The sequence below is a fragment of the Blautia sp. AF14-40 genome (assembly GCF_003479665.1).
Classification (GTDB): domain Bacteria; phylum Bacillota; class Clostridia; order Lachnospirales; family Lachnospiraceae; genus Fusicatenibacter; species Fusicatenibacter saccharivorans.
Genome location: NZ_QUHK01000003.1, coordinates 1 through 57,671 on the forward strand (window position 1 = coordinate 1; position 57,671 = coordinate 57,671).

General features: G+C 45.9%; 48 protein-coding genes, 1 tRNA gene and 1 pseudogene (1 of these 50 running past the window's edge). 9 read left to right on the forward strand and 41 right to left on the reverse strand.

The features are described 5' to 3' along the window. Nucleotides 1-117 precede the first annotated feature (117 nt). The 5 genes from DWW13_RS03125 to DWW13_RS03140 form a co-directional block, all read right to left on the reverse strand. Nucleotides 118-327 (reverse strand): hypothetical protein, encoded by a 210-nt coding sequence (locus tag DWW13_RS03125; protein ID WP_118719186.1) that lies wholly within the window; start codon nucleotides 325-327, stop codon nucleotides 118-120. After that, entirely contained in the window at nucleotides 276-503 is a 228-nt protein-coding gene (locus DWW13_RS20115; protein WP_199674833.1) for a beta-galactosidase trimerization domain-containing protein, read from the reverse strand. The genes DWW13_RS03125 and DWW13_RS20115 overlap by 52 nt, the downstream gene beginning before the upstream one ends. A 10-nt stretch (nucleotides 504-513) precedes the next feature. Beyond that, complete coding sequence (locus DWW13_RS19715; protein ID WP_279221232.1) at nucleotides 514-645, reverse strand: hypothetical protein; 132 nt, start codon at nucleotides 643-645, stop codon at nucleotides 514-516. Nucleotides 646-832: 187 nt separating this feature from the next. Continuing rightward, complete coding sequence (locus DWW13_RS03135) at nucleotides 833-1,756, reverse strand: SufB/SufD family protein (RefSeq protein WP_055219683.1); 924 nt, start codon at nucleotides 1,754-1,756, stop codon at nucleotides 833-835. Then, a complete protein-coding gene (locus DWW13_RS03140) occupies nucleotides 1,756-2,487 on the reverse strand; it encodes an ABC transporter ATP-binding protein (protein ID WP_055227049.1) in 732 nt (243 codons plus the stop codon). The genes DWW13_RS03135 and DWW13_RS03140 overlap by 1 nt, the downstream gene beginning before the upstream one ends. 229 nt (nucleotides 2,488-2,716) lie before the next feature. Between DWW13_RS03140 and DWW13_RS03145 the strand changes: the two genes are divergently transcribed. Next, a complete protein-coding gene (locus DWW13_RS03145) occupies nucleotides 2,717-3,373 on the forward strand; it encodes an SDR family NAD(P)-dependent oxidoreductase (RefSeq protein ID WP_118719190.1) in 657 nt (218 codons plus the stop codon). Between the two features lie 105 nt (nucleotides 3,374-3,478). Here the strand turns inward: DWW13_RS03145 and DWW13_RS03150 are convergent, their stop codons facing one another. Continuing rightward, nucleotides 3,479-4,285 (reverse strand): class I SAM-dependent methyltransferase, encoded by an 807-nt coding sequence (locus DWW13_RS03150; RefSeq protein ID WP_118719192.1) that lies wholly within the window; start codon nucleotides 4,283-4,285, stop codon nucleotides 3,479-3,481. A 47-nt stretch (nucleotides 4,286-4,332) separates the two neighbouring features. Beyond that, nucleotides 4,333-4,977, reverse strand: coding sequence for an L-2-amino-thiazoline-4-carboxylic acid hydrolase (locus DWW13_RS03155; RefSeq protein ID WP_118719194.1), 645 nt, complete (start codon nucleotides 4,975-4,977; stop codon nucleotides 4,333-4,335). An 819-nt stretch (nucleotides 4,978-5,796) separates the two neighbouring features. Between DWW13_RS03155 and DWW13_RS03160 the strand changes: the two are divergent. Continuing rightward, a pseudogene (locus DWW13_RS03160) lies at nucleotides 5,797-6,270 on the forward strand (AEC family transporter); the annotation flags it as partial. Nucleotides 6,271-6,349: 79 nt separating this feature from the next. On the opposite strand, the gene DWW13_RS03165 reads toward DWW13_RS03160, so the two are convergent. The 18 genes from DWW13_RS03165 to DWW13_RS03260 all read right to left on the reverse strand — a co-directional run bounded on the left by DWW13_RS03165 (nucleotide 6,350) and on the right by DWW13_RS03260 (nucleotide 29,247). Beyond that, a complete protein-coding gene (locus tag DWW13_RS03165; protein WP_118719198.1) occupies nucleotides 6,350-8,032 on the reverse strand; it encodes an AAA family ATPase in 1,683 nt (560 codons plus the stop codon). Nucleotides 8,033-8,242: 210 nt separating this feature from the next. After that, nucleotides 8,243-9,064 (reverse strand): rhamnulose-1-phosphate aldolase, encoded by an 822-nt coding sequence (gene rhaD / locus DWW13_RS03170; RefSeq protein ID WP_117760516.1) that lies wholly within the window; start codon nucleotides 9,062-9,064, stop codon nucleotides 8,243-8,245. Nucleotides 9,065-9,110: 46 nt separating this feature from the next. Continuing rightward, nucleotides 9,111-10,532: an arabinose isomerase gene (locus DWW13_RS03175; RefSeq protein ID WP_118719200.1), complete on the reverse strand. Its 1,422-nt coding sequence runs from the start codon at nucleotides 10,530-10,532 to the stop codon at nucleotides 9,111-9,113. A gap of 34 nt (nucleotides 10,533-10,566) precedes the next feature. Further along, nucleotides 10,567-11,967: a rhamnulokinase gene (gene rhaB / locus DWW13_RS03180; RefSeq protein WP_118719202.1), complete on the reverse strand. Its 1,401-nt coding sequence runs from the start codon at nucleotides 11,965-11,967 to the stop codon at nucleotides 10,567-10,569. Nucleotides 11,968-12,223: 256 nt separating this feature from the next. Further along, nucleotides 12,224-13,078: a YitT family protein gene (locus DWW13_RS03185; protein WP_022461234.1), complete on the reverse strand. Its 855-nt coding sequence runs from the start codon at nucleotides 13,076-13,078 to the stop codon at nucleotides 12,224-12,226. Between the two features lie 568 nt (nucleotides 13,079-13,646). Beyond that, the gene (locus DWW13_RS03195; protein WP_118719204.1) at nucleotides 13,647-15,011 is read right to left on the reverse strand and encodes an MFS transporter; all 1,365 of its coding nucleotides are present in this window, start codon (nucleotides 15,009-15,011) and stop codon (nucleotides 13,647-13,649) included. A gap of 18 nt (nucleotides 15,012-15,029) precedes the next feature. Next, nucleotides 15,030-15,422 carry a VOC family protein gene (locus tag DWW13_RS03200; protein ID WP_118719206.1) on the reverse strand — a complete coding sequence of 131 codons (393 nt, stop codon included), beginning with the start codon at nucleotides 15,420-15,422 and terminating at the stop codon, nucleotides 15,030-15,032. A 9-nt stretch (nucleotides 15,423-15,431) separates the two neighbouring features. Further along, nucleotides 15,432-16,460 carry a zinc-dependent alcohol dehydrogenase gene (locus DWW13_RS03205; RefSeq protein WP_055219656.1) on the reverse strand — a complete coding sequence of 343 codons (1,029 nt, stop codon included), beginning with the start codon at nucleotides 16,458-16,460 and terminating at the stop codon, nucleotides 15,432-15,434. Nucleotides 16,461-16,821: 361 nt separating this feature from the next. Continuing rightward, nucleotides 16,822-18,021: an ROK family transcriptional regulator gene (locus DWW13_RS03210; protein ID WP_330411355.1), complete on the reverse strand. Its 1,200-nt coding sequence runs from the start codon at nucleotides 18,019-18,021 to the stop codon at nucleotides 16,822-16,824. A 51-nt stretch (nucleotides 18,022-18,072) separates the two neighbouring features. Next, the gene (locus DWW13_RS03215) at nucleotides 18,073-18,144 is read right to left on the reverse strand and encodes a hypothetical protein (RefSeq protein ID WP_416388181.1); all 72 of its coding nucleotides are present in this window, start codon (nucleotides 18,142-18,144) and stop codon (nucleotides 18,073-18,075) included. A 176-nt stretch (nucleotides 18,145-18,320) separates the two neighbouring features. Further along, complete coding sequence (locus tag DWW13_RS03220; protein WP_117801920.1) at nucleotides 18,321-19,358, reverse strand: helix-turn-helix domain-containing protein; 1,038 nt, start codon at nucleotides 19,356-19,358, stop codon at nucleotides 18,321-18,323. A gap of 408 nt (nucleotides 19,359-19,766) precedes the next feature. Further along, nucleotides 19,767-22,211, reverse strand: coding sequence for an ABC transporter permease (locus DWW13_RS03225; RefSeq protein WP_118719210.1), 2,445 nt, complete (start codon nucleotides 22,209-22,211; stop codon nucleotides 19,767-19,769). Then, nucleotides 22,208-22,882: an ABC transporter ATP-binding protein gene (locus tag DWW13_RS03230; protein ID WP_118667051.1), complete on the reverse strand. Its 675-nt coding sequence runs from the start codon at nucleotides 22,880-22,882 to the stop codon at nucleotides 22,208-22,210. Before DWW13_RS03230 ends, DWW13_RS03225 begins: the two co-directional genes overlap by 4 nt. Before the next feature lie 177 nt (nucleotides 22,883-23,059). Then, entirely contained in the window at nucleotides 23,060-24,325 is a 1,266-nt protein-coding gene (locus DWW13_RS03235) for a sensor histidine kinase (RefSeq protein ID WP_118719212.1), read from the reverse strand. Further along, a complete protein-coding gene (locus DWW13_RS03240; RefSeq protein WP_008120506.1) occupies nucleotides 24,301-24,990 on the reverse strand; it encodes a response regulator transcription factor in 690 nt (229 codons plus the stop codon). Before DWW13_RS03240 ends, DWW13_RS03235 begins: the two co-directional genes overlap by 25 nt. 235 nt (nucleotides 24,991-25,225) lie before the next feature. Beyond that, a complete protein-coding gene (rlmD, locus tag DWW13_RS03250; RefSeq protein ID WP_118719214.1) occupies nucleotides 25,226-26,635 on the reverse strand; it encodes a 23S rRNA (uracil(1939)-C(5))-methyltransferase RlmD in 1,410 nt (469 codons plus the stop codon). Beyond that, entirely contained in the window at nucleotides 26,632-27,582 is a 951-nt protein-coding gene (locus DWW13_RS03255) for a 3'-5' exoribonuclease YhaM family protein (RefSeq protein ID WP_118600857.1), read from the reverse strand. Before DWW13_RS03255 ends, rlmD begins: the two co-directional genes overlap by 4 nt. Nucleotides 27,583-27,792: 210 nt before the next feature. Continuing rightward, on the reverse strand, nucleotides 27,793-29,247 hold the full coding sequence (locus DWW13_RS03260; RefSeq protein WP_118719216.1) for a S1C family serine protease: 1,455 nt from the start codon (nucleotides 29,245-29,247) through the stop codon (nucleotides 27,793-27,795). 501 nt (nucleotides 29,248-29,748) lie between these two features. On the opposite strand from DWW13_RS03260, the gene DWW13_RS03265 reads away from it, so the two are divergent. The 4 genes from DWW13_RS03265 to DWW13_RS03280 all read left to right on the forward strand — a co-directional run bounded on the left by DWW13_RS03265 (nucleotide 29,749) and on the right by DWW13_RS03280 (nucleotide 34,876). Beyond that, a complete protein-coding gene (locus tag DWW13_RS03265; RefSeq protein WP_055220632.1) occupies nucleotides 29,749-32,124 on the forward strand; it encodes an endonuclease MutS2 in 2,376 nt (791 codons plus the stop codon). 74 nt (nucleotides 32,125-32,198) lie between these two features. Then, entirely contained in the window at nucleotides 32,199-32,903 is a 705-nt protein-coding gene (locus tag DWW13_RS03270; RefSeq protein WP_022461607.1) for a response regulator transcription factor, read from the forward strand. Continuing rightward, nucleotides 32,903-34,321 (forward strand): sensor histidine kinase, encoded by a 1,419-nt coding sequence (locus DWW13_RS03275; protein WP_022461606.1) that lies wholly within the window; start codon nucleotides 32,903-32,905, stop codon nucleotides 34,319-34,321. Before DWW13_RS03270 ends, DWW13_RS03275 begins: the two co-directional genes overlap by 1 nt. Nucleotides 34,322-34,384: 63 nt before the next feature. Continuing rightward, nucleotides 34,385-34,876, forward strand: a complete 492-nt coding sequence (locus DWW13_RS03280; protein WP_022461605.1) for a CinA family protein — start codon at nucleotides 34,385-34,387, stop codon at nucleotides 34,874-34,876. 42 nt (nucleotides 34,877-34,918) lie between these two features. Here DWW13_RS03280 and trmL read toward each other — a convergent pair whose 3' ends face one another. The 6 genes from trmL to DWW13_RS03305 form a co-directional block, all read right to left on the reverse strand. Further along, complete coding sequence (gene trmL, locus DWW13_RS03285; RefSeq protein WP_118719218.1) at nucleotides 34,919-35,419, reverse strand: tRNA (uridine(34)/cytosine(34)/5-carboxymethylaminomethyluridine(34)-2'-O)-methyltransferase TrmL; 501 nt, start codon at nucleotides 35,417-35,419, stop codon at nucleotides 34,919-34,921. Nucleotides 35,420-35,451: 32 nt separating this feature from the next. After that, nucleotides 35,452-36,432, reverse strand: coding sequence for an AIR synthase-related protein (locus tag DWW13_RS03290; protein ID WP_118666573.1), 981 nt, complete (start codon nucleotides 36,430-36,432; stop codon nucleotides 35,452-35,454). Nucleotides 36,433-36,567: 135 nt separating this feature from the next. Then, nucleotides 36,568-38,121 carry a VanW family protein gene (locus tag DWW13_RS03295; RefSeq protein WP_118719220.1) on the reverse strand — a complete coding sequence of 518 codons (1,554 nt, stop codon included), beginning with the start codon at nucleotides 38,119-38,121 and terminating at the stop codon, nucleotides 36,568-36,570. Between the two features lie 55 nt (nucleotides 38,122-38,176). Then, entirely contained in the window at nucleotides 38,177-38,335 is a 159-nt protein-coding gene (locus DWW13_RS18775; protein ID WP_022462412.1) for a hypothetical protein, read from the reverse strand. Between the two features lie 24 nt (nucleotides 38,336-38,359). Next, on the reverse strand, nucleotides 38,360-39,097 hold the full coding sequence (locus tag DWW13_RS03300) for a 3'-5' exonuclease (RefSeq protein ID WP_055220616.1): 738 nt from the start codon (nucleotides 39,095-39,097) through the stop codon (nucleotides 38,360-38,362). Nucleotides 39,098-39,138: 41 nt separating this feature from the next. Then, entirely contained in the window at nucleotides 39,139-40,890 is a 1,752-nt protein-coding gene (locus DWW13_RS03305; protein ID WP_118719222.1) for a B12-binding domain-containing radical SAM protein, read from the reverse strand. 180 nt (nucleotides 40,891-41,070) lie between these two features. On the opposite strand from DWW13_RS03305, the gene DWW13_RS03310 reads away from it, so the two are divergent. Continuing rightward, nucleotides 41,071-41,143 (forward strand) — tRNA-Phe (locus tag DWW13_RS03310). 169 nt (nucleotides 41,144-41,312) lie between these two features. Here DWW13_RS03310 and DWW13_RS03315 read toward each other — a convergent pair. Both DWW13_RS03315 and DWW13_RS03320 read right to left on the reverse strand, forming a co-directional pair. Further along, nucleotides 41,313-41,933 (reverse strand): sugar O-acetyltransferase, encoded by a 621-nt coding sequence (locus tag DWW13_RS03315; RefSeq protein ID WP_022462409.1) that lies wholly within the window; start codon nucleotides 41,931-41,933, stop codon nucleotides 41,313-41,315. Further along, a complete protein-coding gene (locus DWW13_RS03320) occupies nucleotides 41,930-42,277 on the reverse strand; it encodes an MATE family efflux transporter (RefSeq protein WP_118719224.1) in 348 nt (115 codons plus the stop codon). The genes DWW13_RS03315 and DWW13_RS03320 overlap by 4 nt, the downstream gene beginning before the upstream one ends. 130 nt (nucleotides 42,278-42,407) lie before the next feature. On the opposite strand from DWW13_RS03320, the gene DWW13_RS03325 reads away from it, so the two are divergent. Both DWW13_RS03325 and DWW13_RS03330 read left to right on the forward strand, forming a co-directional pair. Next, the gene (locus DWW13_RS03325) at nucleotides 42,408-43,316 is read left to right on the forward strand and encodes an AraC family transcriptional regulator (RefSeq protein ID WP_118719226.1); all 909 of its coding nucleotides are present in this window, start codon (nucleotides 42,408-42,410) and stop codon (nucleotides 43,314-43,316) included. Nucleotides 43,317-43,467: 151 nt separating this feature from the next. Then, the gene (locus DWW13_RS03330) at nucleotides 43,468-45,420 is read left to right on the forward strand and encodes a glycoside hydrolase family 31 protein (protein ID WP_118719228.1); all 1,953 of its coding nucleotides are present in this window, start codon (nucleotides 43,468-43,470) and stop codon (nucleotides 45,418-45,420) included. A gap of 143 nt (nucleotides 45,421-45,563) precedes the next feature. Here the strand turns inward: DWW13_RS03330 and DWW13_RS03335 are convergent, their stop codons facing one another. The 8 genes from DWW13_RS03335 to DWW13_RS03370 form a co-directional block, all read right to left on the reverse strand. Continuing rightward, a complete protein-coding gene (locus tag DWW13_RS03335; protein ID WP_118719230.1) occupies nucleotides 45,564-47,315 on the reverse strand; it encodes a sensor histidine kinase in 1,752 nt (583 codons plus the stop codon). Between the two features lie 237 nt (nucleotides 47,316-47,552). Next, complete coding sequence (locus tag DWW13_RS03340; RefSeq protein WP_118719232.1) at nucleotides 47,553-49,598, reverse strand: glycoside hydrolase family 31 protein; 2,046 nt, start codon at nucleotides 49,596-49,598, stop codon at nucleotides 47,553-47,555. 127 nt (nucleotides 49,599-49,725) lie between these two features. Then, nucleotides 49,726-51,396, reverse strand: a complete 1,671-nt coding sequence (locus DWW13_RS03345) for an extracellular solute-binding protein (protein WP_158579738.1) — start codon at nucleotides 51,394-51,396, stop codon at nucleotides 49,726-49,728. A gap of 56 nt (nucleotides 51,397-51,452) precedes the next feature. Beyond that, nucleotides 51,453-52,364, reverse strand: coding sequence for a carbohydrate ABC transporter permease (locus DWW13_RS03350; RefSeq protein ID WP_117804701.1), 912 nt, complete (start codon nucleotides 52,362-52,364; stop codon nucleotides 51,453-51,455). Between the two features lie 38 nt (nucleotides 52,365-52,402). Further along, a complete protein-coding gene (locus DWW13_RS03355; RefSeq protein ID WP_226906294.1) occupies nucleotides 52,403-53,344 on the reverse strand; it encodes an ABC transporter permease in 942 nt (313 codons plus the stop codon). A 198-nt stretch (nucleotides 53,345-53,542) separates the two neighbouring features. Next, nucleotides 53,543-55,102 carry a response regulator transcription factor gene (locus DWW13_RS03360; RefSeq protein ID WP_117813791.1) on the reverse strand — a complete coding sequence of 520 codons (1,560 nt, stop codon included), beginning with the start codon at nucleotides 55,100-55,102 and terminating at the stop codon, nucleotides 53,543-53,545. A 95-nt stretch (nucleotides 55,103-55,197) separates the two neighbouring features. After that, nucleotides 55,198-56,610 (reverse strand): amidophosphoribosyltransferase, encoded by a 1,413-nt coding sequence (locus tag DWW13_RS03365; protein WP_117813789.1) that lies wholly within the window; start codon nucleotides 56,608-56,610, stop codon nucleotides 55,198-55,200. 207 nt (nucleotides 56,611-56,817) lie between these two features. After that, a protein-coding gene (locus DWW13_RS03370) for a LysR family transcriptional regulator (RefSeq protein ID WP_117813786.1) crosses the window boundary here: on the reverse strand, nucleotides 56,818-57,671 show its 3' portion. It continues 22 nt past the right edge of the window; the window shows 854 of its 876 coding nt (coding positions 23-876); the start codon falls outside the window, past its right edge; it ends in the stop codon at nucleotides 56,818-56,820.

Below are 57,671 nucleotides of genomic sequence, written 5' to 3' on the forward strand. Positions count from 1 at the left end.
TTTTATTATTTCACTTGTCTACCTAGAAGGGAGCATATCAGGAAATAGACCGCCCCGTATGTAAAATGATCGGATAACTGAATTTTGTCTTTTTTCTGATTCATTTCTGCTCTCTCTTTAAAGTTTTTCCGTCTCCTCGCGCAGCGCTGCCGTCAGCTTTCTTGTCATCTCAAGATAGCTGTTCAGCTCTTCTGCCGAGAGTTTTCCATATGCACGGATCTCCGCCCCGCGCAGCCGGTCCGTCGTATTTTTCTCCAGTTCCCGTCCGGCATCCGTCAGCAGAATCCTCTTTTTGTTCCGCGTTCCCGGGATGAGCTCGAGCTCCACAAGGCCTTTCTGTGCCAGTCCCGCATCACCTGCTCCATCAGAAGCTTCGTGATCTTCTCTTCCAGACCGCAGCCCACGTAATACAAAGTTCCCCTGCCGGTCTGTTTTCTCGTCACGGCTGCGAATTCCAGATAGAACGCATCCGCGTAATGGAACAGCACTTCCGCATCCTGCACCTGAATGATATCACGGAAGAAACTCTGTATGTCTTACCAGTCTCTGATCGTCAATGCCGAACGCATAGCTGTTGGATCTGGTCTGCAGCAGGAAAATATTTTCGGAATGATTGATCACAATACCCATTTTCGCTTTCCCCATTTCTCTATCTTGTATCTTTCCTTTTTTCAACAGTACAAATTTATCATATGTTAAAAGTCAAAATATTTTACTTTTTATTTTAGTAAAATTTACTATCTGCTTTTTGTGAAAAATGCACAAAAAGAGGCATCTCCATCTATGCAGACTGGAAATGCCTCTTTTTTGTTCTCTTGTTTCCTTTTTTTCTTCAGCTCAGGAAGTTTTCAATAATGACGTTTTCCGCCTCCGCTTCCGTCATGCCGAGCGTTCTGAGTTTCAACAGCTGCTCGTCATTGATCCGTCCGATCGCCGCCTCGTGGATGATTGCCGCATCCACATGCTTTGCCTGGATCTCCGGAATAGATCCGACCTGGGCGTGATCCATGATGATAGAATCGCACTGGATATGGGCGTGGCATTTGTTTTTGCCGACTGCCTTCGGATGGAAGACCTGGGAGGAATTGCCCTTTCCGACAGAACGTGAAATAATCTGTGCGGAAGAACCGCTTCCGTTCATACATACTTCAATATCCGACTCTGCCTTCTGGTCACCGTCTGTCATCAGACGTTCGAGCACGAACAGTTTGGAGTTTGCATCCATCACAACATTCGTCGTACGAATTGTTGAGTCAACGCCCTTAATCTGTACGGTATCCAGCGTAAAAACGGAATTTTCTCCGATTTCAATATTTGTCACCGGGTTCAGAATCCGCTGTCCCGTTCCGTTTCCCTCTCCGTAATGCTTTTCCTCGTAGCGCACGTTGGCATTTTTTCCTACATGGAACGTATGGATACCGTCGTGCCGGCTGTCGTTGCAGCCGCCGTTGTGAATGCCGCAGCCCGCTACAATCGTAACATCGGCGCCGTCCGCAACGTAGAAATCATTGTAAACAAGATCCGTCATACCGGAAACGCTGACGACAACCGGGATAAATACTTTTTCGCCTTTTGTCTCGCCATCGATCAAAATATCAATGCCCGGCTTATCCTCTTTTTTGCGGATTTTGATATGTTCACTGTCACCGTGGCAGAGCGGAATGCCGTTCTGGCGGAGATTGTATGCCCCTTTCTGCTCAAATCCCTCGCTGATCTGATTTAATACGCCCTGGGTTGTCTCATCTACCTGTACCATCAGCATGTGCCTCCTTCCTGGCCGCACATCCGGCCTGTTTTCTGCTGGAACAGGGTCGGCAGTACGTCTTCCTTTGTACCGTATTCTTTCACCTGGCCGTCCTCGATCACCATGATCTTGTCTGCCATCTGGATAATGCGTTCCTGATGAGAAATGAGGATCAGACATTCTTTCTTCTCTTTGTGGATTTCTTCAAACCGTTTGATCAGCATGGAAAAGCTCCACAGGTCAATGCCGGCCTCCGGCTCATCGAAAATGCTGACCTTATGCGGTTTTGCAAGAACCGTTGCGATCTCCAGACGCTTCATCTCTCCTCCCGAGAGCGTACCGTCCATCTGGCGGTTCAGGTAATCGGCAGAGCAGAGTCCGACAGCGGAGAGGAGTTTACAGCTCTCGGCTTCCGTCAGTTCTTTTCCGGCTGCCAGCGACAGCATTTTTTTCACCGTCATTCCTTTAAAACGCGGCGGCTGCTGGAATGCATAGCCGATGCCGGCGTTTGCACGGTGATCAATATCATAACCGGTAATATTTTCCTCATCCAGGAAGATTTCTCCGCCATTGGCGTCCTCAATTCCTGCAAGCACTTTGGCCAGCGTTGATTTTCCGCCGCCGTTCGGTCCGGTAATCACCAGCATTTCCCCGTCCTTTACCTCAAAACTGATGTGGTTGACGAGGCAGCGTTTTCTTCCCTCTTCGTTTACTTCAAAGGTAAGATTGTCTACTTTCAGCATATTTGCACCTCTTTTGTTTTCACTCTTTGCAGGGATAATCCCCCTTTCAAAAACTCTACTCCTTCTCCTAAAATCTGTCAATTATTTGTTGCAGTTTGGGAGACTCTTTTGTTTTATACAGTGATTTTTCCCGTAACATTTTCTTTTCCTGCATTCTTTTTCGTTTCTTCTGGATCGCATGCTGTGTTTGCGGTATAATGAGGGTAATATTTCATCGGGAGGTTATCGTATGCGTGTACTTATTACAGGAACCAGCTCCGGAATCGGAAAGGCGATTGCGGAGAAATTTTTAAAAGAAGGCTTTGACGTTACCGGATTTGACCGGAAGGAGGCTTCGATCAGCCAGGATTCGTATACTCATTTCTGCCTTGATATCCGCGACAGGGAACAGTATCCGGCGCTTGCGCCTTTCGATATTGTCATCAACAACGCCGGTGTGCAGAACGAGAATGATATTGATATCAATTTAAAGGGAACCATCGCAATCACAGAGGCGTATGGCATTCATGACAACATCCGCGCCGTCCTTATGATCGGCTCGGCCAGCGGCCATACCGGAGCTGAATTTCCGGAATACACCGCAAGCAAGGGCGGCGTTCTCGCCTACACAAAAAATGTGGCACTCCGCATTGCACCGTATGGTGGAACGTGCAACAGCCTTGATTTCGGCGGCGTACTGACCGAGTTGAATCTGCCTGTCACAGAAGACCAAAAGCTCTGGGATCAGATCATGGAGCTGACGCCGCTGAAACGGTGGATGACCGTCGAGGAAGCAGCGGACTGGGCGTATTTTATGACCGTGACGAACCGTTTCTGCACGGGGCAGAATATTCTGATTGACGGCCTTGAAGCGGGAAACGCACACTTTGTGTGGCCGGATGAATGATTTGTTAATTTCCTGCACAAACAAAAAACAGGTTCCCTGCACGGAAGCTTTTTGAGCTTTTCCGCTGCCGGGCGGCCTGTTTCTTTTTATTTTTTTCGTTTTTTCTTACGCTTTCTCAAACACCAGAATTTTCTCTGCGAATTTGTGGACGATCGGCATCCACATCACCGGCTTGTAGATGGGATTCAATGTTTCCATACCGCGGGCGATGTTGTCGTCTTTTACTTTTCGGAAACCGGCGGCAATGTTGCCCAGGTCTGCAAAGCTGTTCGCACCCCAGGTAAATGTCGCGCCTGTCGCCTGGATGGATTTTTCGATGTTTTCTTTCTTTACAAAGTACGGGCACAGCGTTTCCATGCAGACGTAGGCATTGTCGAAGTGATCGCGGATGATGGCGAGCATCGTTCTGACCTCATCCGCTTTCATGTACATGGTCAGACCTTCGATGATGAAAAGTATTTTGCCCCGCACTTTTACCTGATCGGCCCATGCCGGATCGAGCACGGAACACGCAATCGTGGAAACGCGGCCGGATTCCTGATAGATCGAATCGCGTACCTCAATCGTCTCCGGCAGATCGAGATTATACCAGGTGATTTTTCCATTATCCATGCGGTAAAACCGTGTGTCCAGACCACAGGCGATGTTGACGACGGTACAATCCGGGTTCTTTCGGATAAAGTCGCTGACCAGCTCATCAAACACAACACTCCGCGCTACGATTCCGCCGCTCATTGCTGTGTCCTTTTTCGCATTGCTGAAATCATAGTCGATGCGGTCAATCAGCTCTTCTGCTTTGGTGTCGCGGAACTTGTTTTTCGGATTTCTGCTGTGCATGGCACGGGCGTAGAAGCACTGCAGCATCGTCTCGGCAGTTCCGTTCAGTTTTGGTTTTATTTTTTCATTGCTCATTCTGGGTGATCTCCCTTCCATTTCACCGGTTCCGGTCCGGTCTTGTTTTATTTCGGATTTTCCACCTTGTCTCCCACAAACCAGTAATCACAGACCTCACCGCCGCCTGCCAGCGTATGGTCACGATGGAGCTTTGCATGCATCAGGGCTGCTGTCTTGTAATCAATGTCGCACATAATCGGCAGCACTTCCAGATAGCCCTCTTTTCGGGCGAAGGTGTTCAGGGGACATTGGGTGAAGTGGTAATAAAAACCGTCCTGATGCTTCGTCTCATCAAAATGAAAATCCCACGAATACGCCTTATACTGCGGATGTGCTTCCAGCCAGGCGGCATCCTTATGCATCATCTCCGCAATCCGCGCCATGCCGCTCTTCTTATTCGCATTAATCATCAGGCCCATGGCTTTCAGAAACGGGAAGGACATCATCTCCTCTGAGATTGTACGCAGTTCATCCACAGAAATCTGTCTGTCCGACGCATCCCAGAGCGCAAGAAAAATGAGGCCTTCATAGAGATTCGACGCCATCGGGTTGTCCTTTCCGATATCATCGGCGCGGCGAAGCATGTCGCGGTAGATCTGGTTGGTCTTGCGGAGAAGCTCTGCGGTCTCCTCTTTTCCGTAGCGTTTTAGCAGACTTTTCTTTATTAAAGGAGTCAGCATATTCCAGTATTTACTGGTGTATTCCATCATAGGCAGGTACCTCCATCTTACTTTTATTAGGATTCACTAACTTGTAGGTGTAAAATTGCCGCCTACAATGTTGAAAAATAGGCGGAATTTTACTTTTCATTATGAGGTTATTATATCACACTTTTTATTACTTTGTTTTAAAATCGCAAAAATTTCTTGACTATAATTCAGCCTTCCTTTATTATAGAAATTAAGAAATGGGTTTTTTGTCGTGTACAGCCTTAGGGCTCAATCGGGTTGCTCGTTTCTTTTTTTATTTTCGTAAGTTTTCTTTTCCATACAAATGAATTTTGATTTTAAGCAAAAACGCCTGCATTGATTAGAGTATACCAATCAAAACACTCATTCCAAAGGAAACGTGCGGAGCAAATCCATCCATTTATTTTTTTATTACATGTAATCGATTTTTCAAATATACGCACATAAGAAATGACCATCCTGCTCTCTGGTAAGCATGGATGGCCACTTCTTATAGCTATTTAATATTTTCGCCAGATCGGGTGATTGCGCTCACCTTCCGGCTGTCTTGTTGAGTATATTATATTGCAATCGTGTAATTTTGTCAAATCAAAAATAGCGCCCCTGCTCTGGTAAAGTTAAGCGCTATTTTTAGTTAGAAGCTTTATCCGGCGGTCAGGTGTACACTGACCAACGGCTCTCTTGTCGAATATATTATATGACAGCATTTTCTTTTGGTCAACAGCCATTTTTCTTATATTTTCACCATTATTTCGACCCAAATCTCTCAAAAAGAAATTGAAATCCCCTCTCCTCCACCTTATAATATTTTCTATAAGACACACATATGGGGAGATTTTTATGACGATCAGTATTCTTCTTGCGCAGCAGATCGCGCAGCTTTTTCTTATGATTTTTATGGGCTTTTTAATCGTAAAAGCCGGACTTTTAAAGGATGAGGACAGCAAAGTTCTGTCGAAAATTGTGCTGTACCTGATCATTCCCTGCGTGATTCTGAATGCGTTTCAGGTCGATTACACGCCGGAAACGGTGCGGGGGCTGCTGGTTGCGTTTGCGGCTTCGCTTCTGATGCAGGTTGTGCTTCTTTTTGCGGTTTCAGCTCTTGGACGGGTGTTTCATTTGGATGCGGTTGAGATAACTTCTGTTTACTACTCCAATTCCGGCAATCTGATTGTGCCGCTTGTGACGGCTGTTTTAGGAGCGGAATGGGTGCTTTACAGCTGTATTTATACGAGCGTACAGCTTGTCTTTTTCTGGACGCACTGCAAAAAGGTGATCAGCCGTGAGGCTTCCTATGACTGGAAGAAGATTGTTCAAATGGTAATCTAATCACAATTAACAGAAAAACGCTGTCCCGCTTCCCCTTCCAGAGAAGCATTGACAGCGTTTTCTATTACCCAATTAGTACCTTTTTCCCTTCAAACGCAAATCCATAATGCCGGATTCTTTCTTTTGGGATTCCCCGTTCTTTCAGTTCCGCGTCGTATTTCTTTATTTCAATCTGCGCCAGTGCTTTTTGTACCGTTTCCTGCAGCGTTTTTTCTTCCGTTTCTTTTACTTTAAATTCCAGAATCATAGCATCTCGATCCAAATTTCTGGGAATTAGAATCACATCGTATCTTCCATACCCACTTTCCCGATTGGAACGCACCTCATAAAGATCTCGCACTTCCACCAGCAGCCCAAGTACAAATCCATGATAAAACCGCTCTGGCTGGCTCCGCTCGGACGCATGTTTTCCAGCATCAAAATTACTGAATGTAGCAAGTGCAATATCATTCATATAGAAGTTCATCGCTTTTACATCCCCATTCAGCAATGCTTTGATAAATTCATTATAATTGGCAGATGCCGCTGCAAACCAGCTTTTGAACATATTCGAAAACATGCTCACAGTCTCCAGATTTGTGATGGAAAGAGAATACCACGGCTCCAGCGTCAGTCCTCTGTATTCAATCTCCTCCACTTTCAGATAACCGCTTGCCACCAACAGACTCCATACCGCACTTTCATCCTGTTCTAATTGTCCAAATATAATCTGCTCATCAAAATTAACTACAATTTGTTGTCTGTTGATCAGTTTTTCCAGTTCTTCCTTCATATTTACCGATGCCGACTGCAGGAGTTTGCTGATCAATCCATTGGAACTTGTAGCTGCCCAGTAGGGCCGCAGTTTTTTCTCTTTCAGATAATTTGTAATAGACCACGGATTGTAAATATCACGATGCGTGCCAAAGCAAAATCCGTCATACCATTGCTTTACCAGATCTTTCTTTTCCGGCATTCCAAATTGATCTAATGATTGAAATACCTCTTCTTCTGTAAAACCAAAACAGTCTGCATAGGCATCCGATGTTGTTGTAATAACTGTCAGATTATTGAGGTCCGAAAAAACAGATTCTTTGGAAATACGGGTAATTCCAGTCATCACAGCGCGTTCCAGATATGGATTTGTTTTGAATGTCGCATTGAAAAGGCTTCTCATAAATCCGGCAAATTCATCCCAGTATCCATGAATATAGGCTTCCTGCATGGGCGTGTCATATTCATCCAGAAAGATCAAAACTTTTTTTCCATATAAAAGATTCAAATAACTGGAAAGATTTTTTAATGCATCCTGTGCTGTCACATCACTCATTTTTTCTGTAATTTCCAGCATCTGCTGTTTCTCATTTTGCGTAAAGCATTCTTCCTGCTCCAAATACCGATGTTGGCGATAAGCATCTACAATAATATTTTTTATCTTCTGCACTGCATCCTGATAGTTATTCTGTTTTACGTCCGCAAAGCTCAGAAAAATCACCGGATAAGTTCCCTGCAGTCTGCGGTATTTTTCCTGTTTCCAGATGGAAAGCCCTTCAAAGATGGTACCTTTTTCTGCATACTGTCTGGAAAAGAAACAATTCAGCATGCTCATATTCAATGTTTTGCCAAATCTTCTCGGACGTGTGATCAGCGTAATGTCATCTCCACTTTCCCACCATTGTCTGATAAAATCGGTTTTATCAACATAAAAATAATGATTTTCTCGAAGGGAAGCAAAATCCTGCTTTCCTATACTAATCGCTGAAGTCATATTTCATCTTTCCTTTCTGAGCGCAGACACATCAGCATTTTCTGTCTGATAATGAAATGTTCCACTGTTTTCTAATCGACAATCTCATCTTATAGTTTATCAAATTCCGAAAGAAATTAATAGACTTTTTCTTCTGCACAGCAAAAAAATGGCCGTCCCATTCCTCAGTGCAAGGATCAGACGGCCATTTTTCACTATCAGTTTCCAGTTTTATTTCTCATACAAAAACTCTTCCGGAAGTGTTACGCCGAAGTCTTTTGCCAGATGGCGGAATTCATCCGGTGTGATCGTCTGGCGTTTCGTTGGCTGCATAGAAAGTGTTTTTACCAGGATTTCTGCAGATTTTTCTGCGGTATGCATCAGACCGAAGGTCAGGTCAAAATCAAAGCCGGCGGCGAACATGCCGTGGTGTGCCCAGATAGCAAGATCATATTTCTTCATCAGCTCGCTCGTGGCAACGGCGATCTCTCTGCCTCCCGGAACCATCCACGGAACGACACCGATTCCGGACGGGAATACAACAGGACACTCGGTTGCCATCTCCCAGAGTTCGCGGGTAAATACTTTATCTTCCAGCGGCAGAACAAAGGTAAGCGCGATCACGTTGGTGGTATGTGCATGGTACACAACGCGGTATCTTTCGTCCTGCAGTTTTTTTACCTCCAGGTTCATCAGATGGCTCGGAAGCTCTGAGGTCGGACGTCCTCCGTTGACGAGACCCCAGACGATGCGGTAATTTTCACCTTTTTCATCCAGCTCAATCATACAGATGCTGTCTTCCGGTTTGATTGTGACATTTCGGAAATATTTTCCGCTTCCGGTTACCAGGAAATACTCTCCCGCAAGATTTGGAACGGCGGTTCCGATCGAATTCCACTCTCTGGCCTCAAAATTTTCTTTTACCTCTTCAACCTCTTCCGGTTTCACACGGTAAGAAAGGTTTCCGCCGTTTCTCTCATGCCATCCCTGCTCCCAGCCATCATTTGCCATTCGGATAAAGCCCTTTACAAATTCTGCATCTAAAAATTTCATGTTTTTTCCCTCTTCTTTCTCTCTTTTCCTCTTCTTTTATCGATATTTACCGGCACACAACCTCTACCGGCACATCCAGGATTTTTGCCACTTTCAGAATCGTATCAATATGGTGTCCGGCAGCAGCTGCCATATGATGTGTTGGTCCCGCTTCACTCCATCTGTTGCAGAACTCTCTTGCCCCAATAGAGAAACGTGTTCTCATATTGGTATCGCCAAAGGTAAAGATCGGACCATCCTCATTGACACCCTCTGCAGCAACAAATTTAAAGTGACCGTCTTTATCCTGCGTAATTCCAAGGTATGTAACATCGCCAACCGGCGGATAAAACTGCGTCAGATATCCGCCGCCCGTCTTGCCATGAAAGACATCAACGATTTTCATAGACGGTTTTCTCACCTGCGAAATATCAGCATCTCCCGATCCGGAATGGCCGATAATACAGATATCCTCATTGAAATCGATCGAATACATCTCAGAAAGCTGACCGGTTCCGGCGATTGTTTTCAGAATGCTCATTGCCATTGCAACTTTCATATCACCCTCTACGGCGCAGGCTGTGCCCTGTTTAATCAGCATGGAAAATGCCGGGATCAGCATGCTGTCCAGTTTTCCGGCAACCCCCTTGGCAAAGCCGTCATAATGGGATGCCACCATACCAAGATCTTCTTTTTTTACCCATTCTTCAAAAGCAACGACATATTTTGCCATATCCCATACGGTCTCTACCGTTGCACCGCCCTCGATGTCAAAGGTATCCAGAATCTCCTCTGCCTTGGCGCGGATTGCGGCCTCATCTGTAACAGGATCCGCGATTGCCCATATTTTCTCCCAGTCGAACTGTTTCGTATAAAGTCCCATCCGGTTGTAAAGATTGGTTTCATCGATATACAGGTCCATCATTCCCGGATATGGTCTTCCGATCTGGGCAATATTGGTGTAACGGAATCTTCTGCGTACCTGGGCTGCCCGGCACCACTCATCGATTTCCTTTGCCACGTAAGCATCTCCGCCTTCTACAACACCGGTGATGACGGCATGACGTTTTCCTGCACGCTCCAGATCGGCTACCATCTCACCGACTGCTCCACAGGCATACAGCTCACCCAGCCATTTTGGCGTATCGGTATTGGCATAATCCGGTGCTTTCCGTTTCTGCACATTCACAAGCACAACCGGCACATTCAGGTCACGGACTGCCGGGAGCATATTGTAGCTGGTCGCGTAGGTCAGAAGCTGTAAAATAACAAGATCTACATCCGCTGCACGGAACTTATCTCCTGCTTCCATGGATAATTCTTTCGTTGTAACGATTCCACCATCGATCATTTCAACGGTATCGGGAATCGTCTTTTTGAACGCATCATACTGTGCCTCAAATTCCGGAACCAGCGTCGGGAACTGCGGCAGATATGCACCCAGTGCGATTGCAAATACACCTACTTTTGCTTTTGTTTCAACTAACATGTTCTTTGCCCCTTTTAACCTTTCGTCTCATTTTTTATGGCTCATATTGTTTGATTTCGAAGGAATGGAAAATACAGTTTCTCGCATCTTTCAAATTGCTGCATTCCTTTCCGGTGATCATCTGCACCGCCAGATTGCCGATGGCAGTTGCCTCTGTCGGTCCCGCCAGTACGGTCCTTCCGGTCTTTTCTGCTGTCAGCCGGTTCAGATAATCGGCGTTGGCGCCGCCACCTACAACATGAATCTTCCGGTACTGACAACCCGTTTGTTCTTCCAGTTCTTTTAATGTCTTGGCATAGCATACTGCCAGACTGTTGTAGATCACTGCTGCGATCTCTGTAATTCCCTGCGGTACCTGCTGGCCACTTTCTTCACATGCCTTCTGCACTTCTGCTGTCATATGTTCCGGTGCCAGAAAACGATCGTCATTTGCATCCACGATGGATGAAATCCTGCATTTCGATGCCATTTCGCAAATGGTTCCAAAACTTACCTCCTCTGCGATTTCTTTTCGTACAGACTGAATCATCCACAGCCCCATAATGTTTTTCAGAAAACGGTATCTTCTGTTGTAGCCGCCTTCATTGGTAAAATTGTGCTGCATGGCTTCTGTCCCGCAATCGGCCTCTTTTAATTCTGTTCCCATCAGAGACCAGGTTCCGGAGCTGATATAGAGCACGTGCTCCTCATTGCTTGGCACAGCGACTACTGCGGAGCCTGTGTCGTGTGTTGCGGGAAGAACAATCTCACAGTCGAAGCCGACCTGCTCCTGAATTTCTTTTTTCAGACGACCGATCACAGTCCCCGGTTCACGGATCGGCAGGAAGATTTTCTCCGGATATCCCAGTTTTTGAATCATCTCCCTGTTCCAGTCCCCGGTTTCCGGATTGACAAGCTGGGTCGTTGTTGCATTTGTGTATTCCTGCGCTTTCACGCCGGAAAGCAGGAAATTCAGGTAATCCGGAATCATCAGAAGAGTCTCTGCTTTTTCCAGCTGTTCCGGCTTTTTCTTCTTCCACGCCATGAGCTGATAAATGCTGTTGAAAATTTGTTTCTGAATACCGGTCGATGCATAGAGTTCTTCCTCCGGCACTGTGCGATAAACCTCCTCATCCATTCCTTTCGTGCGGTCATCGCGATAAGCAACGGCATTTCCGATCCGCTGATCATCCTTGTCCAGAAGGACAAAATCAACTGCCCATGTATCAATTCCGACACTCACCGGGATCTTTCCAAGTTCTCTGCATTTTTTCATTCCGGCCAACACGGCTTCAAAGAGTGCCTCGATATCCCACACCTTCTCACCGTCCCGTTTCTGCATTCCATTCGGGAAACGGTAAATTTCCTCAAGAACCATTTTCCCATCTTCCATATGGCCGAGAATATGTCTTCCGCTGGATGCTCCTATATCAATTGCTAAATAATATCTTTCCATACCCTTCCTCCATTTTCTGTCTCTAATTATAGATAACTTTATGTGGTAAAAAAAGAACACGCTTTGTCTAAAAAAGTGTCCTTATTTGCACTATAACGATGTCATTGATCGTATCCATCCGCATCCGTTCGCTCTTCTTCTCCTTCAGCCGCGCCGGAGTTTTTGCTCCATGGGGTAATTCAAGAAACGTTTTCACAGGAAATTATGGTAAAAAAATTCCGCAGCACTTCTGTGATTGAGGTGCTGCGGAACTTTTTTACATTTTAGGCTGATATCTCATGTTGGATACATTATAAACTGTGATAAACGCTTTCGGATCAAGTTTGTTGATAAAATTCATCAATTTCTGGTATTCTGTCTTGTCTACGATCGTGATGATTTCTTTGCGTTTCTGCATGTTATAGGCACCATAGGCTTCATAGATCGTAGCACCGCTGTGCAGCTCATGAAGAATAAATTCCCGAAGTTCTTCTTCCTTTGGAGTGATGATACATACCCGGCGTTTGATATTATGGTCAAAAATAAAATGATCCAGAACAATTCCGTTAAAATACGTTCCAAGAATACTCAGGACTACCGTTTTCTTGTCGTAAACGAGTGCTGCAGACAGAGCAACACACATACCAGACAGAGACATGGCTTTTCCAAGCTCCATATGAAGATATTTATTCATGATCTTTGCTACAATATCAAGTCCGCCGGAAGAAGCATTTCTGTTAAAAAGAATACTGAGTCCCACACTGACTACAAGTGTATAGCACAGAACATCCAGCTCCTGACTGTTTGTCATTGAACCAAAATCCGGGAAGATTTTTTCAAAAAGTCCAAGAAAAACAGGAAGCATGATACTGGTGTAGACGGTTTTTACACCAAATTCTCTTCCGCAGGTAAAAAAGCCGATGATCAGAAGTACTACGTTCAGAATCATGGTGATGGCGGAAAGGGGCAACGGTACAAAGTTGGAAAGTACGATACCAAGACCCGAAATACTGCTGACAGAAGTATGGCTTGGTACCAGAAAAAAATAGACTGCCGCTGCAATAATAGCAACAGCTGCTGTCAGGATCAGGATTTCCAACAGAATCTGAGTATCCTTCAATTGTTTTTTCATGTTAATTCTCCGTATCTTATTTTTTATGGATGGGAAGATCCCTTCTTTATATTAATGGCATTTTGAAGATATGTAAACCCTTTCCAGAAATCATTCCAACATATTTGTGTATCGTTGTTGCTTTTCCGTCAGCTTTCTGTAATGCATATCCTTTTTATTGCTTTTTTTCGTTCTATGCTACAATAATTTTGATACTTAATATTATCTTGTAACACAATCAGGAGAACATCATGAATGAAAAGGGACTGACCAACATTAGTCTCAAAAAATAAATAACTCAAAGGTTTACCAATATATTTACAGAAAGAAAAAGACCTCCAAGCAGCAGATCGTTCAGGAACTGCAGATGGGTTTATCCACAGTCAGCCAGAACCTCAACCTTCTGGAGCAGGAAGGTCTGATAGAAAAAAAAACGGCTTTTTGCATCCACCGGCGGAAGAAAAGCAAACGCCATTCAGATTGTATCCGATTTTAAAATTTCTATTGGTATCGGTATTTTAATTTCCTCCCATCCTGGCTGTGTCCTGCTTCCGTAAAATCAATCAGCAATTCTTCCAATGCCACGATATCAACTTTTTCTTCCATTTTTCAGTTCTTCCACAATCTCGTTATAACGTTTTTTATTTAACCGGTAGAAAAATAATACAACCGCAGTCACAATCCACAGTGCACCTGGAATCGTCGTAAATGCATGTTTCATAATTGAAAGTACAATTGCATTTTGTGTCTGATTTGCAATATAACCATATTTTCCAAGTAATCCTGCTAAAAGTGCTGTTCCAACTGCCATTCCGATTTTATTTCCAAGTGAAATAAATGCATACTGAAAACCGTCATTTCTAAGTCCGGTTTTCCACTCCCCATATTCCACACAGTCTGGAATAATTGCATAGATTGCGGTATTAAATCCAGAGAAAAAAAACTGTGTAAGACCAGATAATGCATAAAAAATAGCTGATGATTCTTTGGCATTGAAGAAAAACATAGACAACATGGAAATTCCTGTAAACAAAGCAAAGAGAGATGCTGTTCTTCCTTTATTATTCAGCTTGCGGAATAATGGTTGAAAACAGGCTGCCCCGATGATAGAAGGAATAATGATGCACATCGAATAAGTTGTGTAGTAAGAGGCATTTCCTTCCACATATGTAAAATAATACAGAATATCTGCGTTTCTACCATATAATGTAAATCCAAATAATATCTGCCCTGCCAATGCAAGAAGATATGGTCTGTTCTGCATGACTGCTTTCAACTGTATCTTTACAGAAATTTTTTCTTTTTCCGGAGTAATCACTGCCTCTTTCGTCTTCGCAAAGCAGAAGAAATGACAGGCTGTAAAAATACATCCATATATGACCGCAACCGTCAGATATCCTGTCTTTGCACTATGACTGCCGAATTTGCCGAGCAGTGGAACTGTGATAATATTTAACACACCAATTGCAATCATCGCTGCAACCGAACGGGATGTATTTATTTTTGCACGTTCATCAATATCCTGTGTCATAGCACCACACAAGGTTCCATATGGAATATTCACACAGGTATACCCCAAAACCAGCAGACAATATGTAATTACCATATAAATGATCTTTCCATTCTGCGGCCAGTCAGGTCTTGCCCAGAATGTCATCACAAGAAGAATTGCTGTAATTGGTGCCGCTACTAACAGCCATGGACGGTACCGTCCCCATCTCGATTTTGTTTTATCCGTAAGTCCCCCGACGATTGGATCATTGATTGCATCCCCGAATCTTGAAAAAAGCATCAGTGCTGACACAGCCGCCATACTGATTCCGAACACGTCTGTATAAAATATCATCAGAAAATTACTGACAAACATCCAGCTGAAATTACATCCAACATCACCAAACCCATATGCAATCTTACTGATCAGCGGTACTTTTCCATTTTTGCTTTCGCCTCCCATATGGCCCTCCTATTTTTATCAGATTTTCTGACAGAACTCTATTCTTTCCTCATTTGGTCCCTTAATCATAAAAAACTTCACACCTTTTTCCCAAAATGGCAGTTCTTCGATTCCGTCTGTAATAACTGTGTATTTTTCATTGCAGATTTTCTGATACATACTTTCAATGTCTTCCACATCAAGTGCAACATGTTGGTATGCACCGTCTGACATTTCCGCCTTCCCATTTTCAAAAGTCTCTATGCAGTAATTTTTTATCTGTAAAAATGCCACTTTTTCCCCTGCTTTTTCATTATAAGACTGCATAATTACTTCAAATCCAAGACTCTTATAAAACTCAACTGTTTTCTGTAAATCGTTTGTCGGAAGCCCGACATGGGCAATTCCGACAATTCCATATTTATTTTCCATACGAACTCCTTACTTTTCACTGACGTTGATAATTACTTTCATCGTTGTCTCGCGGTTATCATCAATATACTGGTATGCCTTCAGATAATCTTTAAAAGCAAATGTCTTTGAGATGAGCGGTTTCAAATGAACTTTGCCCTCATTTACCAGTCTGATTCCATCTATGTAATCATCATGGCGGTACATCATCGTGCTCTTAATGTCAAGTTCGTGGTCATTTGCCACTGCAAGATCTACTTCTGCCATTCCTGCAAAAACAGCCACCAGTACGATCGTGCTTCCTTTTCTTGCATATTTAATTGCCTGTCCCATTGTGATATTGTTTCCGGCACAATCGTAGATCACATCTGCCTTATCCGGTCCAAATGCTTCGATCATCGCCTCACCGAAGTCTTTATTTTTGGTATTCACACACACATCAATTCCACATTCTTTTGCCTTCGCCAGTCTAAGATCACTGATATCTGTGATCATCACTTTCGCTGCTCCCATTCCTTTTGCTGTCTGTGCCACGAGATTTCCGATCGGTCCTGCTCCAAGGACTGCAATATTCATGCCAGCCACATCGCCCATCTGTTTTACACCATGAACTGCCACAGCAAGAGGTTCGATCATAGCTCCTTCTTCATAGGACATATCTTCCGGAATAGGTGTTACTTTAGATGCATCCACTGCAAAATACTCAGATGCTGTTCCTGTCGTCTGAAATCCCATTACTTTTAATTCCTCACAGAGATTATACTTTCCATGACGACATGGATAGCAATGTCCACAATATACCTGCGGCTCTATCGTCACCTTCTGTCCCACATGAAACTCGGTGATATTTTTTCCAAGTTCTGTAATCTCACCAGAAACCTCATGTCCCTGTGTTACCGGATATTTTGTAAACGGATGTTTTCCATGATAAACATGAATATCTGATCCACAAACACCAATATTCATAATCTTTACCAAAACCTGATTTTCCTTTACCTCCGGAACCGGAACCTCTCTGAAAATAATTTCTCCTGGATTTGTCATTACCTGTTGTAACATAATTGTTTCCTCCTTTTTTATGTTGTTTTATTTTATGTTTTATAAAATATTTTATTAAAGTAATTATATTATTACAATGTAAACACAATTTGTCAATATGTTTTTTCATATTTTGATATATTTCATAATTTTAAAATATATTTTTTGTATATTTTTCACAATTAACACGCAAAAAAACGGAAAGGAAACCGTAGTTACTGTTTTCTTTCCGTTTTTTACTATAATTTCTTTTTTTAATTTTACACAACTTCTCGTTTTTCACACATATAAGGCGGACATCCGCATTCTCTTTGCAACCTGTCAGTGGGAACTGTACCGTACGGAATTTTCAGTTCAGAAAATTCCTACCTGTGAACAGTTACTACAATTCTAGCATATGTTTTGTGAAAAAGTATTTCGCGGCTCCAACAGCTGACGCTTCTTTCTTATACGAACAATTTTTCAAGTATGAAACATCGTGCTCAAAGCCATTATATGCCATCACTTTTTCTCCCAGTGGTATCATATAATCTGACAATACGCCTCCCACATCACCTCCTAGTATGATGTCCATATCATATGCCATCCGCAGATTTGATATCAAAACAGCAAGATGATCCAAATACTCATTCCATGTCTGCAAATTTTTTTCATCACCACTTTCAATTTTTTCCATAAATGCATCCAGTGACTGCCTGTTATCTTGTGTCAGTACACTTGCTGCACAATATGCATCTGCACATCCTGATTTACCACAATAACATTTTCTTCCACCGGGAACGAGTATCATGTGACCAAACTCCCCTGCTTTCTGGTTCTGCCCTCGAAACAGCTTTCCATCTATGCAGAATGCACCTCCTAAGGTGTGGTTCAAAGACAGATATATCGCATTTGGATACTTTTGCTTTTTTTCTGCAAGCATTGCAGCATTAGCATCGTTTTCAAAATATACTGGAATTTCCAAAGCCTGCTCTAAAAAGCGCAGACTATAATTCTCTATACCTAAAGCATGGGATTTTAAAACGATCCGTTCTTTCTGATCAATAATTCCTGGAATCGCCACTCCAATCCCAAGTAGCGTGTCCTTCGCTAATTCGCCTTCAAGAAAAGTTTTGACCTTTTGTGCCACCTCTGTACAATAGAATAATTCTGCCGTAAATTTTAAACGGATGCGATCTTTTTTTATAATCTCATCTCCAAGATTTACTAATACCATTTCTATATGATTCGCTGTAATCAAAATTCCCATTGCATGACAGTATGACTTATTAATCCCTATACTTTTTGCCTTTCGTCCACCGGTCGAAGCATATTCCCCAGTTTCTTCCAACACCATTTTTTCTAATAAGTCATTCACATTTGCTAACACAGTCGGCATACTCAAGTTTAACTCTTTTGCGATTTCCGCCTTGGATGTAACATGCTTGTTTAGCACATAATTAATTATTTTTTTTCTTGTTGTATTTTTTTTATCTTTATTTTCCGTTTTCTTACCCTCTTTTATTAAATATATTATAAAAGAATTATATGCTTTTTTATTCTTCTTGTAAAGTAATGTTTTATAATAAATCTCCGACAGAATTTATCTTATAAACAGCCAAAAGCTCCCGAAGGAGTTTTCCACGATTTAGATCTACACCAATTCTTTTAGCACAAGTTCTTCTGCCATATTACGAATATCATTTACCAATCTGACCCATTCCATCTGATCACGAGCTTTCAACTCAGCACTGATTTCATCCAACTTCTAAATCTAAGTCGATCTCTATCGTGTCATCTGGCTTTTGTTGGGACAAAAAAACTACCGTCTCACAGAACATATTTTATCGCAAGGCTTTTAAAAATGGAATAGATTTTACCAAACGACAGTTTTCAAAAAACTTATCTGTCAAAAATTAATTTCTCCCACGGTTCATATCCTGCCATGTAGCCGAATTCTTCCTCATTTCTGAATCCTTCAAGAAGTTTTTCTTTTACACCATCTAATATAGCTTCATCAATATCTCTGAACTTCATATGCTTATATAAACCGGACTTTCTAAAATCATACATAGTACCCACATTATCAAGAAGATGTTTTACCACCTTATATGTTCCCTCTACATCTTTCCCTGCACATACAATATCAAGCATTGGCGAATGCTCATTATATTTTCCCATTTCCAATGTATGTGCAACTGCCTGTACCTTCCCTGACAAAAATCTCGCATAACCGATATCATTTTCCCGCAATGCCAGTCCCGCCATTGTGGAAAGAACAAAATTAAGTGTACTAAAGCCGGAAAAAATAACATTTTCATATTTCTCATATGCTTCTTTGATTTTTCCCTGCTCCTGGAGTAATCTTCCCTGATAATAACTTTTCATAGGATCGTGTTCTGAAAAATAGTCCAGATATTTTTCTGCCTTGGCGTAATTCTTCTTACGTAAATAAAATCCAAATAAGGAATCTGCTGCATGATGCTGTATCTCTTCATTCTCATCATGTAGTGCCAGCTCATACCATGCGTTAATCTGCTTATCATATTTTTCCGGATTCATGCATTTATCCGTTATTCTTCTTGCATCAAGCATTACCGCAGCCTGCCAGATAAGCATGTTACAATTCGGATATTCCTTTATAAGTCTCAATGCCCATTCATAAGTCTTTTCATAGCCTTCTTCTGAAAACATCCTGTCCATCTTCCTGATAATTTCTTCGATTTCAATATCTGAAAGTTTTTCATGAAAAGAAAGTAATGTATCAAGTGAAATATCAAGCAGTCTTGCAATTGGTGCCAGCAGTTCAATATCCGGCTTGGAATTACTATTCTCCCATTTGTTTACAGCCGGTGTCGTCACGCCTAATCTGTTTGCCATCTCCTCCTGCGTCATACCAGCTTCTTTTCTATATTTTTTTATAACAACGCCTATATCCATTTGCTTCATCTCCTAAAAAATTCAAAAGCTTTTGTATACTCAGTATATCAGATTCATATAGATTGCTCAATTGAACAATGTTTAATTTCTATTCAATTTAATTAACCACTAGGAAATGTTGCATGATTAATCTGCTGTTTTGGCTGCCTTGATACTTCTTAGGTTGACGGCTAGATACGCATTAGAGATGTCTCCATCCAAATGCTGTTCTAGCAAGGGATTTTCCCCTTGAACCCATCATTTACGATATATGGTGGCGCTTTTCGCCCCCAAATAGTGAAAGTGGGGGCACTTTCTGCCCCCACTCAGGAAATGTTGCTAAAATACTGTTTAGATTTATCATACATACAAAATGGACGTTATCTATTTCTCCTCTTCGTTAAGACCTAGTTCATTACATATTACTTGCTATCCCTGATACCTTATTCTTTCTACCAGCGTTTCCTTTTTCAGATTACTGCTTAAAACGCAGGAAAGTACAATCTGCAACAGACCGACCAAAAAAATCATAATAAAAATTGGTACGATTGGAACATGATAGATATTCATTCCAAATATTCCATTATGTTTTGCATAGGAAAAAAGTGCATAGCCGAGCGGCAGACCAATGATCAAAGCTACGCATATGGTACCAACCGTAAAAATCAGTCCCTGTAACTGCAGGCATAAATTTAATTGTTTATTTGTCATACCCACAGCCTGTAATATACCATATTCCTGCTTTTTTGTCGTAATATTCATGATCATGGTATTCGCCATATTCATAAACCCGATGAGTCCTACAACCGCCATAAACAGATAACAGCCAAGCTTCATCATGCTGCTTGCAAATTCGGCAGATTGTAACTGCGCATGATAAGTATCCATTTTTATATGCGAAGTATTAGAAATCAAAGTATTCAGACTTTGTTCTACAGATGCCACATCTTTTTTATCACAGTCCACCCACAGATAGCCATAGGCTGTTCCTCTCGGATTCATGGAACGATATACACCTTCCGGAATGACAAGATAAGTGTCCGCGCTTACAAAGGATCCTGCAATCTTTCCCTGATAGGTATAGGTTTCACTTCCATTCTCAAAGTCAAATGCAATGGATTCACCCGGAGCATATCCATCTTGTTCCATCCACGTTGACCAGCCAAAGAAAATTTCACCATTCTTTACCGCCTGATCATAGTCCATAGAGCCAATGTCCCCGTCTTGGCGCATAAAATCAAAATCATTTTTACTCACAATATCAGCCGGAAATCTTGTTCCGTTCAGATTTACAGAGACAATCTCTCTCGTCATGACATCTGTTACTCCCGGAATGCTTTTGATTTCTTCAATCAGCGAATCATTCAATGGATCATCCGTCAGAATCGTATCCAGGTTATTCTCCGGATATCTTTCATCATACTCAGCAGAATAGTCAAGCTGCAGTTCAAATTGTCCATGATTAACGGAAAGACGTGCTTCATGCTCCGTGTCAATATTTCCCACATAATTAGAGATAATCACAAACAATACGCAAGAAAAACCCATTGTGAGGATAGTACCAATAGTTCTTTTGGGATTACCCGTTACATTTGCCATTGCCATAGAAAACACGGTGACATTTTTTCTGCCATTTCGTTTTCCTTTTTTGTGTGTTTCTGCATTTTCTAAATACCGTGTTGCTTCGATAGGTGAAATCCGTGAAACAATTTTCATTGGTTTACGCAGTGCCAAAGCAACGGTAAGAAATGATACGAAAATACAGAGAAGCATAACAGGCAGGGAAAACAGAGGCACCTGCTGATTTTGAACTCCCATAGAGCTAGTTCCGGTTGATACAAGGTTTCCCTGTTCTACCAGCCAGTTAAAACCGCATTTTGCAATCAGAAAACCAAGAAGCAATCCAACTGGTATGGAAAAAATGGTCAAAAAAATGCCCTCTCTGAAGATCAGTTGTTTCATCTGCTTTTTTGTCGCTCCCAGAGCCTTGATTTTTCCATACTCCTGTATCTTGTTGACAATACCGACCTGAAAAATATTATAAATGACCACAACAGAGAAAAGTACAATTGCAAGAATCAGAATTCCACATACCGCAATCGTTTCATAACTCGGCTGCAAGACCCATTGCAAATAGAGATCATTGACTATAACGTTTTTTTCTTCGATTCCACAAGATGCTGCAATCTGCTTTATAACCGGTTCAATATTATTCATAGATACATTTGCAGAATCGTTTAACGTAAAATAGATATTATACTGTCTGTCATTCTCTGCGACGTGCTCATCATAAAACTCCTGTGACCCGAAAGCAACATAAGATGCCTCGATGGTATACTCATCCCGATCATATAGGATTCCGCTGACAACAAACTCTTCCGGCTTATATTCTGACCGCATCCCTACACGGTAATCCAGTGTAACCGTATCTCCGACCTTTACATCATCATATCCCATTGCACGAAAAAAAGCTCTTCCGGCGGCAATTTCCTGCATTTTTTCCGGATACTTTCCTTCCTTTAACTCATATTCCTTATTATAGGGAAGCATTTTTCTTGCAGTCTCATCCATGCAGACAAACCCGCCATTTTCATTTCCTTTCAGGATGCCCTCCGTACACATGATGCCGATATCAGATATCTCAGCTCTGCGTTCCACTTCTTTTAATTGCGTACCATCTGCTGCGACAAACAGACCATAATTGCTTCCATATGAGCCTGCCGCCTGACTTTTCTGCAAACGTATCATTCCATTTCCCACAGTACTGATAATCACAAGCAGCATCGTAGTCAGACATATGGACATCATAATCAGTATACTTCTTGTCTTGTTCTTTTTGTCATTGCTATATGCAATCCTGCTTATTGTCTTCATCTGAAATCCACCACCTGTCCGTCCTCAATCACCAGAATACGGTCAGCGACCTGTGCAATTTCGTCATCATGGGTAATCATTACAATTGTCTGTCCATATTTTCTTGCTGTCATCTTAAGCAGAGCGATTACCTCATCACTGGTCTTAGAATCAAGATTTCCTGTCGGCTCATCTGCAAATATAATTTCCGGACGATTCACCAGTGCTCTTGCAATTGCTACTCTCTGCTGCTGTCCTCCGGATAACTGATTTGGCAGATTATAAATCCGGTTTTCAATCCCCAGAGTTGCAATAATATCATTTACATACGTTTCATCCACTTTTCTTCCATCCAGCCCCAGTGGCAGTACAATATTTTCCCAGACATTAACAGATGAAACCAGATTAAATGCCTGAAAAACAAATCCGATTTTTCTTCTGCGGAAAACAGCAAGGGCATCTTCCTTCATCCTGTATAAATCTTTCCCTGCTAAAGTAACACTGCCTTTTGTCGGGGTGTCTAGCCCTCCAAGCATATGAAGTAATGTACTTTTACCGGAACCTGACTTTCCGACAATTGCGACAAATTCTCCCTGCTCAATCTGAATGTCCACCTGATTGACCGCTTTGACCTGATTCTCACCTGCGCCATAAAACTTACAAAGCTGCTTGGTTTCTAATATCACACTCAATGTGCTACCTCCTTTTCAATTCTGTAAAACGTACCTTTTCAACACGCTTTCTTTGTCTGTTTATATATTTGGTCATTTTTCAACCTACATCCAAATTGTATCAGGATAATCTTTCATTTCACTTTCAAAAACGAGCAGAAGTCTTACAGAATTGTAAGATTTCTGCTCATTTAAAATTTAACTAACATATGGTAATTGAATCACAAACGTGCTTCCTTTTTTCTTTTTGCCGGAGGTTACCGTAATCATACCTGCGTGCTTTTCGATAATTTCTCTCGATAGAAAAAGTCCGATTCCTGTACCACTCTTTTCCATGACCTCCCTGGAACTTCCTCTGTAAAATCGTTGAAAAATTTTGTGATACTCATTCTGCGGAATACCAATTCCCTGATCCTCAATTTCCATTCTTACAAGATCGTTTCTTTTTTGTAACCGGATAAATATTTTTGAACCACCCGGACTGTACTTGACCGCATTATCCAGAACGTTGATCACAGCTTCGCCAAGCCACCTTTTATCCTGCATAATCGTGCATGTTTCCAGCTCTTTTTCATAGTCAAAAACGAATTCAATTTCTTTCTCATCCGCTTTTGGATATGTACGATTCACAGCAGATATGACAGTATCTATAAGTGGAAGTTTTTTCTTATTCATCTGAATCAGTCCAGTTTCCATCTTGGATATTTCAAGAAGCGACTGCAATAATGTCTCCAGTCCATCCAGAGCACTCCGACAACGGATACGAAACTCCTCCTGTTCTGTGGCACTTAAGTCATTCTGCATCAGCACACTAAAACATATATCCAAAGCTGCAACCGGTGTCTTTAACTGGTGTGAGATGTCAGAAACCATTTCTTTCGTGCTCTCTTTTTCTGTCCGTGCTTCTTCCTTTAGCAACTGAATATGATGTCCGATTGCTTCAAGCTGGTCATTCAATTTTTCCAGTTCTGCGTAATTTTCCGTTTTCAGTAAATCATCAAATTTATTTTCACGGAATCTGATCAGAATTTCTTCCAACTGGTCTAATATTTTCTGATGACACGCATCTTCTTTTTTCTTCCAATAAAATAAAAAAGTCAAAAAAAACACGCATATCACAGTGCTTACAGCACCGATCACCATAACCTGATGCTGGAATTGCGAATAAAATGCATTCCCTTTATTCCCCCAGTATCCATATTGTTCCAATAATCGCCTTCCCTGTTCGTTAGTTTCAATATCCTTATCCTTAAGCAATTCCGAAACAGCATCCAGCCCGGAAAATTCTTCCTTTGCAGCAATCTCTGTCATAAGATTCATTTTATATTTGTAATCTTCATAAAACACATACGTGGTAAAGCAATTTAATATTGCAAACAATAATATGACAGGTAATACCAAGGAGAACACTACTGTAATCTTCTTGCGATATCTCTTTGTCACTGCCTTACCTCCTGATTCCATATATACCCAAGACCTCTGATATTCTTGATATAGACCGGTGCAGCCGGATTGTCTTCGATTTTCTCACGGAGTCTTCTGATATTGACAGCGATTGTATTTTCATCCACAAAATCCCCTTCCAGATCAAACACATTTTCCAATATTTGTGTTTTTGAAAGAATCTGTTTCGGATTCTGAAGAAAAAAAGTCAGCATTTTCAACTCCGTTTTTGTCAGACTGATTTCACGACTCTTTATCAGGACTTTCATTTCTCCTGCGATAAATACGATATCTCCCGAAATCATCTTTCCGGCTTCCGTTTTCTCCTGTCTGCGGCGGAAATGTGCTTCTATTTTCAAAAGAAGTACCGAAAGACTAAACGGCTTTGTAATATAATCATCTGCCCCTGCTTCATATCCCATGACCTGATCCATCTCCTGATCTAGTGCTGTAAGACAGATAATGTATGTATTATAATTGCATCTCATCCACCTTACAAATTCCAGTCCATTCCCATCCGGAAGATTCACATCACAAATGGTAACATCCACATTATTATCACTTGCAATTCTTTTCGCTTTTTTCACTGATTCTGCTGAAAAAACCTCATATCCGGATTTTTTCAGTGAAAATGTAATTCCACGATTTAAATTTTCATCATCTTCAACCACGAGTATACCTGGCATAGCATCTGCACCTCTCTTTATTAACTATTCATCTTAAAATGCTTCAATGCCTCCACAATTGCACTCTCTTTATCTTCTGGACACTGCGGTTGCCTGCTATCTTCATTTTTAGGTAAATTAGGACTTGGAACAAGTTCCAAGTCTGTCGCGGCAGTCGTCGAATTGCCCTGCAAGCAGTCCATTCTCCTCGTTGCAACGCGCAAATTCCTTCCAACCTCAATTCCGCATTTTCTCTTTACCTGTGAGATACATCCGGCTTTTGTTTCAGTTGGGACAAAAGAACAACCGTCTCTACATGGCAAGTCATCGGAAACTGGTCCACGCCTCTTACCTTTTTCACCTCATACCCCAGCTCCTGAAGAATCTTCAGATCCCTTGCCAGTGTCGCAGAATCGCACGAGACATACACAATCCGATCCGGCTGCATATCGGCCATGGTGCGGAGCAGATTTTCCTCGCATCCTTTCCGCGGCGGATCGACTACAATCACATCGGCATGCGCATGTTCGCCTGGATGTTCTTTGGCATATTTTTCGTAATATTCCGGCAGTACTTCCTCGGATTTTCCGACAAAAAACTCTGCATTTTCGATTCCATTGATTTTCGCATTGTTTTTCGCATCTGCGATGGCCTCCGGCACGATCTCCACGCCGTAAACTTTTTTCGCCTTCTGCGCCAGAAAAAGTGAAATCGTTCCGATACCGCAGTACAGATCCCAGACAGTCTCTTCTCCGGTAAGACCAGCATATTCCAGCGCAAGGCTGTACAGTTTTTCTGTCTGCACGGGATTTACCTGATAGAAGGAAAGCGGAGAAATCTGGTATTTTACCTTTCCGATATAATCGGTAATAAATTCCTGTCCCCACAGACAGCGAATCTCTTTCCCCATGATAACATTGGTCCGCTCACGGTTTACGCTGAGTGTAATGCTCGTCATGCCTTCCAGTTCCGTCAGTGATTGGATGAGTTTTTTCTCTGCCGGCAGTTTCTTTCCGTTCACAACGAGACAGACCATGATTTCTTTCGTTGTAAATCCAAACCGGATCAGCACATGGCGCACCAGACCTTTGCCGGTCTCCTCCTGGTATGCCGAAACGCTGTTTTCTTCCATCCACGCGAGAATGCGGTTCAAAATCTCTTCGTTCTGCTCTACGCCAAGATAGCAGTTCCGGTTTTCCATGATCTGATGCGTTCTTCCCGCATAAAATCCGGTAATCAGTTTCCCGTTTTTATCCTGTCCGATCGGGAACTGTGCTTTGTTTCGATACCGGAACGGAGACTCCATCCCCACAATCGGCTCCATCGGAATTTCCGTCATCCCACCGATCCGCTGGAGGTTCTGGGCAATTTTCTTTTCTTTAAAGCGGAGCTGCTCTGCATAATCAAGCATCTGTAACTGACAGCCGCCGCATGGACGGGCCACAGGGCATATCGGCTCTACGCGGTGCGGGGACGGTTCGATCAGACGCATCAGCCGTGCGTAGCCGTAATTTTTCTTTGCTTTTATCACTTTTACTTCGGCAAGATCTCCGATAACCGTGTCCTTGACAAAGAGGGTATAGCCCTCGCATTTGCCTATACCCTCTCCGTCGTGTCCCATATCTTCAATTTTCACCGTCAGTACATCATTTTTCTGATAGCTCATGAAAAGTCTCCTGTTCTGCGGATGTTGGACTCAAAGAACCGGTTGTAGCCAATCCACTCATTGCCTGCCGGCGCTGCATCAAACAGCTCGGTCAGAGTCTCCATTTTGGCATCGGCATTATCAGCCAAGTTCAGCGCTACCGCTTCTACCATTGCCGGCTTTTTCGGGGAACCGTATTCCAGCTCACCGTGGTGTGCCAGAATGCAGTGTTTTAACTGATTTTCCAGCTCCATCGGAAAACCTTCTATTTTCTGTGCAGCATCGTGTACCATCTCCGCACCGATCATAATGTGGCCGAGAAGCTGTCCATCATCCGTGTAATCGTTCTGCGGGAATAAAGAGAGTTCTTTCGTCTTTCCGATGTCATGCAGAATCGCTGCCGTAATCAGCAGATCACGGTTTAAGATCCCGTACGATTTCGCCATAAAATCACAGAAACGGGTGACACTTAACGTATGCTCCAGCAGTCCGCCGACAAAGCCGTGGTGAACACTTTTTGCCGCAGAGCTCATGCGGAACCGTTTTACCGTCTCCTGGTCCTGGATAAAATAGTACGTCAGGATTGCGGAAAGATACTGGTTTTTCACCGTTCCAATCCAGGAAAGCAGTTCCTGATACATCGTGTCGATGTCGTAACGGCTGGTCGGCAGATAGTCTGCCGGGTTGTACTCGCCCTCTCCTGCCTTTCTTGCACGCTTGATCGAAACCTGAAGCGCGCCGTTGAATACGGTGATATCGCCGCTGATGTCGACGTAGTCAAGTGCTTCGAATTCGTCGATTCCCATCGAATTCGGATCCCAGATTTTTGCATCGATCGTACCGGTGCGGTCCTGTAAGATCACGTTTTCATACTGTTTTCCGTTTTTCGTAACGGCTGACTGTTTATGTTTGCAGAGATAGACACCGGACATGCGGTTTCCTTCCCGGAGTTCGTTAATATACTTCATAAAAATAAATCCTCTTTTTCTAAAATAAATGCGGACACAGCGTTCCGTTTTTGTTTTCCTTGTTTCTTTACATGCCTTACCAATTCTACCAGATTTTTATACAGAATGCACGTATTTTTTCACAGCGGTTCGGAAACCGTCCGAAAAGAAAAAGCTTTCGGAAACCACGCCGGTCAAGGCCGGCTTTTTGGCTTCCGAAAGCCTCTGTTTTCAGACTTCTCCAAGCGTCACATCAAACGTCATCTCCGCGTATCCTTCGGCGCCTTTCCGCATCGCCGTCACGGTAACCACGTCTCCTGTGCTGTATTTGCCAAGCTGTTCATGGTACTGTTTGATCGTCTCAACCTTGTGCTCCCCGACCTTTACAATCACATCGTACTCTTTCATGCCCGCCATCATCGCCGGAGAATCGTCTGCGACGCGGCTGATGAGAACGCCTTTTGGAATGCCGGTTTTATCGGAAAGTTCTTCTGTGACATCCTGTCCGCGGATGCCGATATACGCGCGGCTCACGTTGTTGGAAAGATTTTCGATCAGCTTTTTGATCTGGGAAATCGCAATGCCCGTCACCACGTTGTTTCCCTTGGCACTGTAACTCTGCGCAATAATGCCGACGATTTCGCCGTCAAGATTTACCAGAATGCCGCTGCCGTCCGTGCTGCCGAGGATGTCGGTGGTCAGCAGATTGTACTCATTGTCCAGCGCGGAAATCTTGTTCGTAACCGAAGTCACCACACCATACGCAATCGAATTGCTGTAGCCGACCGGGCTTCCGACAGCCACGACCGGGTCACCCTGGCTGACGAGATACGAACTGCCGAGCGGCGCAACCGCAAGACCGTCCCGTGTTTCCTCATCCAGCTTCGATTCATCCACCTTCACAATCGTAAGGCCGGTGCTCGGATCGTGGCGCTGGTATGTGGCATCCACCATCGTCTCGTCCCAGAAGGTGACCTGAATCCGCTCCACATTTTCCACGATGCGGTATTCCGTCAGAATAAAGAGATCCTGCCCGTTGTCCGCAACAATCAGACCGGAAATCTGCTGCTGGTTTTCATAGTTCTGGTTAAAATAGTCCATCTGATTGGTAATGCCGATGACGGTAACCAGCGCTCGTTTTGGTTTTTCCGTTACTTCCAGCATATCCTGGTAGAGCGCTTCATAATTTTTCAGGCTGCTGTCCTTTTCCTCCGCATCCGTTTCCCCATCGACACTGGAAACCTCGCTGCCCTCCTCCGGCTCTTCGGAAGTGCTGCTTTCCGTTCCCTCTGCCGCTCCATTCTCCTCTGTGCTTTCGGAAACCGTACTTTCGGATACACTGCTTTCTGAAGTACTGCTATCCACTGTAGAACTGCTGATTTCCGAACCGGAGCCGCTGCTGTCTACCGACGCACTCGCCGAAGATGCGGTAATTGTCTCATCCGGCTCCTGTCCGCTGTTTGAATCCTCATCTCCCGGGATATCCACTTTCGCCGGCGGCTCTTCCCTGGTAACTGCTTCTGCAATCTTTGGCTCTGTCACCGCAAATACCGCAGCCGCAACCAGACCGCCAAGCGCCGCAAGTGCCAGCCATCCGGCAATCAGAAGAACAATCTTTTTCCAGTCGGGCGGCTGCTTTTTGATGCTCTCTTTCATGAATTTGTAAGGTTTTGGGTCATTTTCCATACATTTCTTTCTCCATACATCTGTATTCCATACCGAACTGCTCTGCGCATATGCGCTTCCGCAATCTTCACATATATAAAAAACTTTACCAGATAGATATGAACATTTTATGAAGACTGTTACATTTTTTTCTCATTTGCGCAACATCCTGCATTTTCTCGTTCTTGGGGTTTCTTTCTTTTCTTTTTTAAGGTATAATTGGGGGAGTGGAAAAACCTGTGACCCACATTCCACTTCCGGTCTGTACTTCCCGTGCAGATATATGATCAGATCGCTACTGTTCACTCAGCAGTGAAACACTTGCTGTTTCGCTGCGTAAGAAAGTGATTCAGGTGTGAGCAGCCCTCCTTTTGCGAAGCAAAACTTTAAATGAGGGCTGCGAATGTTACAGTTCGCAGGGTACCTGTGAACTGTAACATCAGATCCGTGCGGTATTGCATCAAAAATACCGCGTTATCTGTAGACAATGACTGAATTATGAATTACGAAAAGGTAAGTATTATGAATCAGAAAGCATTAAAAACGCTCGAATACGACAAAATTATCGAACAACTGGCTTCGTATGCCAGTTCTCCGCTGGGCCGGAAGAAATGTCTAGAACTCGTTCCTTCTTCTTCCCTCTCCCAGATTACGCGGATGCAGCACGAGACACACGACGCGCTCACCCGGCTCTTTAAAAAAGGCCACATTTCCTTTGGTGATGCCAAAGATATCCGCGGCGCATTAAAGCGTCTCGAAATCGGCAGCTCCATGAACATCACGGAGCTTCTGCAGACCGCCGCACTTCTGGAAAACACGGCACGCGTCAAAGCGTACGGCCGCCGCGAAAATGCGGACCAGACGCCGGACAGCCTCGAAGATCTCTTCGAAACACTGGAGCCTCTGACGCTGCTTTCCACGGAAATCCGCCGCTGTATTCTCTCCGAGGATGAAATCAGCGATGATGCAAGCCCGAATCTACGCCGCATCCGTCGTTCCATCAAATCGTGTGAGGAAAAAATCCACAGCCAGTTAATCTCGCTCGTCAACGGTTCCTACCGCACGTATCTGCAGGATGCCGTCATCACGATGCGCGACGGCCGCTACTGTATCCCGATCAAATCCGAGTACAAAGGCCAGGTTCCTGGCATGGTACATGACCAGTCCTCGACCGGTTCCACCTTCTTTGTCGAGCCGATGGCCGTTGTCAAACTGAACAACGATATCCGTGAGCTGGAAATTGAAGAAGCAAAAGAAATCGAGGTCATCCTCTCTACGTTGAGTGCCCAGGCAGACCTGCACCGCGATGAGATCCGTTACGACCTCGAAAACATGGTAGAGCTTGACTTCATCTTCGCGCGCGCCGCTCTTGCAATGGAGCAGAACGCCAATGAGCCGATCTTCAACACCGAAGGTAAAATCCACCTGCGCAAGGCACGCCACCCGCTGATCAATGCGAAAAAAGTCGTTCCTATTGATCTGTCGCTCGGCGAAGATTTCGACCTTCTGATCGTCACAGGACCGAATACCGGCGGTAAAACGGTTTCCTTAAAGACGGTCGGACTCTTAACACTGATGGGCCAGTCCGGACTTCACATTCCGGCACTCGACCGCTCCTCCCTTTCCGTTTTCGACGAGGTTTACGCCGATATCGGTGATGAGCAGAGCATCGAGCAGTCGTTGAGTACCTTCTCCTCCCACATGACGAATGTGGTTTCCTTCCTCGACAAGGCAGACCGCAATTCCCTCGTCCTGTTCGATGAGCTCGGCGCCGGTACCGACCCGACAGAGGGCGCGGCGCTTGCCATCGCGATCCTCTCTACGCTCCACGAGCGCGGCATCCGCACCATGGCAACGACACACTACAGTGAACTGAAAATCTATGCCTTATCCACACCGGGCGTGGAGAATGCCTGCTGTGAATTCGATGTCGAGACTTTAAGCCCGACATACCGCCTGCTCGTCGGCGTTCCTGGAAAGAGTAATGCGTTTGCGATTTCCAGCAAACTCGGCCTGCCGGACTACATCATCAACAAGGCAAAAGACGAAATCAGCGAGCAGGATGAATCGTTTGAGGACGTTCTGACCACTCTCGAGCAGAACCGGATCACGCTGGAACGCGAAAAAGAAGAGCTTGCCCGCACCCGCGCGGAAGTCGAATCCCTGAAGCAGAGCCTTGCCAAGAATCAGGAACAGATCGACGCAAGAAAAGAAAAGATGATCTCCAATGCAACCGAGGAGGCACAGAGAATTCTCCGCGAGGCGAAGGAATACGCCGACCAGACGATGCGCGATTTCCAGAAATTTGGAAAAGAGAATGTTTCCGTCCGCGAAATGGAGCAGAAACGTACCGCTCTGCGTGAAAAGATGAACAAGCTCGATAAGAAAAAGGCGAAGGAAGTACCGAAGCGCACCGGAAATCTCCGCCCGCAGGATCTTCATCTCGGCGATGCCGTCAAAGTCTTAAGCATGAATCTCAAAGGTACTGTCAGCACCCGCCCGGATTCGAAGGGAAATCTCTTCGTCCAGATGGGTATCATGCGGACCAAAGTGCATATCTCCGACCTTGTGCTGATCGACGAGGCTGTCATCACCGGCCCGTCCATCTCCCGCACAAGCAGCGGAAAATCGAAGCTTTCCAAGGCTGCCACGATTTCTACCGAGATCAATCTGCTCGGAAAAACGGTGGATGAAGCGGTTGCCGAACTCGACAAATATCTCGATGACGCTTATCTCTCCCATCTGCCGAGTGTCCGCGTTGTCCACGGAAAAGGAACGGGCGCACTGCGGAAAGGCATTCACAATTATCTGCGCCGCCAGAAACACGTAGCGGACTTCCATTTAGCGGAATTCGGCGAGGGCGATGCCGGCGTTACGATTGTTACGTTTAAGAAATAAAAACTCAGGAAAATATGGGACGGAACGCATACTGTATGCGGTTCCGTCCTGTCCCCAGTGAAGGAGAATCTTTTATGGCTTCCAAACAGAAAATTCTGATTGTCGATGACGATAACAATATCGCAGAACTGATTTCTCTCTATCTGACCAAGGAATGCTATGACACAAAAATTGTAAACGATGGAGAAGAGGCTGTCCGGGAGTTTCACTCCTTCCAGCCGAACCTGATTCTGCTCGACCTGATGCTGCCCGGCATGGACGGCTACCAGGTCTGCCGCGAAATCCGGCACGATTCCGATGTTCCGATCATCATGCTCTCGGCAAAGGGCGAGGTGTTCGACAAAGTCCTCGGCCTGGAACTCGGCGCGGATGACTACATCATCAAACCATTTGATTCCAAGGAGCTCGTTGCCCGTGTGAAAGCAGTGCTGCGGAGATTTCAGCCATCACGCACGATCCCGGTGTCCGCGACCGCAGGAAAATGTGTCGAGTACCCGGATCTTATCATCAACCAGACGAACTATTCCGTCATTTACCAGGGCCGCACCGTCGATATGCCGCCGAAGGAACTGGAGCTTCTCTACTTCCTTGCTTCCTCACCAAACCAGGTCTTTACGCGGGAACAGCTCCTCGACCATATCTGGGGCTATGAGTACATCGGCGATACCCGCACGGTAGACGTTCATATCAAACGTCTCCGCGAAAAAATCAAGGACCATGCCTCCTGGGCCATCACGACGGTCTGGGGCATCGGTTACAAGTTTGAGGTTAAAAAATAATGCGACGCACGCTTTACCGGAAATTAATTCTCATTTATGTCATTCTCGCCATTGCCGGCTTTACGCTGATCTCAACGGTCGGCTCCCGCATGGTGGAGGACAGTCTGGTCTCCAGCGCGAGCACCAGTCTGTACCGGGAGGCCACGCAGATCGCTTCCAAACAGGGCGACCTTTATTACCACAGTGAGCGTTCCCTGACGGATCTTTACAATTCGCTCAGTGCACTGGCTTCCTATCACAATTCCCAGATCTGGCTCATCAGCGCAGACGGGGAAATTCTGCTGAACACGGCAGCTGCACTCGATGAGGAAAACCCGGAGATCATCGACGGTTTTGATCCAGTTGCGCTCGGCAGCGAGTATTACAGCACGGGAACGTTTTTCGGCTATTTCGAAGACAAGATGCTGAGCGTCATGGTTCCCGTCACCTCCGATTTCCGGATCAATGGCTATGTCGCCATCCACCTTCCGCTGCAGGACGTCTATCAGCAGAGGGAAAGTCTGCTGGCACGGATTGATTTTCTGTTCCTGCTCGTGTTCGGACTCTCGTTTGTGATTCTGATCTTTTTCTCCCTCGTCGTGTACCGGCCGCTGAAAAAGATCATCAACGGTGCAAAGGAGTATGCCTCCGGCAACCTGACCCACAAAATTGATGTTAAATCTCACGATGAGATGGGGTATCTCGCTTCCACGCTGAACTACATGTCCGGCGAGCTGAACAAGACCGGCGAATACCAGCGGAAATTTGTGGCGAACGTCTCTCACGACTTCCGCTCACCGCTGACCTCGATCAAAGGCTACGTGGAGGCAATCCTAGACGGAACGATTCCGCCGGAAATGCAGGAAAAATATCTGAAAATCGTTCTGTTTGAGACAGAACGGCTGCACAAGCTGACGCAGAGCCTGCTGACGCTGAACGACATCGACGATAAAGGGAATATGCTCGATCTGACCTCGTTTGACATCAACGCCGTCATCAAGGATACCGCCGCTTCGTTTGAGGGAACCTGCACAAAAAAGCGGATTTCCATTTCACTGATCCTCGCATCGCGCACCTTATACGTCTGCGCCGATATGGGAAAAATCCAGCAGGTGCTGTACAATCTCATTGATAATGCAATCAAATTCAGCAACAACGATTCCACCATCACAGTTGAGACAACGGAGAAGCACGGTAAAGTCTTCGTCTCCGTCAAGGACACCGGCTGCGGCATTCCAAAGGCAAGCATCACGAAAATCTGGGAGCGCTTCTACAAGCTCGACGCCTCCCGCGGCAAGGACCGCAAAGGAACGGGACTTGGGCTTTCGATCGTCAAAGAGATCATCACTGCGCATAACCAGAATATCAATGTCATCAGTACAGAGGGCGTTGGTACCGAATTTATCTTTACACTCGCCAAAGGCGAAGCACCAAAATAAGCCCCTCCGCCGAGGGACTTTTTTGCCAGACATATCAAACTAACTCTGGAGGTAATTTTCACTATGAACCCAAACACCATTGATTCCATCATCAAACAGCTCATTGCATCCCACACCACCATTTCCACCATGGAAAGCTGCACTTCCGGTCTGATCGCCTCCCTGATCACCGACACCGAAGGCGCCTCCGCCATTTTCCCCGGCGGCTACGTCACGTATCTGAACGAAACCAAAGTCCTCGTCGGCGTCGACCCTTCCGTCATCGAAATCCACGGCGTCTACTCCCCCGAATGCGCCGAAGCCATGGCCCGCACAGTACAAGAAAACCTGCACACCGCCATCGCCATCGGAATCACCGGCACAACCGGAAATCTCGACCCCAACAACGCTGACAGCGTACAGGGCGTCGTCTACTTCTGTATTTTATACAAAGCCCAAGCCCACACCTTCACCTTCCAGACCAACGTCTCCGGCATGACCCGCCACGAAATCAAACAGCTTTACGCCGAGCAGGTCTTCGCCGAATTGGAAATGATCTTAACTTCTTCCTTATAAAAAGAATGCAGCTCCGTCTACGATCACCAGAGTCCCGTCCGTCTACCTCCACTCATGCGTCCGCAAATGCCCCGCGAGCTGCATATGGTCAAAGTTATTCTGCCGCAGTGCCTCGTACAGTACGATCGCCACGGAATTTGAAAGGTTCAGCGACCGAATATCATTAATCATCGGAATCCGCACCGCCGTCTCCTGATTATCGTACAGAATATCCTCCGGAATCCCCGCGCTTTCCTTTCCGAACATGATAAAGCAGTCCTCTTCATACTGCACATCCACATACGTCTGCGGCCCCTTCGTCGTCGCATAGTAAATCTTCGCCCCCGGATTTTTCTCCAGAAAATCCTCGTAACTCTCATACACTGTCACATCCAGCTTCGGCCAGTAATCCAGCCCCGCGCGCCTGACCGCCTTGTCCGAAATATCAAACCCCAGCGGCTTAATCAGATGCAGCCTCGTCCCCGTCGCCACACACGTCCGTCCGATATTACCTGTATTTGCTGGAATCTCCGGCTCATGAAGAACAATATTCAAATGTGCCATTTTACCAATCACTCCTGTCGTATATTTAAGCCTTATCTGCCAACCCGGTACATCTCATCCATCTGCGGCTTATCCAGATACCGGACCTCTTCCCCGTTCCGGAGAATCCTCTCCTTCCCAGATGTCGTCCGCCCAATCACCGCCGATGGAATCCCTTCGAGTGCCATTTTCTGCACCAGCCCCTCGCCGTCCGCCGCCGCAATCAGCAGCGCCCCCGTCGAAAGCATCTGATACGGATTCACCCCGAAAAATTCACAGATCTCCACCGTCTCCTGCTGGATCGGAATCCTCTTCAGCGCCACATCAAGCCCGATACCCGCGCCGTCCGCCATCTCCCAGAGCGCCCCGAAAATCCCGCCCTCCGAGAGATCCTGCATCGCAGCCGCACCGTGCTCGATCGCAATCTCCGCCTCACGGCAGACAGAGTAATCCTCCGAAAAATCCGCCGCCCCATGGATAAATCCCGGAGAAAATCTCGTCAGAAGCTCATCCCTTCTTGTCTTTGCCAGATAAGACACCGCGCCAAGCGCAATCCCCTTCGTCACGACAAGATCCAAATCCGCTGTCACACACGACGGATCAAACAGCCCCGCACGCGTTGTCCCGCCTGCCGCCGTCACGGTAAGCACCGGATACAAAACCCCGTCCGTCACCTCCGTATGCCCGCCGATCACCGCAGTTCCATACCGCACACACGCACCGTCAACCGCCCGCATCAGCTCCTTTAAATCCTTTTCTTCCATCGCCTCCGGCAGCATCAGCGACACCAGCACTCCTTTTGCCGATGCCCCCGCCGCGGCCACACTGTTGCACACCCGGCAGACCGCGAGCACCGCGTCCTCCGGATCCTTCACCAGCACCGGCGCACACGAAAACACCTGCGTCTCCTTTTCTCCTGCAAATGCCGATACCCCACGTCCAACCGCCGGCCCTGCTGCGTCCTCTCTTTTCTGCCCCAGCATCTTAAACACCGAGCGCACCAGCACGCTCTGCTGTAATTTACCCTTTCGCATCCCTTGTCCTCCTCGAACTTCCTGTTTCAAACGAAAAAGCAGACGGAATCCGTACTCCTTTTCCCTCTGCTTTCCCATTTTTCACGGAAAATGTTACAGTTCACTGGTTCCCAGCGAACTGTAACCAGAAAACGCCTAGTCCTCATCGTCCTCCGTTTTCTCTGTATCGCTGCTGTCGTCCGTCTTTTCCGTACCATCCGAATCCGAATCATCGCTGCTGTCTTCCTTCTTCTCCGAAGAACTCGATGACGAACTGCTCTGGCTGTATTTCGCTGCAACTTCCTTTGCTTTTGCAAGATCATTTGCCGCAATCGCCGCCTGCATTTCCGCACGCGCCGCTGCATTGTCCGTCTTTGTTCCCACGGTATAGACATCCGATGTCATGCGGTAAGTGCTGGAATTCACCTGCTCCTTCGTCTCATTTCCATTGTCATTCACAATCTTCCACAGCCGCGCCGTCGAACCCTGATAGCCGTACGATGTCTGTTCAATTGTTCCAAACGATGCATTCGCATCTTCCGTCAGGCTCGGCGTCGGATCCTCCGTGTTTGTCGTCTCACTCTCATAGCGGACCGTGCGGTTCGGATCTCTCGTCTCATGGCCGTAGATGGCAAAATGCAGGGTGCTTCCGTCCGCGCTCGCCTCAATATAAATCGGCGCATCCGTATTGTTGATGAATTTCAGGTCTTTCAATCCCTCTGCAATCGCCGCATCCATCGACGGATCCACATAGTGGACAATCATGGAATGGCTGTACCGCTCCGTCACCTCAAGCTCTGCTTTTAAGACAGCAACATAGAGCGTTGTGGAAACCTGGCAGATACCGCCGCCGTACGAATCGACGACCTTGCCCATCTCATACGATGCTGCCAGTGCATAACCATTTTCCGCATCAAACGGCACAACGACCGCCTCTACGGAAAATTCCTCGCCCGGCTGTACCAGCGTTCCGTTAATCTTCTCTGCGCCGACTGCGACATTCTGTTTTCTGCCGCTCGTACCGTTGCCATACTCCGTCGTACCCTCGCCGAGCAGATCTTTGACAAGTGCAAGCTGCTCCGGATTACCGCCTGCCGGTGTTTCTTCTGTTACCAGTTCTACGCCGCCGATGCCGCCCCGCCAGCTTGTCGTCAGGTAATTGACAACCTTCGCCGTGGACTCATCCACGTTGACGCTGCATCCGGTCTGGCCCGGATTGACGATAAATTCGCCGTTTTCGCGGGTCAGCGTTGCATCTGTTGCCTCGCGGTTCAGCACGGCCGTGTTGTTTTCTACCGCCTGGCGCGCTGCCTCGCCATCGACTGTATATTTCAGGGAAAACGTCACCGTCTCTCCATTTTTGAGCCGGTTCTGTGTCAGGAACCGCTTCAGTACATTGCCTTCCTGCCCGATTGTGACGGCTTCTCTTGCCACCTCCGGGTTGGCACAGGAAAGTCCGAGATCCCCTGCTGTCACCTGTGCATTCTGCTCTCCGGCAAACAGGTTGATAACCGAGGGTTTTAACTGTTCAATTTTGTCGTTTACTGCCTGTGTGATCTGCTCTTCGGTCATACCGCCGACGGAAATGTCTTCTACATAGATTCCGTCCAGCGCTGTCCGGTCATCCGCTTTGACTGGTTCTGCCAGAAAGCAGAATGCGAATGCGATAAGCATCACCAGCAGGCCTCTCATTTTTCTGCTGTTTTTCATACTGTGCCTCTTCTTGATCCGTTTCCCATTTCACTCTGTCTTTTACAGAATCTCTTTACACCAGCCATAAAAGTGCTGGAAGAACCATACCAAGCACCATAACCACTGCAAGAATCAATGCCAGTATCTTTGCTGCATTTCTCTTCTTTGCCAGCGGATCTTTCTTCTTTTTCTGTGCCTCTGTCGGGGCTTTTCGATTGACTTTATTACTCATCGTTCCATCCTTTCTTTTTCTCTTCTATTTTTTCTCAGTTCTCTGTCGTTTTTCCATTCTTCCATGTGCCAGAATAATCTGATCGATCATGCGGGATGCACGGCTTTTTGTGAGTGCTCCCCACTCCGGTTCGAGATCCAGCTCATGGTACCGGATCAGATCCGCCAGATATTTTTTCTGTGCCTCCGTCGCCGGAACCTCACGTTTCATTTTGGCCTTCAGAGGCGCTGCGGCAAACCATTCCGGGTGATCTTCCGAAAATCCTTCTTCCAGTTTTCGGAACAGTGCCAGCGTTTCCAGCACATCGTCCATCGCACGGTGTGCGTGTTCCCGCGGGATCTGATAGTAGCCGCAGAGTGCTTCAAGGCTTCTGCTCTCCAGATCCGGGAGGGCTTTCCGTGCAATTTTCAACGTATCCCACGCTTCTTTTTCAAAGTCCAGACGGGCATTTATCGCTGCCTGCTTGATGAAGCTGTAATCGAACAGAATATTGTGCCCCAGAAGCGGCAGGCCGCCGCAGAAATCCAGAAAGCCGCGGACAGCAGTCTCCACATCGGGCGCATTCGCAATCATCTCATCCCGGATTCCGGTGAGTTCCGTGATCCGCTCCGGCACTTTTCTGCCCGGATTGACGAAAGTCTCATACGATGCCGTGACCTCTCCGCCCTGCACTTTTACTGCACCGATCTCCAGAATCTGGTCTTCCTTTACAGAAAGACCCGTTGTCTCAAGATCGAGCACTACAAAATCTTGTATTTTCATCTTTTATTACCTTTTCTAGTATCTCATGTTCTTTTGAAATGTCAAGCGTAAAAAAGCTCACTACAGTCGATCATCTCCGCATTTCCCGTCAGCGGATCGCGCTTCTGATAATCAAACAGGAGTACCGTACGCGCCTTTTCCCCGTTTCCGAGCACATCGTAATCAAAAACTTCCACATGCGTCATGCGCTGCAGCTGCTTCCAATCGTATGTCGTATACGATGGCAGAAGCGTTCTCGTTTCGGCTTCCTTCTGGTAAAAATCACGCGATTCGTTTTTCCATTCCGACGGATCCTTTGCAAAATGCGGCCGCGTCTTCATATTTTCCCGCGCATACAGATCGAGTACCATCATCTGGCGGAAGAATGCTTCGTCCTGCTGTTTTTCGTCCCGCAAAAACTCGAGCAGAATTTCATACCGCTGGATCCGGTTATGCGCCGTCTCACTGTAGCCCTTCGCCCGGTAGAAATCACCGAGTTCCTGGAAGAAGTCGAACGGGTTCTCATACAACCGCTCGATCATCGGCAGCGTGTGGACAAACTGACCGCTGTTGTAATAGACTTCTACCATCTCTTCCACGTCTTTCAGTTTCAGCACATCATCATACGGCAGCCATTTCGTATAAAGCACCTCATACGGCTCCCGTTCCTGATAATGGCAGTCATATTCTTTCGTATGCTCATACATAAAGGAGCCTCGAAGCACTTTTAAAAATCCGAGCTGCAGCTGCTGCGGCCGGAGCGCATAGACATCCGCAAAAGAACGGCGGAAACTTGCATAGTCCTCGTAGGGAAGTCCCGCAATCAGGTCCAGATGCTGGTGGATGTTTCTTCCTTTCGCAATCCGATTGACAATCTCTGTCACTTTTCCGAAATCCATTTTCCGGTGAATTGCTTCGATCGTCTGCGGATTCGTAGACTGCACGCCGATCTCGAGCTGTACGAGTCCCGGCCGCAGCGTATTCAAAAGTTCCAGCTCTTCTTCCGTAATCAGATCGGCAGCAATTTCAAAATGGAAATTTGTCACACCATTATCGTGTTCCGCGATGAATTTCCAGATCGCCATTGCGTGATCTTTTTTGCAGTTGAAGGTACGATCTACAAATTTAACCTGCGGTACCTTCTGCTCCAAAAAGAAGGCAAGCTCCTTTTTTACGAGATCGAGATTTCGGAACCGGAGCCTTTTATCAATGGAAGAAAGGCAGTAGCTGCACGAGAACGGACAGCCACGGCTCGACTCATAATAAATGATGCGGTTCTCAAATTTTTTCAGGTTTGCATAGGGAAAATCCACCTCGGACAGATCCATAACCGGACGCCACGGGTTGCTTTTGACTGCACCGTCTGCATCACGGTATGTAATGCCATGGATCTCCTCCAGCGTTTTCCCCTCCATCCCATTCTCCTGGTTCTGATAATAAACTGCTATTTCCCGGAAAGTCACTTCTCCCTCGCCTTTCATAATTCCGGCAAGGAACGGATACTGCTCCAGCATCTCCTTTGCATGGTACGACACCTCCGGTCCGCCAAGCCAGATCTTTGTTTTGGGACTGATTTTATGATATTCTGTAATCAGATCCTCTACGATTGATATATTCCAGATGTAGCAGGAAACGCAGACAACGTCTGCACGCGCCAGAAACAGGCTTCGCAGCATGGAATCCTTTGACTGATTGATCGTAAATTCGCGGATCTCCGGGAACACGCCGGCTTTCTCCGCGCTCGCCTGCAGTGTATAAACTGCGAGATTGGAATGAATATATTTTGCGTTGACCGCAGTCAGAATAATTTTCATAATCTTTCTAATACTTCTCCTTGGTTCCTCTTTGCATATCTTTTATACTACCACATTCTCGAACGAAAATACACCGCCATTCCTCCAAAAGCACAATTTTTTCGCGATTTTCGATAAAACAGTTGCAATTTTCGCGAATCCATGTTATATTAACAAAGGTTTCCAACAGGAAATCAAAATGCCCAGATAGCTCAGTTGGTAGAGCAGAGGACTGAAAATCCTCGTGTCGCTGGTTCGATTCCGGCTCTGGGCATTTTTTGCTGCACAAAAGCAGGATTCACATTTTTTTGCCACAGCAAAATCCGGCAGAATCTCCTGTCTCCTATCGCAAAAAAACTCTGCACCGCATCCCCGGAAATTCCCGGATGGATACGGTACAGAGTTTTTTTCATCGCATAACTGCCCAAGAAAGCATTTCGTTTTTACAGATTTTTGATGACCTCCCATGCTTCATCATCAAACTTTCTGTCTCTGAAATAATACTGTTTATCTTCTTCGGTAATCTTCCGAATGACTTTACACGGATTTCCTGCTGCAATCGACCAGTCCGGAATGTCCTTTGTTACAACACTTCCGCCGCCGATAACAACGTTATCTCCGATATGTACGCCTGGTAAAATAACGGTATTTCCGCCAATCCAGACATTATCTCCGATGGTAACTTCAATGCCGTATTCATACGCACTGTTTCTTGCCGCCGGATGCACCGGATGACCTGCAGTATAGATGGCAACGTTCGGCGCCATCTGGCAGTTGTCTCCGATTTTTACCTTTGCCACATCGAGAATGGTGCAGTTATAATTTGCAAAGAAATTTTTTCCAACCTCAATATGAAAGCCATAGTCACAGTAAAATGGCGGATTGACAAATGCACCCTCGGATTTTCCAAACAGTTCTTTTACAATGGCTGCGATTCCGTCAAAATCCGAACGGTCGATGGTGTTCAGTTTCTGCGTCAGTCTTCTCGCATTCATCTGCTGCTCCATGACCTCTGCATCGGAAATGTACGGTAACTGTCTGTCTCTTCTCTCTACGTTTTTCATTGTTCTGTATCCTCCCTGGTAATATTATTCACCCACTGATATTTTTTATAGTGTCTGTAAACGGCAGGAAGCTTAATCATTTCATCCAGATTCAGCAGGAAATAAACGACCATGACCGTTGTTCCGATCGTAATCGCCGCATAAAAGAGATTCAGGACAAAAGAAATCTGTGTGGCAAGCGAAACTGCGGACAGGGAATTCTTGTCCAGCGTACCGACCATTAACGCATCGGACGCACTTACCAGTGCATTCATCAGATTCTGTACAACCATCGGGATCAGCAGTGCAAGAAGTTTCCGGTAGAATTCCGGATCTTTTTTCTTGATTTCCCTCTGATTTTTCATTTCTTTTTCCTTTTTTCTGTTTTATTCCATACACGTATATGTTATAATCATATTATCTTAGGTTTTGCGTTTTTTCTACGACAATATTCCTTATTTTTTATAATAATTGTACTTTTTCACGGAGGTTTTTATGATGAATGACCCAATTACAAAAGTCATGCAGGACGCATCCGAAATCGTCCGCTACGATGAAGTCGGCATTCCGCTTTACATCCGGGAAGGACTGCTTTCTTCCTATCCGGATCACCGGGCGCTCTGCCACTGGCATGAGGATATCGAATGGGTACAGATCCGCTCCGGTCAGATGAACTACTATATCAATGGAAAAAGAGTCCTTTTAAACGCCGGGGAGGCGATTATCGTCAATTCCCGCCAGATGCACTACGGATATTCTGAAAACGGCCAGGAATGTGACTTTATCTGTATCCTGTGCCATCCGAAAATCCTCACCGCGAACAGCGTTCTGTACCAGTCTTATATTACGCCGGTGCTTTCGAATCCGGCTCTGGAATATCTTCATCTGAAGCCAGAAAATCCGGAAGATACTGAAGCGCTGCAGACCCTCCCGGAAATTCTCCGGCTGAAGAAGGAACAGCCGACCGCCTACGAAATCGAGGCTGCTGCTCTGCTTTCCCTTTTGTGGTGCCATCTTTTGCGCACGCACCCGATGATGCCGGACGGCAACACCGCCGTCTCACAGGATCCAGATCTTCTGATCCAGCGCGATATGGTTTCCTATATTTACAGCCACTACAGTGAATCCATCAATCTGGATGAGATCGCCGCCGCCGGAAAAGTCTGCCGCAATAAATGCTGTCAGATTTTCCGCCGCTATCTTTGCCAGAGCCCGATTGATTTTCTGAATCATTACCGTCTGGAAGTGAGCTGTCATCTGCTAAACACAACCAAAATGTCCATCGCGGAAATCTGTACCGCATGCGGTTTCAATCATCAGAGCTATTATTCCAAAATCTTTCTGCGTACTTACCATTGTACGCCGAGAGATTTCCGGAAACGCGCAGAAGTCCTGCCAACATAACCGGATTTTTTTCTGTACACGTTTTTTTGTTAAAAAAAGGAAGAATTTTGCTAGACATTTTTCCGATCCCTGTTATAATAAAATTACAAAGGTGTTGCGCTAAACCTAACCAAAACACTATATTTTCCATTTATTTTACAAGGAGGAGGACATGGTAAAAAAATTTGTCTACGGAACCCCATTTGAAACCGAAGCTGTTGTAAAAGAGATCCCCTCTTCCGAAGGAAACCCGGATTACGGTACCTTCTCCACCGAGAACGGCTTCTCCTTCACTACAAAGCTTGCTGACGATGACATGGTATTCGGACTTGGCGAAGCCAATCGCGGCATCAACAAACGCGGCTTTCTTTACATCAGTGACTGCGCTGATGATCCAAACCACGTAGAGAGCAAAACCTCTCTGTATGCAGCACACAACTTCATCATCATCTCCGGCAAGACACACGTAGGATTCTTCTTCGATTATCCGGGCACCCTGCGTTTCGATATCGGCTACACGACTTCCGATACAATGACCGTTTCCTGCGAAAACGCAGATCTCTACGTTTACATGATCACCGGTGATTCCGATCTTGATATCGTAAAACAGTTCCGCGGCATCATCGGACGCAGCTACATTGCTCCGAAGTTTGCTTTTGGTTACGGTCAGAGCCGCTGGGGCTACAAAACAGAGGATGATTTCCGCACGGTAGTGAAAAAATACCGCGAAAACCATGTACCGCTCGATATGGTTTACATGGATATCGACTACATGCAGGATTACAAGGACTTCACCGTAAATGAAGAACGTTTCCCGGATTTCGAGGGCTTTGTACAGGATATGAAAAAAGAAAAGATCCATCTCGTTCCGATCATCGATGCCGGTGTGAAAGTCGAAAAGGATTATGACATTTACGAAGAGGGCTGTGAAAAAGGCTACTTCTGCCGCCGTGAGGATGGATCCTACTTCGAAGCTACTGTATGGCCGGGCTGGACTCATTTCCCGGATGTCTTAAATGCCGATGCCAGAAAATGGTTTGGCGACAAATACGATGTTCTCGTTTCCAAAGGAATCGATGCCTTTTGGAATGACATGAACGAGCCATCCATCTTCTATTCTCAGGAAGGCCTTGCTGATTTCAAAGAGACTGCAAAGAAATACGTGGAAGGTGACCCGGAAGTTCCGCACTACATGGTAGGCGGAAAGCTTCAGGCACTGGCAAACAACCATGAGGACTATAAACGCTTTTATCACAACGTAAACGGCGAACAGATCCGCCACGACAAGGTACACAATCTGTTTGGCTACAACATGACCCGTTCTGCAGGTGAAGCTTTTGAACGAATTTCCCCGGATAAGCGAATCCTGATGTTCTCCCGTTCTTCCTACATCGGCATGCACCGTTACGGCGGAATCTGGACCGGAGACAACTGCTCGTGGTGGTCACACATCCTGCTGAACCTGAAGATGATGCCGTCCCTCAACATGTGCGGTTTCCTTTATACCGGAGCCGACCTCGGTGGATTCGGTGCAAATACCACAAGAGACCTGCTGCTCCGCTGGCTGGCACTTGGTGTTTTCACTCCTCTGATGAGAAACCATGCCGCACTCGGAACACGTGAGCAGGAACCTTACCAGTTTGAGCATATCGAAGACTTCCGCAACGTCATCGGCGTCCGCTACCGCCTCGTTCCGTATCTGTACAGCGAGTACATGAAGGCTGCTTTAAACGATGATATGTACTTCAAACCGCTTGCCTTCGTTTATCCGGACGACAAGCTGGCAAGAAATACAGAAGATCAGTTGATGATCGGTAATGAGATCATGATTGCACCGGTTTACACTCAGAATGCCATCGGCCGTTATGTATATCTGCCGGAAGAAATGATGTTTGTAAAATTCCTCGGCAATGGAAACATGTTCCAGGAGGTTCTTCCGAAAGGTATCCACTACGTAGAAGTTGCCCTGAATGAGGTTCCTCTCTTCATCCGCAAAGGCTGCGCAATCCCGGTTGCCGATTTTGCAGAATCCGTACCGGATATCAAAGAGGAAAGCATCCGCATGGTCGGATACGAAGGCGCTTCCTATGAGCGTTATACCGATGACGGAGTTTCCCGTATCTGATACAGAAAACAGTTTTTGAATCATCTCCCCCTTTGCAGGAGCTTCCCGGAGCCATCAGGTTCCGGAAGCTCCTGCAGTTTTTTCACGCAAAAAGGCGGGAACCCTCTATGTTTCTCCGGGTTCCCGCCTTTTTTCTTTTCGCTTTATTCTGTTTTCGGCAGCCGCACCTCTACGACGGCTCCGTAATTTTCATCCATATTGGAGCACATAATGCTCGCCCGTTCGCCGTACATCAGCGCCAGGCGGCGTTTTATATTGGAGATGCCGACATGGTGACGACCGTGGTAGATGATAGGCGTGTCGTTTTCGATTGCATCCAGTGCCTCTTTCGAAAATCCGTTTCCGGTGTCGGAAATACAGATGTAGAGGTACTCACCGTCCTCGTACGTTTCATTTGTCAGATACAGGGAAATCTCGCTCTTCCGGTCCAGGGATACACCGTGTACTACGGAGTTTTCCACCAGTGTCTGTATCAGAAGAGACGGAACCTTCCATTCTCCGATATCACCATCCGTCGTTGCTTCAAAGGAAAAGGCTTCTTCTCCGTACCGCAGCTTCTGGATGCGGATATATGCCTCAATGTGTTCCAGCTCTTCCTCCACATCGCGCTGCTTCTTGGAATCCTGGAAAATGTAGCGCATATAGTCGGACAGCACCGTTGTGATCTCAACGATCTCGCCTTCGTTATTCTTATCCGCAATGCCATGAATCAGACTCAGGCAATTCAGAAAAAAATGCGGCTTGATCTGTTCCTGCGTGTATTCCAGCTCTGCTTTCTGTTCGGCAAGCTCTTTCTCGTAGATCGCAATTTTTAATCCCTGTATTTTCCGCAACAATTCCTTAAACTTACCACTCACAGACTCCAGCTCTAACAAATTGTTGTTGCCATCCTCATTCAGACTCTGCTCTTTTTCCAGCTCCTCCAGTTTTTGTCCGAATTTTTCCAGCGGTACCAGAATCCGGTGGTAATATGCTGTAATTTCCAATGCGCAGACAATCAGAAGAACCGCGATCAGGACGACAAATGCAATCTGCATAATCAGTACATTCTCAAGAATACCTCCTCCCGGCAGAACCATAAGATTGATTTTTCCGACCGTGCCAAGCTGGTAGGAATAGACCGTCGCATTTTTCTTCTTCTTTCCCGCTTTGGAAAAATCGATAATCTCATTTTTATATTTTTCCGACGTATCTGCCTGCGTCATGACACGGCCTCTGGCATCCACCATAAACGGAATGACATCATACTCCTCTGTTTTGGCGCGGATGGTTCGGAAAATCAGGTTCAGATTGATGACACAGCCGATAACTTTTTTGTTTTTCGCGTACCAGCCTACAATATAGTCGTCGTCGCCAAACGTAATCACAGTCCATTGTGTGCTGATCGAATCCTTTGATGTCATAATCTGCAGATATGACATCAGCATCTGATTCAGCGTTGTCATTCCCTTACTCTCGGTAAACATAGTTCCACTGTCCGTAATCAGAACATTGGCTTTCTGACCGTAGACGAAGAAGGTCTGTACCTCATGGTAACGGATTTTCAGCACACGGTTTCGCTCCCGCAGCGTCTGCTCCATTTCATAATACTGAGCATCTGTCGATGTTATCTGATCCGGGATTTCTTTGATGTTGCTGTCAGAATCCAGCAGATAGATCAGTTCACTGTTGATCTGCGACATATCACGGTTGATCTGATCGACATAGAGCTTTGCCGTATCGGCAATATATTTATCTGCCAGCTTGCGGTTTTCCCAAACGCCCCAGAGCAGGCAGACAACAAGCCCCATCAGGACCAGAAAAACCGGAGTTCCAAGCCGCAGGGACGTATCCTTCAAACTGCGTATTCGAACGCTGCGCAGCATCCTTCGTTTTCCTTTCTGCCAGAAATTCATAAGCGCATCCACCCCTCCTTTTTTTCTGTCTGCAGAGCGACTGCCGGACGCCGCACCTTACCGCGCAGCTCCGGCAGTCGTTTTACACTCACGGAATATATTTGCAACTATGTTCTTTGTAACACAGCCCATTATATCACATTTTTGGGCTTTGTCCATGCAGAGTCCGTGCTTTACATGGTGAGAACATGATTCTTTGTTACCGTTCGCCTGGTACCGGTGAGCGGTAACATTCTCTTATTCAGAGAAAATGTTCAGCAGCTTTTCTGCATCCGCTCCTTCTTTTACGAATACCGGAATAGTATCCAGCGGTGCAGCAACCGTTACGTTCTGTCCTCCCTCATACTTTTCTCCGGTCCATGCGTTAAACCATGCTGTTCCATCCGGGAGATAAACCTCGCGCTCCGTTACGTGATCCTCCATCACAGGTGCAACATAGAGATCCGGTCCGAACAGATAAGCGTCCTCCACATTCCAGCTTTCCTGATCGGCCGGGAAATCATAGAAAACAGGCCGCATTACCGGAGTTCCATCCTCATGTGCTTTCTTCATCTGTGCCCGGATATAATCTCTCAGGCGCTCACGCAGAAAAATGTATTTTTTTGAAATTTCATATGCCTTATCGCCAAAGCTCCAGATCTCATTATCACTGCCGGAGCCGATCTGCTCTGCGCCGTAGCCCTCCTGTGGATTGCGGTTTCCATGCAGACGCATGACAGGACAGAAGCATCCGTACTCAAACCAGCGGATGTACAGACGATGGAAATCCGGGTCGTCGGTTCTGGCACCGTGGAAACCGCCAATATCGGTGGTCCACCACGGAATACCGGCAATCGCCATGTTAAGCCCTGCCTGTACCTGGCGCTGGAAGCACTCAAAGGAGCTTACAATATCGCCCGACCAGACAAGCGCACCGTATTTTGCACTGCCCGCCCAGGCGGAACGGATCAGGCTGATCGGCATCGCATCGCCCTCTGCTGTCATGCCGTCGTAGAACGCTTTCAGATAGTATTTCGGGTAAATATTTCCGACTTCCTGTACACTTCCGAGCTGATAGCGGTAGTTCTTGAAATCGTAAACGCTGTATTCCGGCTCTGCCACATCCAGCCAGAAGAGTTTTGCACCCTGATCGTAATAATTTTTCTTGATTTTTTCCCAGACATACGTTCTTGCATCCGGGTTGGTTGCATCGAAGAAGACTTCATTTCCACCACAGAGCATCGTCAGCGGTACACCGTGCTCCGTGCGAACCAGATAGCCTTTCTCTTTCATCTCCTCGAAGTTTTCGGAATAAATGTCAACGGTCGGCCATACCGACACAACAACCTGAATTCCCATCTCCTTTAATTCGCGGCACATGCCCGGCACATCCGGCCAGTATTTCGGATCAAATTTGAACTCGCCCTGCTTCGTCCAGTGGAAGAAATCGACGACAATCACATCAAGCGGTACGCCAAGCTCTTTGTATTTTCTTGCTACAGACAGAAGCTGTTCCTGATTCCAGTAGCGGAGCTTACACTGCCAGAAGCCCATGCCATATTCCGGCATCATCGGCGGTTTTCCGATCAGCGTCATATAATTCTCCTCGATCTCGGCAGGCGTATCACCTGCAATCACAAGATAATCGATTTCTTTCCCGGATTCCGTTACCCATTCCGTTCCATTATTCGCAAACATCACCTGTCCGATGCCCGGATTGTTCCATAAGAAGCCGTAGCCGATACTGGAAAGATAGAACGGAACACTGACCTGTGAGTTTCTCTGTGCCAGCTCCAGCATACAGCCCTTCAGATCCAGCTCATGCTGCTGATACTGTCCCATTCCGAAGATTTTCTCACCTTTTCTTGCTACAAACCGCGCTACAATACGGAAATTATCCCCGACACCGTTGCTGTACTCGCGTCCCATGATGTTGAGCGGCATGCTTTCCTCGTCGCGCAGACGGCGGAAATGCTCCTTTAACAGAACTCTTCCATCCTCATGATAGAACGTAATGACGCTGCCGGAATCGATCACTGCATGAAGCTTTCCATTTGTGATTTTTCCGTAGGAAGTATCCGTTCCCTCGTACATATTGGCAAAGGCTCCGCCTTTTGCTGATGGATCCTCAAAGATTTCAACCTCTCCCGCATGCGCGTCCTTTGCTTCCAGCGCCCAGTCGCGGCCGGTAAAGCTTCGATTTTTTGTCGCGCGCACACGCAGTGCATCTTTTCCCCACGCTTCGATGCAGACGGTCTCGCCATCGTAAGAATAAATTAACTTACCCTCTTTTTCCCAAAACATGTAAAAATCCTCCTTTTGTCAAAAACGGCAGGTCATTTCTGGCCTGCCGTTTCTCCTGCTGTTTTGCACTTCAGACATTGACCCGCCGGATCAACGCCTGCTTCTTACAGGTAATATTTTTTTCTGTTTATTTTGCCAGATTTTCTTTGTATGCATTGTAAGCATCTGTCTGAATCTGAAGGAACTCGTCAATGCCCATAGCTTTCAGCTGATCGATGTAGGAATCCCACTCATCATCGATACCGCCGTCTACTACCCAGTGAGCATACTGTGCTTCTACGTATTTATAGATATCGGTTCCGATTGCAGTGATTCTGGAAAGGTCTTCGTCGGTATACTGAACCATCGGGAATCCGCAGTTTTTCTCAGTATCAACATATTTCTCGTTGATTGCATCGTCTGCCAGTTTGATACCATCACCCTGATCTTCCGGAAGAGAAACTTTGTCATAGAAATCCTCGTTCATGTATTTTGGTCCGAAGTCACGTAAGGAGTTGGACCATGCGGAAGTATCCAGAGAAGATCCATCGCTTGGCACATCTACATTGTAGGTTCCGTCGCCATTGTCTGTGATCTGGCTTCCGATCGTACCATAGAAGGTCTGTAACGATGCAAGATCTGTGTAAAATTCATCCGCCCATTTCAGCAGGGTGTCAGGATCTTTACAGTCTTTGGAGATCATGAGCTCACGGTCGGAGATATCAAGGTAATTGGTTGCTGCTTCTACGTAGTGATTTCCATCGTAGCCTTCTACTGCCTCAAGGGTCTTAAACTGATCTACGTTCGGGCCAACCTGAGCATCTGCAGTCCATCCAAAGATAAGACCTACCTGAGAACCGCCATCTGCCTGCTGTTTTGCTGTCTGCATGGAGCCGTCCTGTGTGAAGTACTCAGGGTCAACAACGCCCTCTTCCCATAACTGACGCATCCATTTTACTGCTTCTTTGTAATTTTCTTCCATCGGCATGAAGACCGGTTTTCCTTCGCCATTCAGTCCCATGTAGTTTCCGTCACGGCTTACCATGGTTCCGAACGGGGAAAGGATGTGACGCAGATCACCGCTTAACAGTCCGCTGCCTGCTGCATTTGTGATACCGATCTCGTTGGTCGGATCGCCATCGCCGTCAGCATCTTCTGTCGCAAATTTAACAAGAACCTCTTCCAGTTCTTTATAGGTCTTCGGAGTTTCCAGTCCTAAGTTATCCAGCCATTCCTGGTTGATGCACATAACATCGCCGCAAACCTTCGGACGAAGCGGAAGCTTCTTCGGTAAGCTGTAGATTCTTCCGTCACGGCTGGTGCAGACTGCTTTCAGTTCCGGATCAGCCTCAAAGGCTGCTTTCAGGTTTGGCATATCTTTTTCGATCAGATCTGTCAGATCCAGGAATGCCGATTTGTTCTGTGCCATATCTGCCTGTGTTAAGCAGATGGAGCCAAGAAATGCATCCGGGAGGTCTCCGGAAGCCAGCAGCAGAGATTTCTGCTCGGACCAGTCACTGTTGTAATAAACCTGCCAGTCGATGTTGATATTCATCTTGTCCTCGATTTCTTTCATGACGCCTTCATGCAGGAAATCGGTCGGCCAGGTATCGGTCCATCTTACCGTTGCAATTTTGTAGGTTGGGCGGTCACTGGTATCTGCTGTATCGCCGGCAGAAGATTCTGTCTTGGCAGAACTTGCTGCAGTGCTTCCACTCGTACTTTCCGCTCCTCCATTACTTCCACATCCTGCAAGCAGTCCGGCTGCCATTGCGGCCGAAAGAGCAACGCTCCAGGCCATTTTCGTTTTCTTTCTCATCATCATCTCTCCTTTATGATTTTTTTATTTGCAATACTTCTCTCCTGTCCGCAGGATCAGCCTTTCAGTGATCCGAGCATAACACCCTGATTGAAGTATTTCTGCACTAATGGGTACATACACATGATCGGCGCGGAGGAAACCACGATGATCGCGTATTTGATAAGATCGGCCATCTGCTTTGCCTCAACGGCTGCAGCGCCGGTACTCATGGCACTCATGGTCTGATTGCCGACCAGAATGCTTCGAAGGACAATCTGCAGCGGCTGCAGACTTTCGCTTCGGATATAAATCAATGCATTAAAGTAGGAGTTCCACTGTCCTACTGCTGCCCACAGGGCAATAACAGCGATAACGGCTTTGGAAAGCGGAAGCACAATCTTGAAGAAGAATCCAAGGTATCCACATCCATCCAGCTGCGCCGCCTCCCAGAGATCCTCCGGGATACTGTTGTTGAAGAACGTTCGTCCTACGATGATGTAATACGTTACAACGGAGAACGGAACAACCATAACCCAGAAGGTATCCAGCAGATGAAATCTCTGTACTGCCAGGTAGGTCGGGATCAGACCGCCGGTGAAGAACATCGGGATCAGATAAAATGCTGTAAAAAATCTTTTTCCATACAAATGCTTTCTGGAAAGCGCGTAGGAAGCCGGAATATTGACAACGAGTGTCACAAGCGTTCCCATAATTACGTAAGCAATCGTATTGCGGTAGCCGGTCCACAGCTTTGCGTAGCTCGCCAGCTGTTTGTAGCCTTTGAAGTTAACTCCTTTTGGAAGGAACATAATCTGTCCGTTGGATACGGCTGCCGGATCACTGAACGATGCAATGATGATGAAGTACATCGGATACAGGGTGATGATGATCAGAAGCACGCCGATCGTATACAGGATGATATCGAAAATCCAGTCTTCTCTGGATTTCTTTACTTTATTTGTTGATACTGCTTTTGCTTTACTCATATTTTTGCTCTCCATTCCTATGTAGGCTCAAAATTCTGTCAGATCAGTGAGGTATCACTCATTTTACTGGAAATGAAGTTGACCGCCAGAAGAAGAATCAGGTTGATAATGTTGTTGAACAGGCCAATTGCAGCGGAAAGGCTGTACTGGCTGCTCACAAGACCCATCTTATACACATAGGTGGAAATGATCTCACTCGAAGTACTGTTCAGTGTATTCTGCAGCAGGTAAACCTTCTCAAATCCAATGCTCATAACGCTTCCCATTCTCATGATAAACATGATGGTTGCCGTCGGCAGCAGAGCCGGAACGTCGATGTGGATCATTTTGTGCCATTTGTTGGCACCGTCCATCGTTGCCGCTTCATACAGGCTCGGGTCTACAGAGGAAAGCGTTGCGATATAGAGGATACTGTCCCATCCTACATGCTGCCATGCCTCAGACCATACATAAATGTGCGGGAATGCTTTTGCACTTCCCATCAGGTTCGGGAGCTTGAATCCAAGCAGTCCCACCAGCTTTGCGATAATACCTGTACTTGGGGAAAGAAACAGGATCAGCATTCCGGCCATAACAACGGTGGAGATGAAGTGCGGCAGATAGGTTGATACCTGGAAGAATTTTTTAAACTTCTGTGCCTTCATCTGGTTAACCAGCAGTCCCATGATAACCGGAAGCGGGAATGTTACCGCGATGGTGTAAAGACTGATGATAATTGTGTTTTTAATGGTCAGACCGAACTGATAGGAGTTAAAGTACTGTTTGAAGTATTTCAGCCCAGCCCAGCTGCTTCCCATAATTCCTTCCGCAGGTGTAAAGTTTTTAAATGCAATCACAATTCCGTACATCGGATAGTACGTAAACAGTGCAAAAATGATAATGGAAGGAAGCATCAGTAAATATAATGGCCTGCTTCTTCTCACTCCCTCTACAAATCCTATGGAACTCTTCTTTTTGGTTTTACTATGGTTGGCGCTCACATATCATCCCTTCTTTCCTTTAGATTTCTTTTTCTCGTCTCAACCGATGAACATATTATACAAAAACTCGCCTCATTTTTCTAACATTTTCCGGCAGTCTGTATATTAAAAAAAAGACGTTTTCGCAACGTCTTTTTTTAAGTAAAATCTGTTTTTTGTTATCTATCACGTTTTTTTGTTATTGACACCATTTTTTTGTTATTTCTGACGGCTCCGGTATTCATTTGGCGTACATCCAACCAGCTCCCGGAACGTTTTACTGAAATAGGAAAAATTTCCGTACCCGACTTCCATCGCAATTTTGCTAATCGGCAGGGATGATGTGCGCAAATATTCTTTTGCCCGTTCAATTCTGCGCTCGGCGATATAATTTGGCAACGACATTCCCGTCGTTTTCATAAAAAGTTTGGAAACATAATCTTCCGAAAGAAAGACTTTTCCTGCCAGCACCGGCCGTGAGAGATCTTCTCCCAGATTCTGTTCAATATATTTTTTCAGCTGATCCACCACATTGTCGCTGTGTGTTTCGCTCTTTTTCTGTCCCTCCAGTACAGCAAACAGATATTCGATAAATTCCCGGCTTCCAACTACAGAAAGACAGGCTTCTCGTCTTCTGTGCTCGAATTCTTCTCTTTCAAAAATCTGTTCAAAAGCGATTCCACGGTCTTTTAAATAGCCATAAACCGTCTGAACCAGTTCTCCGATAAAACGAACGGTAAAATCTTTTCGCATTCCACCCGCAGCCCGGCGCTGTGTAATATAGCCCTGCAGAGATTTCCTTACCTGCTGCACAGAGTCCGTCTGCTCCATTTCTGCAAGATACGTTTTCCAGGATGGCTTTTGATATTCACGTTCCACAAAGTACCAGCGGTCTTCGTACAAAATTCCTGTCTCATCCGGCACGGCGTATTTTTCGATTTCTTCCAGTTTATCCCGGCTTTTTGGAATCTCTTCCAGCGTAACGGGTTTTCCCATATAGGTACAGAATCTTGCCGGAACCGCACCGGAAAGACACTTTCTCCATTCCTCCAGCTTTTCTTCATCCCCTGCATTTCGGATCACGTTCCGCAGTACAATCGCCCACTCCAGATCACTGGCATGGACAATGGCTTCCACACGCCGCCCTCTTGTTTCAAAAAATTCTGTCGTGACATTCTCAATCACAAAATTCTCCAGACTGATTTCTTTTTTATAATATTCTTTCGAAGGAATCTCCAGAACACGCAGCTGGATCAGGCAGAATTTTTCTTCCGGATCGTCATATTTCTTTTTTGCCTGCTCGATCCAGTATTCTTCCTGCATACACTGGATCAGAAGATCTTCCCATAGTTTCTTTTCTTTCTGTTCTGTATTTTCCTGTGCTTTTGTCTTCTGCTGTTTTTCCTTTACAATCTCGACCAAACGAAGAAGCGCGATTTCCAGATCTGTATTGGAAATCGGTTTCAGAAGATACTCTCTGGATGAAAGTTTCAGCGCCATCTGTGCATAGGCAAAATTTGCATAACTGCTCAGGAAGGCACATTCGATATCCAGTTTTTTATATCGGATCCATTCGAGCAGTTCCAGCCCGTTTCCCTGTGGCATGTCGATGTCACACAAAAGCATTTCGATTGGATATTCTTCCAGCAGTTTTTGCGCCTGGCGGATATTGTTTGCCGTAAAAACCATATCGATTCCGATTTTACTCCAGTTCACAGTCTCTTCCAGCTTATCGACCAGCAGCTTATCATCATCCACGATCAGAATAGTAATTGCCATAAAAAAGCCCCCAATATTTTTTAAGGCCAGCCGGCAGATTCCACTTACATAGAATATTCTGCCAGTTGGCCTGCTTAAAAACTATTATATCCTTTTTATTCTTTTCCGTCAAAGCAATAGGTACACATTTTGCACTTCGGCAGTCCAATGGATTCTACCAGATCATCGAGGCGGTGATACCGGAGGCTGGTAAAGTTCTGACGGCGGCAGATTTCCTGGCACATGGATTCGTAGCGGTCGCTCTTCGGATCTGCATATTCCTCCAGTGTTTTTTCTGCATTTTCTCCTTCTTTTTCGAGGATGATCCGTCTGGTAATCAGATCAAGCTCGGATTTGGAACGGGAAAAGTTCAGGAACTTGCATCCATACAGCAGCGGCGGGCATGCCGGGCGGACATGAACTTCTTTTGCACCGCTCTGATACAGAAACTCAGTCGTCTCCCGAAGCTGTGTACCGCGCACAATGGAATCATCAATCAAAAGCAGCTTTTTCTGATCGATCAGTGCCTGTACCGGAATCAGTTTCATGCGTGCGATCAGGTTTCTCTGCTCCTGATTGGTCGGCATAAAGGAACGCGGCCAGGTCGGAGTGTATTTGATAAACGGTCTTGCAAATGGAATTTTAGACTCATTGGCGTAGCCAATCGCATGGGCGATACCGGAATCCGGCACACCGGCAATGAGATCCGGGTGAACATCACTTCCCGCATCACGTTTTGCAAGCATGGCACCACAGTGATATCGCATCTCCTCGACGTTAATCCCCTCGTACGATGCTGTCGGATAGCCGTAGTAAACCCACAGGAAAGAGCAGATTTTCATCTCCTCCTGCGGCGGAACAAGCATCTCCACGCTCTCCGGTGTGATAAAGTCGATCTCTCCAGGTCCCAGTTCATGATAATCGGTATAGCCAAGATTCAGGTAAGCAAAATTTTCAAAGGAGGCACAGTAAGCGCCCTCTTTTTTACCAATGACAAGTGGCGTACGGCCTTTTTTATCACGGGCGGCGTAAATTCCGTCTTTCGTCATCAAAAGCAGCGTCATGGAGCCATCCACCACATCCTGCAGATGACGAATACCTTCCGTAATCGTTTTTTCGCTGCAGATCAGAGATGCTGCCAGCTCTGTGGCATTGATCTGTCCGGTGCTCATTTCCTGGAAATGCGTCCGTCCGTTTCCATAAACATTCTCCAGGAGCTTGTCCATGTTGTTAATCTTTCCAACGGTTGTAATCGCAAAGCTTCCAAGATGTGACTGGATCAGGAGCGGCTGCGGTTCATAGTCGGAAATGCATCCGATACCAAGATGGCCTTCCATCTCTGCTACATCGCGCTCAAATTTTGTACGAAACGGGGAATTTTCTATATTGTGGATTGCACGGCTGAAACCATTTGCTCCATAGGTCGCCATTCCTCCTCGTCTTGTACCGAGATGAGAATGATAATCTACTCCATAAAACAGTTCCAGCGTACAGTCTTCTCTTGATGCAACTCCAAAAAAGCCTCCCATTTGTCGTTTACCTCTCTTTTGTATTTTTTCTCCCTTGTGATGCGAAACGTATCGGTAATTCGGGCCATGGTCCTTTTACACCGTTTCGATTTGCACATACTTTCTTTTCTGTTATAGTGTAACACGATTTTTCCCGGATTGTAAAGTTTTTCTAATAAATTAGCTCACGAAAATAACTCACGTTAATAAATCATTTTCTGGCTGTTTTCACAAATTTTCCCGGATATGGTCGATAAACTTCGTTGCGGCAAGGCTGAATGGCTGTTCTCTTTTCCAGGTAAAAACACTGCGGCAGATGATCGGCGGATCTAAGAATCGTCCGACAATCTCGTCTTCCTTCCATAGTTCGGAGACTCCCTGCACCGTAATGAGATACCCGAGTCCCTTCCGAACCATTTTTGCTCCATTCGTCGGCATATTACAGGTAAATCGAACATTCAGCTTCTGATAATATGCTCCGAACCAGTTGGTAATCTCATTTTGCACATCCTGTCTTCTTGGCAGGATCAACGGAAGATCTTTTAAATCTTCCGGATGTACGACTTCTTTTTGTGCCAGCGGATCATCCGGGCGCATCAGCACCTGCTGCCGCTCTCCTTCTTTCAGACGCACAAACTCATATTTTCCCACATCAACCGGCTCCAGAAGCAGTGCAACATCCATCAGACCACGATCCATCTGCTCTTTCAATACATCTGCTGTTCCCGTCACCAGATCAAACGTCACGTTCGGATATTTTTGGCTGAAGGTTTCGATCAGATCTGCCAGAACATTCACAGACCTTGTCTCTCCGCATCCGATTGTCACATGTCCGTCGATCAGTGCTTCCTGCTCTGCCAGTTCTTTTTCTGTCTTATCAATCAGCCCGATAATTTCTTCTGCCCTGCGGCGCAGCAGGATTCCCGCATCCGTCAGCCGGATTCTCCTTGTTCCCCTTTCAAACAGGATCACTCCCAGTTCTTCTTCCATCTGGGACAGCTGACGGCTTAAGGTTGGCTGCGTAATATGCAGCATCTCTGCCGCACGGCTGATGTTTTCTTCCCGTGCTACGGCAAGAAAAT

Bases quoted from the DNA above. Each gene is read 5' to 3' on its own strand.
- DWW13_RS03145 (WP_118719190.1), top strand. From the start codon at position 2,717: ATGCGTGTACTTATTACAGGAACCAGCTCCGGAATCGGAAAGGCGATT.
- DWW13_RS03140 (WP_055227049.1), bottom strand. From the start codon at position 2,487: ATGCTGAAAGTAGACAATCTTACCTTTGAAGTAAACGAAGAGGGAAGA.
- DWW13_RS03320 (WP_118719224.1), bottom strand. From the start codon at position 42,277: ATGAAAAATCAGAGGGAAATCAAGAAAAAAGATCCGGAATTCTACCGG.
- DWW13_RS03195 (WP_118719204.1), bottom strand. From the start codon at position 15,011: ATGGGAGGCGAAAGCAAAAATGGAAAAGTACCGCTGATCAGTAAGATT.
- DWW13_RS03275 (WP_022461606.1), top strand. From the start codon at position 32,903: ATGCGACGCACGCTTTACCGGAAATTAATTCTCATTTATGTCATTCTC.
- DWW13_RS03365 (WP_117813789.1), bottom strand. From the start codon at position 56,610: ATGGGAGGCTTTTTTGGAGTTGCATCAAGAGAAGACTGTACGCTGGAA.
- DWW13_RS03270 (WP_022461607.1), top strand. From the start codon at position 32,199: ATGGCTTCCAAACAGAAAATTCTGATTGTCGATGACGATAACAATATC.
- DWW13_RS03265 (WP_055220632.1), top strand. From the start codon at position 29,749: ATGAATCAGAAAGCATTAAAAACGCTCGAATACGACAAAATTATCGAA.
- DWW13_RS03360 (WP_117813791.1), bottom strand. From the start codon at position 55,102: ATGGCAATTACTATTCTGATCGTGGATGATGATAAGCTGCTGGTCGAT.
- rlmD (WP_118719214.1), bottom strand. From the start codon at position 26,635: ATGAGCTATCAGAAAAATGATGTACTGACGGTGAAAATTGAAGATATG.
- DWW13_RS03175 (WP_118719200.1), bottom strand. From the start codon at position 10,532: ATGTTAGTTGAAACAAAAGCAAAAGTAGGTGTATTTGCAATCGCACTG.
- DWW13_RS03325 (WP_118719226.1), top strand. From the start codon at position 42,408: ATGATGAATGACCCAATTACAAAAGTCATGCAGGACGCATCCGAAATC.
- DWW13_RS03290 (WP_118666573.1), bottom strand. From the start codon at position 36,432: ATGCGAAAGGGTAAATTACAGCAGAGCGTGCTGGTGCGCTCGGTGTTT.
- DWW13_RS03220 (WP_117801920.1), bottom strand. From the start codon at position 19,358: ATGGATATAGGCGTTGTTATAAAAAAATATAGAAAAGAAGCTGGTATG.
- DWW13_RS03235 (WP_118719212.1), bottom strand. From the start codon at position 24,325: ATGGAATCAGGAGGTAAGGCAGTGACAAAGAGATATCGCAAGAAGATT.
- DWW13_RS03205 (WP_055219656.1), bottom strand. From the start codon at position 16,460: ATGTTACAACAGGTAATGACAAATCCAGGAGAAATTATTTTCAGAGAG.
- DWW13_RS19715 (WP_279221232.1), bottom strand. From the start codon at position 645: ATGGGGAAAGCGAAAATGGGTATTGTGATCAATCATTCCGAAAATATT.
- DWW13_RS03295 (WP_118719220.1), bottom strand. From the start codon at position 38,121: ATGAAAAACAGCAGAAAAATGAGAGGCCTGCTGGTGATGCTTATCGCA.
- DWW13_RS03260 (WP_118719216.1), bottom strand. From the start codon at position 29,247: ATGGAAAATGACCCAAAACCTTACAAATTCATGAAAGAGAGCATCAAA.
- DWW13_RS03330 (WP_118719228.1), top strand. From the start codon at position 43,468: ATGGTAAAAAAATTTGTCTACGGAACCCCATTTGAAACCGAAGCTGTT.
- DWW13_RS03165 (WP_118719198.1), bottom strand. From the start codon at position 8,032: ATGACTTCAGCGATTAGTATAGGAAAGCAGGATTTTGCTTCCCTTCGA.
- DWW13_RS03300 (WP_055220616.1), bottom strand. From the start codon at position 39,097: ATGAAAATACAAGATTTTGTAGTGCTCGATCTTGAGACAACGGGTCTT.
- DWW13_RS03185 (WP_022461234.1), bottom strand. From the start codon at position 13,078: ATGAAAAAACAATTGAAGGATACTCAGATTCTGTTGGAAATCCTGATC.
- DWW13_RS03345 (WP_158579738.1), bottom strand. From the start codon at position 51,396: ATGAGAAAGAAAACGAAAATGGCCTGGAGCGTTGCTCTTTCGGCCGCA.
- DWW13_RS03150 (WP_118719192.1), bottom strand. From the start codon at position 4,285: ATGAGCAATGAAAAAATAAAACCAAAACTGAACGGAACTGCCGAGACG.
- DWW13_RS03240 (WP_008120506.1), bottom strand. From the start codon at position 24,990: ATGCCAGGTATACTCGTGGTTGAAGATGATGAAAATTTAAATCGTGGA.
- DWW13_RS03255 (WP_118600857.1), bottom strand. From the start codon at position 27,582: ATGAAGTATATTAACGAACTCCGGGAAGGAAACCGCATGTCCGGTGTC.
- DWW13_RS03155 (WP_118719194.1), bottom strand. From the start codon at position 4,977: ATGATGGAATACACCAGTAAATACTGGAATATGCTGACTCCTTTAATA.
- DWW13_RS03305 (WP_118719222.1), bottom strand. From the start codon at position 40,890: ATGAAAATTATTCTGACTGCGGTCAACGCAAAATATATTCATTCCAAT.
- DWW13_RS03200 (WP_118719206.1), bottom strand. From the start codon at position 15,422: ATGGAAAATAAATATGGAATTGTCGGAATTGCCCATGTCGGGCTTCCG.
- DWW13_RS03315 (WP_022462409.1), bottom strand. From the start codon at position 41,933: ATGAAAAACGTAGAGAGAAGAGACAGACAGTTACCGTACATTTCCGAT.
- DWW13_RS03350 (WP_117804701.1), bottom strand. From the start codon at position 52,364: ATGAGTAAAGCAAAAGCAGTATCAACAAATAAAGTAAAGAAATCCAGA.
- DWW13_RS03340 (WP_118719232.1), bottom strand. From the start codon at position 49,598: ATGTTTTGGGAAAAAGAGGGTAAGTTAATTTATTCTTACGATGGCGAG.
- DWW13_RS03225 (WP_118719210.1), bottom strand. From the start codon at position 22,211: ATGAAGACAATAAGCAGGATTGCATATAGCAATGACAAAAAGAACAAG.
- DWW13_RS03135 (WP_055219683.1), bottom strand. From the start codon at position 1,756: ATGGTACAGGTAGATGAGACAACCCAGGGCGTATTAAATCAGATCAGC.
- DWW13_RS03280 (WP_022461605.1), top strand. From the start codon at position 34,385: ATGAACCCAAACACCATTGATTCCATCATCAAACAGCTCATTGCATCC.
- rhaD (WP_117760516.1), bottom strand. From the start codon at position 9,064: ATGAAATTTTTAGATGCAGAATTTGTAAAGGGCTTTATCCGAATGGCA.
- trmL (WP_118719218.1), bottom strand. From the start codon at position 35,419: ATGGCACATTTGAATATTGTTCTTCATGAGCCGGAGATTCCAGCAAAT.
- DWW13_RS03335 (WP_118719230.1), bottom strand. From the start codon at position 47,315: ATGAATTTCTGGCAGAAAGGAAAACGAAGGATGCTGCGCAGCGTTCGA.
- rhaB (WP_118719202.1), bottom strand. From the start codon at position 11,967: ATGGAAAGATATTATTTAGCAATTGATATAGGAGCATCCAGCGGAAGA.
- DWW13_RS18775 (WP_022462412.1), bottom strand. From the start codon at position 38,335: ATGAGTAATAAAGTCAATCGAAAAGCCCCGACAGAGGCACAGAAAAAG.